This is a genomic window from Syntrophotaleaceae bacterium (assembly GCA_041390365.1).
Lineage (GTDB): Bacteria > Desulfobacterota > Desulfuromonadia > Desulfuromonadales > Syntrophotaleaceae > JAWKQB01.
Genome location: JAWKQB010000002.1, coordinates 230,687 through 288,357, shown reverse-complemented (window position 1 = coordinate 288,357; position 57,671 = coordinate 230,687). Strand labels below are relative to the sequence as shown.

At 57.8% G+C, this 57,671-nt stretch carries 50 protein-coding genes and 1 tRNA gene (2 of these 51 running past the window's edge); 23 read left to right on the top strand and 28 right to left on the bottom strand.

Translation table 11 applies throughout. The annotated features are described in order from the left end of the window. The 3 genes from R2940_08630 to gcvH form a co-directional block, all read left to right on the top strand. Nucleotides 1–237, top strand: the 3' portion of a protein-coding gene (locus R2940_08630; protein MEZ4599840.1) for a zinc ribbon domain-containing protein. 18 nt of this gene lie to the left of the window's left edge; 237 of the gene's 255 nt are visible here — the last part of the coding sequence; the start codon falls outside the window, past its left edge; its stop codon occupies nt 235–237. 86 nt (nt 238–323) lie between these two features. Next, nucleotides 324–1,430 (top strand): aminopeptidase, encoded by a 1,107-nt coding sequence (locus R2940_08625; protein MEZ4599839.1) that lies wholly within the window; start codon nt 324–326, stop codon nt 1,428–1,430. A gap of 176 nt (nt 1,431–1,606) precedes the next feature. Further along, a complete protein-coding gene (gcvH, locus tag R2940_08620) occupies nt 1,607–1,990 on the top strand; it encodes a glycine cleavage system protein GcvH (GenBank protein MEZ4599838.1) in 384 nt (127 codons plus the stop codon). Between the two features lie 49 nt (nt 1,991–2,039). On the opposite strand, the gene R2940_08615 is transcribed toward gcvH, so the two are convergent. Next, nucleotides 2,040–2,876, bottom strand: a complete 837-nt coding sequence (locus R2940_08615; GenBank protein MEZ4599837.1) for a TonB family protein — start codon at nt 2,874–2,876, stop codon at nt 2,040–2,042. A 241-nt stretch (nt 2,877–3,117) separates the two neighbouring features. Between R2940_08615 and pta the strand changes: the two genes are divergently transcribed. Continuing rightward, nucleotides 3,118–4,119, top strand: a complete 1,002-nt coding sequence (gene pta, locus R2940_08610) for a phosphate acetyltransferase (GenBank protein ID MEZ4599836.1) — start codon at nt 3,118–3,120, stop codon at nt 4,117–4,119. A 94-nt stretch (nt 4,120–4,213) separates the two neighbouring features. Here pta and ltrA read toward each other — a convergent pair whose 3' ends face one another. Further along, nucleotides 4,214–5,617, bottom strand: coding sequence for a group II intron reverse transcriptase/maturase (gene ltrA / locus R2940_08605; protein ID MEZ4599835.1), 1,404 nt, complete (start codon nt 5,615–5,617; stop codon nt 4,214–4,216). Nucleotides 5,618–6,158: 541 nt separating this feature from the next. Further along, on the bottom strand, nt 6,159–7,424 hold the full coding sequence (locus R2940_08600; protein MEZ4599834.1) for an acetate kinase: 1,266 nt from the start codon (nt 7,422–7,424) through the stop codon (nt 6,159–6,161). Nucleotides 7,425–7,690: 266 nt separating this feature from the next. Here R2940_08600 and R2940_08595 point away from each other — a divergent pair, with 266 nt between their 5' ends. Continuing rightward, nucleotides 7,691–7,861 carry a 4Fe-4S binding protein gene (locus R2940_08595; protein MEZ4599833.1) on the top strand — a complete coding sequence of 57 codons (171 nt, stop codon included), beginning with the start codon at nt 7,691–7,693 and terminating at the stop codon, nt 7,859–7,861. A gap of 104 nt (nt 7,862–7,965) precedes the next feature. Further along, on the top strand, nt 7,966–8,163 hold the full coding sequence (gene tatA, locus R2940_08590; GenBank protein ID MEZ4599832.1) for a twin-arginine translocase TatA/TatE family subunit: 198 nt from the start codon (nt 7,966–7,968) through the stop codon (nt 8,161–8,163). A 49-nt stretch (nt 8,164–8,212) separates the two neighbouring features. Here tatA and R2940_08585 read toward each other — a convergent pair whose 3' ends face one another. After that, on the bottom strand, nt 8,213–9,337 hold the full coding sequence (locus tag R2940_08585) for a DUF3426 domain-containing protein (GenBank protein ID MEZ4599831.1): 1,125 nt from the start codon (nt 9,335–9,337) through the stop codon (nt 8,213–8,215). Then, a complete protein-coding gene (gene hpt, locus R2940_08580; protein MEZ4599830.1) occupies nt 9,334–9,888 on the bottom strand; it encodes a hypoxanthine phosphoribosyltransferase in 555 nt (184 codons plus the stop codon). Before hpt ends, R2940_08585 begins: the two co-directional genes overlap by 4 nt. A gap of 217 nt (nt 9,889–10,105) precedes the next feature. Between hpt and R2940_08575 the strand changes: the two genes are divergently transcribed. The 14 genes from R2940_08575 to R2940_08510 all read left to right on the top strand — a co-directional run bounded on the left by R2940_08575 (nt 10,106) and on the right by R2940_08510 (nt 24,014). Next, entirely contained in the window at nt 10,106–10,786 is a 681-nt protein-coding gene (locus R2940_08575; protein ID MEZ4599829.1) for a DUF1573 domain-containing protein, read from the top strand. 233 nt (nt 10,787–11,019) lie between these two features. Continuing rightward, complete coding sequence (locus tag R2940_08570; protein ID MEZ4599828.1) at nt 11,020–12,276, top strand: cytochrome c; 1,257 nt, start codon at nt 11,020–11,022, stop codon at nt 12,274–12,276. Next, nucleotides 12,273–12,785 carry a cytochrome c3 family protein gene (locus tag R2940_08565; GenBank protein MEZ4599827.1) on the top strand — a complete coding sequence of 171 codons (513 nt, stop codon included), beginning with the start codon at nt 12,273–12,275 and terminating at the stop codon, nt 12,783–12,785. Before R2940_08570 ends, R2940_08565 begins: the two co-directional genes overlap by 4 nt. Before the next feature lie 184 nt (nt 12,786–12,969). Further along, the gene (locus R2940_08560; GenBank protein ID MEZ4599826.1) at nt 12,970–15,783 is read left to right on the top strand and encodes a 4Fe-4S dicluster domain-containing protein; all 2,814 of its coding nucleotides are present in this window, start codon (nt 12,970–12,972) and stop codon (nt 15,781–15,783) included. Nucleotides 15,784–15,808: 25 nt separating this feature from the next. Next, on the top strand, nt 15,809–17,104 hold the full coding sequence (gene nrfD, locus R2940_08555) for an NrfD/PsrC family molybdoenzyme membrane anchor subunit (GenBank protein MEZ4599825.1): 1,296 nt from the start codon (nt 15,809–15,811) through the stop codon (nt 17,102–17,104). A 1-nt stretch (nt 17,105) separates the two neighbouring features. Then, nucleotides 17,106–17,543, top strand: a complete 438-nt coding sequence (locus R2940_08550; GenBank protein ID MEZ4599824.1) for a quinol:electron acceptor oxidoreductase subunit ActD — start codon at nt 17,106–17,108, stop codon at nt 17,541–17,543. Continuing rightward, on the top strand, nt 17,540–18,595 hold the full coding sequence (locus R2940_08545) for a hypothetical protein (protein MEZ4599823.1): 1,056 nt from the start codon (nt 17,540–17,542) through the stop codon (nt 18,593–18,595). Before R2940_08550 ends, R2940_08545 begins: the two co-directional genes overlap by 4 nt. Before the next feature lie 62 nt (nt 18,596–18,657). After that, nucleotides 18,658–18,734 (top strand) — tRNA-Arg (locus R2940_08540). A 301-nt stretch (nt 18,735–19,035) separates the two neighbouring features. Next, nucleotides 19,036–20,184 carry a trypsin-like peptidase domain-containing protein gene (locus R2940_08535; protein MEZ4599822.1) on the top strand — a complete coding sequence of 383 codons (1,149 nt, stop codon included), beginning with the start codon at nt 19,036–19,038 and terminating at the stop codon, nt 20,182–20,184. A gap of 115 nt (nt 20,185–20,299) precedes the next feature. Next, nucleotides 20,300–20,791, top strand: coding sequence for a hypothetical protein (locus tag R2940_08530; protein ID MEZ4599821.1), 492 nt, complete (start codon nt 20,300–20,302; stop codon nt 20,789–20,791). A 176-nt stretch (nt 20,792–20,967) separates the two neighbouring features. Next, nucleotides 20,968–21,372, top strand: a complete 405-nt coding sequence (locus R2940_08525; GenBank protein MEZ4599820.1) for a DUF6632 domain-containing protein — start codon at nt 20,968–20,970, stop codon at nt 21,370–21,372. A 176-nt stretch (nt 21,373–21,548) separates the two neighbouring features. Continuing rightward, entirely contained in the window at nt 21,549–22,547 is a 999-nt protein-coding gene (locus tag R2940_08520) for a MoxR family ATPase (protein ID MEZ4599819.1), read from the top strand. A 40-nt stretch (nt 22,548–22,587) separates the two neighbouring features. Continuing rightward, nucleotides 22,588–23,772 (top strand): VWA-like domain-containing protein, encoded by a 1,185-nt coding sequence (locus R2940_08515; protein MEZ4599818.1) that lies wholly within the window; start codon nt 22,588–22,590, stop codon nt 23,770–23,772. A gap of 41 nt (nt 23,773–23,813) precedes the next feature. Further along, nucleotides 23,814–24,014, top strand: coding sequence for a hypothetical protein (locus R2940_08510; protein ID MEZ4599817.1), 201 nt, complete (start codon nt 23,814–23,816; stop codon nt 24,012–24,014). A 453-nt stretch (nt 24,015–24,467) separates the two neighbouring features. On the opposite strand, the gene R2940_08505 is transcribed toward R2940_08510, so the two are convergent. The 3 genes from R2940_08505 to R2940_08495 are packed head-to-tail and all read right to left on the bottom strand — an operon-like array spanning nt 24,468 to nt 27,767. After that, nucleotides 24,468–25,916, bottom strand: a complete 1,449-nt coding sequence (locus tag R2940_08505) for an FAD-dependent oxidoreductase (GenBank protein MEZ4599816.1) — start codon at nt 25,914–25,916, stop codon at nt 24,468–24,470. Between the two features lie 9 nt (nt 25,917–25,925). Then, complete coding sequence (locus R2940_08500) at nt 25,926–27,047, bottom strand: polysaccharide pyruvyl transferase family protein (protein MEZ4599815.1); 1,122 nt, start codon at nt 27,045–27,047, stop codon at nt 25,926–25,928. A gap of 3 nt (nt 27,048–27,050) precedes the next feature. Next, nucleotides 27,051–27,767 carry a hypothetical protein gene (locus R2940_08495; protein MEZ4599814.1) on the bottom strand — a complete coding sequence of 239 codons (717 nt, stop codon included), beginning with the start codon at nt 27,765–27,767 and terminating at the stop codon, nt 27,051–27,053. Nucleotides 27,768–27,971: 204 nt separating this feature from the next. Between R2940_08495 and R2940_08490 the strand changes: the two genes are divergently transcribed. Further along, nucleotides 27,972–28,367 (top strand): PRC-barrel domain-containing protein, encoded by a 396-nt coding sequence (locus R2940_08490; GenBank protein ID MEZ4599813.1) that lies wholly within the window; start codon nt 27,972–27,974, stop codon nt 28,365–28,367. A 74-nt stretch (nt 28,368–28,441) separates the two neighbouring features. Here the strand turns inward: R2940_08490 and R2940_08485 are convergent, their stop codons facing one another. The 10 genes from R2940_08485 to R2940_08440 all read right to left on the bottom strand — a co-directional run bounded on the left by R2940_08485 (nt 28,442) and on the right by R2940_08440 (nt 45,616). After that, the gene (locus R2940_08485) at nt 28,442–32,104 is read right to left on the bottom strand and encodes a PAS domain S-box protein (GenBank protein MEZ4599812.1); all 3,663 of its coding nucleotides are present in this window, start codon (nt 32,102–32,104) and stop codon (nt 28,442–28,444) included. 131 nt (nt 32,105–32,235) lie between these two features. Next, nucleotides 32,236–35,625: a PAS domain S-box protein gene (locus tag R2940_08480; GenBank protein ID MEZ4599811.1), complete on the bottom strand. Its 3,390-nt coding sequence runs from the start codon at nt 35,623–35,625 to the stop codon at nt 32,236–32,238. A 168-nt stretch (nt 35,626–35,793) separates the two neighbouring features. Beyond that, nucleotides 35,794–38,442, bottom strand: a complete 2,649-nt coding sequence (locus tag R2940_08475; GenBank protein ID MEZ4599810.1) for an AMP-binding protein — start codon at nt 38,440–38,442, stop codon at nt 35,794–35,796. A 120-nt stretch (nt 38,443–38,562) separates the two neighbouring features. Then, on the bottom strand, nt 38,563–40,647 hold the full coding sequence (locus R2940_08470; GenBank protein ID MEZ4599809.1) for a methyl-accepting chemotaxis protein: 2,085 nt from the start codon (nt 40,645–40,647) through the stop codon (nt 38,563–38,565). 74 nt (nt 40,648–40,721) lie between these two features. After that, nucleotides 40,722–41,138: a hypothetical protein gene (locus R2940_08465; protein MEZ4599808.1), complete on the bottom strand. Its 417-nt coding sequence runs from the start codon at nt 41,136–41,138 to the stop codon at nt 40,722–40,724. Between the two features lie 271 nt (nt 41,139–41,409). Beyond that, nucleotides 41,410–42,831, bottom strand: a complete 1,422-nt coding sequence (locus R2940_08460) for a sigma-54 dependent transcriptional regulator (GenBank protein MEZ4599807.1) — start codon at nt 42,829–42,831, stop codon at nt 41,410–41,412. Continuing rightward, nucleotides 42,828–43,379 carry a HAMP domain-containing sensor histidine kinase gene (locus tag R2940_08455; GenBank protein ID MEZ4599806.1) on the bottom strand — a complete coding sequence of 184 codons (552 nt, stop codon included), beginning with the start codon at nt 43,377–43,379 and terminating at the stop codon, nt 42,828–42,830. The genes R2940_08460 and R2940_08455 overlap by 4 nt, the downstream gene beginning before the upstream one ends. Next, the gene (locus tag R2940_08450) at nt 43,334–44,662 is read right to left on the bottom strand and encodes a GAF domain-containing protein (GenBank protein MEZ4599805.1); all 1,329 of its coding nucleotides are present in this window, start codon (nt 44,660–44,662) and stop codon (nt 43,334–43,336) included. Before R2940_08450 ends, R2940_08455 begins: the two co-directional genes overlap by 46 nt. A gap of 286 nt (nt 44,663–44,948) precedes the next feature. Then, on the bottom strand, nt 44,949–45,182 hold the full coding sequence (locus tag R2940_08445; protein MEZ4599804.1) for a hypothetical protein: 234 nt from the start codon (nt 45,180–45,182) through the stop codon (nt 44,949–44,951). A gap of 11 nt (nt 45,183–45,193) precedes the next feature. Then, entirely contained in the window at nt 45,194–45,616 is a 423-nt protein-coding gene (locus R2940_08440) for a MarR family transcriptional regulator (GenBank protein ID MEZ4599803.1), read from the bottom strand. Between the two features lie 213 nt (nt 45,617–45,829). Between R2940_08440 and R2940_08435 the strand changes: the two genes are divergently transcribed. Continuing rightward, nucleotides 45,830–46,507, top strand: a complete 678-nt coding sequence (locus R2940_08435; protein ID MEZ4599802.1) for a Crp/Fnr family transcriptional regulator — start codon at nt 45,830–45,832, stop codon at nt 46,505–46,507. Nucleotides 46,508–46,524: 17 nt separating this feature from the next. Here R2940_08435 and R2940_08430 read toward each other — a convergent pair whose 3' ends face one another. From R2940_08430 to R2940_08420, 3 genes are all read right to left on the bottom strand, one after another. Then, a complete protein-coding gene (locus R2940_08430) occupies nt 46,525–47,238 on the bottom strand; it encodes a glutamine amidotransferase (protein MEZ4599801.1) in 714 nt (237 codons plus the stop codon). Nucleotides 47,239–47,574: 336 nt separating this feature from the next. Next, nucleotides 47,575–48,720: a hypothetical protein gene (locus R2940_08425; protein MEZ4599800.1), complete on the bottom strand. Its 1,146-nt coding sequence runs from the start codon at nt 48,718–48,720 to the stop codon at nt 47,575–47,577. A gap of 122 nt (nt 48,721–48,842) precedes the next feature. Beyond that, nucleotides 48,843–50,954: an EAL domain-containing protein gene (locus R2940_08420; protein ID MEZ4599799.1), complete on the bottom strand. Its 2,112-nt coding sequence runs from the start codon at nt 50,952–50,954 to the stop codon at nt 48,843–48,845. 268 nt (nt 50,955–51,222) lie between these two features. Here R2940_08420 and R2940_08415 point away from each other — a divergent pair, with 268 nt between their 5' ends. Beyond that, a complete protein-coding gene (locus R2940_08415) occupies nt 51,223–51,627 on the top strand; it encodes a cytochrome c (protein MEZ4599798.1) in 405 nt (134 codons plus the stop codon). Between the two features lie 15 nt (nt 51,628–51,642). On the opposite strand, the gene R2940_08410 is transcribed toward R2940_08415, so the two are convergent. The 7 genes from R2940_08410 to nadD all read right to left on the bottom strand — a co-directional run. Then, nucleotides 51,643–52,302 (bottom strand): endonuclease III domain-containing protein, encoded by a 660-nt coding sequence (locus tag R2940_08410; GenBank protein ID MEZ4599797.1) that lies wholly within the window; start codon nt 52,300–52,302, stop codon nt 51,643–51,645. Nucleotides 52,303–52,453: 151 nt separating this feature from the next. After that, a complete protein-coding gene (locus tag R2940_08405) occupies nt 52,454–53,194 on the bottom strand; it encodes a ComF family protein (protein ID MEZ4599796.1) in 741 nt (246 codons plus the stop codon). Between the two features lie 5 nt (nt 53,195–53,199). After that, nucleotides 53,200–54,744, bottom strand: coding sequence for a 2,3-bisphosphoglycerate-independent phosphoglycerate mutase (gene gpmI, locus R2940_08400; GenBank protein ID MEZ4599795.1), 1,545 nt, complete (start codon nt 54,742–54,744; stop codon nt 53,200–53,202). Beyond that, on the bottom strand, nt 54,741–56,102 hold the full coding sequence (locus tag R2940_08395) for a tetratricopeptide repeat protein (protein ID MEZ4599794.1): 1,362 nt from the start codon (nt 56,100–56,102) through the stop codon (nt 54,741–54,743). The genes gpmI and R2940_08395 overlap by 4 nt, the downstream gene beginning before the upstream one ends. A 75-nt stretch (nt 56,103–56,177) precedes the next feature. After that, nucleotides 56,178–56,651, bottom strand: coding sequence for a 23S rRNA (pseudouridine(1915)-N(3))-methyltransferase RlmH (gene rlmH, locus R2940_08390; GenBank protein ID MEZ4599793.1), 474 nt, complete (start codon nt 56,649–56,651; stop codon nt 56,178–56,180). Further along, nucleotides 56,648–57,028, bottom strand: a complete 381-nt coding sequence (gene rsfS / locus R2940_08385; protein MEZ4599792.1) for a ribosome silencing factor — start codon at nt 57,026–57,028, stop codon at nt 56,648–56,650. Before rsfS ends, rlmH begins: the two co-directional genes overlap by 4 nt. A 5-nt stretch (nt 57,029–57,033) precedes the next feature. Beyond that, nucleotides 57,034–57,671 carry the 3' portion of a nicotinate-nucleotide adenylyltransferase gene (gene nadD / locus R2940_08380; GenBank protein MEZ4599791.1) on the bottom strand. Its footprint extends 37 nt past the window's final position, so 638 of the gene's 675 nt are visible here — the last part of the coding sequence; its start codon lies beyond the right edge, outside the window; its stop codon occupies nt 57,034–57,036.

The window sequence follows — 57,671 nt, the reverse complement described above, 5'->3', positions numbered from 1 at the left end:
AAGTGTGAAGAGTGTGGCCTGGTGTTCGAAGCCATGCAGAAGTTTTCCGATCCCCCGTTGACGGAATGCCGGTCCTGCGGCGGACCGGTTGAAAAGCAGATTTCCCAGACAGCCTTTGCTCTCAAGGGGCACGGCTGGTATCAACAGGGCTATTCCAGCACGCAGGCCAAACCGGCTTGTCCCGCCGCTGAAACAGGCGGAGGGTGCGGTGGATGCCCGAAGGCAGCCAACGAGTGAATAGCGGAAAACCTCGAAACCCCGGCCTTGACCGGGGTTTTTCATTGGTACCGGCTTGCGGTTCCGGTCCCTGAAAGGGAAGAGATATCAGCAGCTTTCTGAAAATACTGACTATTTTTTCCGGCCTGCTGCTTCTTGCAGGGTGCGGCCATTTCGGTTATTACGCTCACTGCACCAAAGGGCATTTGGAACTGCTGTCCGGCAGGACTCCTATCGCCGCCCTTGTGCAGGACCCATCCACTCCGAGCGACCTGCGCTGCCGCCTTGTGGAGGTCCAGGAGATAAGGAACTTTGCGAGTCAGACGCTGAAATTGCCGGAAAACGGCAGTTACCGCTATTATGCGGACCTTGGACGTCCCTATGCCACGTGGAACGTGGTTGCCGCTCCCGAATTCAGTCTTGACCCGAAAAAATGGTGCTTTCCCATCGCCGGATGCGTCACCTACAAAGGTTTTTTCAGGCAGCGCCTCGCGGAGGAATTCGCCAGCGATCTGCAGGAACAGGGGTTCGACATCTATCTCTACGGGGTGGCGGGCTACTCGACCCTGGGCTGGTTCGACGATCCGGTCCTCAATACATTCCTCGAGCAACCGCCCCCTTCGCTGGCCGGCCTGATCTTTCACGAACTCGCCCATCAGAGGCTGTATGTTCCGGGAGATACGGCCTTCAGCGAATCCTTTGCCATGACGGTGGAACTTTTGGGGGTCGAACAGTGGCTGTCGACCCGGGACTGCGGGACATCTTTTGAGGATTATCGTCAGGCCAAACACCGTGAGGAGGATTTTACCGACCTTCTCGAACAGTTGCGCGACCGCTTGTCCGCGCTTTATGACAAGCCCCTTGCGGTGACGGAAAAAAGGCAACAGAAGCGGCAACTGTTCGACGAATTTGCTCAGGATTACCAATCCTGGAAATCCCGCTGGAACGGCTATTCCGGTTATGACCGCTGGCTGGAAGAAGGCCTCAACAATGCCAAATTGTCATCGGTCAGCACCTATCAGCATCTGGTTCCCTCCTTTCGGGCCCTGTTTGAGCAAAACCAATCGGACTTTGCCGCATTCTACCGCGATGCCGAGCGTCTCGCCCGTCTTTCTCCCAGGGATCGCACCCGGGAACTTGAAAAACTGCGGGAAATTTTCCTTGCCGGTCAATTGCCCCTGTCTTCCTCCACAAATTCACCTGGAACCCTTTGACAATCGCTTATTATCGGCCACAATTTTCATCTCCAGGAGTATTTAATGTGCCGGTGAAGCTCAGCGGCCAGGGATCGCCAAAGGGAGTCGAAAAGTCTTTTCAATATCGACGCAGGCCCCGTGGGGCGGAAATTTGCGGGAATTTTGAATTACAGACCAAAGCAGGGGAGGACGACATGGAATATCCTGAAGATCTGCTCTATTCCGAGGATCACCTTTGGGTCCTGGTCGAGGGGGATTCGGCGACCATCGGACTGTCGGAACACATCCAGGCCATGTTGGATGAAGTGGTTTCGGTGGACCTCGCCGAGGAAGGCGACCAACTCGATCTCGGCAGCCCGATGGCTTCTGTGGAGTCGTCGGACGATCTGCTGGAAGTCTATTCCCCGCTGAGCGGAGAAATCATCGAAGTGAATGAGGGGTTGGCCGACTCGCCGGAATGGGTGCATGTTTCACCCTATGAAGACGGCTGGCTCCTGAGAGTGAAGATAACGGCCCCCGAAGAACTGGACGATCTGCTCAACGCCAAGGAATATCGGGAATTCATCGAGGAGGAGTGATCGGCTGCGGTGCAGGCAACTGAAAGGCAGGTCTCTTCTTGTCCGGCGCCTATCTGGCCCCGAAAATATCCCCTCCGCGACCATCCGGGTAGGATAGCCTGTACTGAAAGTAAGCCATGAACTGCAGATTTTCCCCCTCATAGGCAGAAGGAAGATCACCATAGGTCGCGCCCCGGTAGACGGCGGCAAAGGCCTCCCGGTCCAGGATTTCGGAGCCGGTGGTTTGCAGGATTTCGACCTGGCCCACGCTGCCGTCGCGATTGATGGTGATTTTAAGCAGACAAGTCCCCTTCTCCCCCCTTTCCGCGGCCACGGGAGGGTAGTTCCAGACATTGTAGATGTTGCGCCGGAAACGCACAAAAAAAGAGCCGAGGATATCCTTTTCGGTATCCAGCCAGACCGCCCCCCCCTCCCCCTCCGCCACGTCCGGTCGGGCCTTGCGTGTCATTTCCTGCTGAACCCTTGCCAGGGTGTTCTGCGGCAGACTGAGATCGACCTTGGAGGGATCCGTGGCCCTGGGGGAACCGCTCTTCCCCTTTTCGGGGAGAACCTTTGGCGGCGGAGTCTGCACAACCGGCGGTCGCGAGGGCAGGCGGTCCTCGATGGCATCCCCCCTGGGCGCCACCTCCTTCGGCGCCACCCGGTCGGAAGGTCCCAGCCGCTTGGCCGGTGTCTCCCGGGGACGCTCCTGGTCCGGCTCCTGCGGCAGGTCCAATTCCCTTGCCCGCGGTTGCGGTGGACGCACTTCCACCACGACCGGCTCTTTTTCACGGGCAGGGGGAAACAGAACCCGGTCCGGCAGCAAACGGACGAGCAGGAAGTGCATCAGCAGGGATAGAAGGATGAATCCTGCGAGAATGGCATCTTGCCGAGAGTGAGAATTCATTTTGGCGGTCCGGGCTCTCCCCTTTTGTACAGATTGTCTGTCAGGGGTGAATTATACAGGATGGACCCCGATGGTGGCCAGCGATGTTTGACATCAGTCCCTGAATTGACCCCCGGAGGTCTTTTTTCCGGTACGAATTGAGTTGACCCCCTGTTAGCCATCAAGTATAAAAGTGACCGTTTGGCAAAAAGAAAGGGTTGACAACCTTAACTCTCTTTCCTGCTATAAAGGAGGACACCTTATGGATTTAATTGATCAGATCAAGGCCAAAGCCCGCAAGAATCTGCAGACAGTTGTCTTGCCCGAAGGCTATGACGACCGCATGATTGAGGCGGCCGGCCCTATCGCCAAGGATGGCCTGGCGAATGTCGTCCTGCTCGGCGATCCCGCCACCCTTCAGGCCAAAGCGGAAAAGCTCGGGGCTTCCCTCGAGGGCGTCGGCCTCGTCGATCCCAAAAATTCGCCCAAACTCGAGGAGTATATCGACGAACTGGTCGAGGTGCGGAAAAAGAAGGGACTCACCCGTGAAGAGGCCGGAAAACTTCTGACCGATGCCGACAACCTCTATTTCGGCGCCATGATGGTGCGCAAGGGGGACGCCGGGGGTGCGGTGGCCGGTGCGGCCAACACCACCGGCGATGTGCTCCGCGCCGCCTTTCAGGTCATCGGCCCGGCGCCCGGCATGAAAACCGTTTCCTCGGTCTTTCTCATGGTCACGGAGACTCCCCAGTACGGAGAAAACGGCGTCATGCTGTTTGCCGACTGTGCCGTGAATCCCAACCCCGATGCGCGTGCCCTGGCCGAAATCGCCGTTTCCACCGCCAGAAGCTGCAAGAGCTTTCTCGGTGTCGACGCCCGTGTGGCCATGCTCTCCTTCTCCACCAAAGGAAGCGCCAAACACCAGGATCCGGACAAGGTCATCGAAGCCCTCGCCATCGCCCGGGAGATGGATCCCAGCCTGCAGATCGACGGCGAACTCCAGGCCGACGCCGCCCTGGTCCCGAAGGTCGGCGAAAGCAAGGCCCCCGGCTCCACCGTGGCCGGCAAAGCCAACACCCTGATCTTTCCCGATCTCGACGCCGGCAACATCGGCTACAAGCTGGTTCAGCGTCTGGCCGGAGCCGAAGCTCTCGGACCCATCATCCAGGGCCTGGGCAAGCCAGTCAACGACCTGTCCCGCGGATGTTCGGTCGAAGACATCATCAACGTCACCGCCATCACCGCTGTGCAGGCGCAGGGCTGATCCGCCCCGCATAAGACATCCTGATCGGGTAGGAGGCGGGGTCACCCCCGCCGTCCTCCCACACCACCGTGCGTACGGTTCCGTACACGGCGGTTCACAAAGCACTCTGAAAGCGTCTGAGACTGTCTACCAAGCAGATCAGCCCCAGTTTATCGAAGAAGGATTTTCGAAACGCATCGTGCATGTGCGAGGCTCCTGCATTCCACCAGGGGCCTCGCCCGTTTTGAGCCGACCTCCATGCTCTGAGTTCCGACAATCCCCGCCGCATCAAATTCCTGGCCCGCGTAAAAGAGCGCTTCCACTGCCGCCACAGAATGCAGCGTAGTTTCCGCCTGACCCAGCTATCCAGTTCTTCGAAGATGCCTTTGACTTCCGCCAGCCGAAAGTAGGCGATCCATCCCCGCAGTTTCGGGGTGGACTCTTCGATGACCCGTTTGAGGCTGTGTCCCCTTCCCCGACGAAAGAGCTCTCTGAGGTTGGCCTTGAACCGTTTCACAGAGCCTTCAGCCACCTTGAGCCGCGGTTTCTTGTGAAAGGTCATCCTGTAACCCAGAAAGGTTCTCTCCCAGGGGCGGCCAACGGCGCTTTTGACGCGGTTGACCTTGAGTTTCAGCCGCTGTTCGAGAAACTGGATCAGCGAAGCCATGACCCGCTCCGCCGATTGCCGACTGCGCACGTAAATGTTGCAATCATCGGCATAACGGCAGAAGGCGTGGCCGCGCCTCTCCAGTTCCTTGTCGAACTCGTCAAGCAGGATGTTCGACAACAGCGGCGAGAGCGGGCCGCCTTGCGGCGTCCCTTCCACCCGTGGCGAGACGATCCCCCCTTCGAGCACTCCGGCCCTCAGGTATCTGCGGATCAGTCGCAGTACACGGGGGTCTTTGACCTTGCGGGCCACTCGTGCCATAAGCACGTCGTGTCCGACCCGGTCGAAGAACTTCTCCAGGTCGATATCGACCACCCACCGCCGCCCTTCGGCCACATGCCTGCGGGCTGCTTGTACCGCCTGGTGGGCGCTCCGTCCGGGCCGAAACCCGTAGGAGCTATCGGAGAATCCGGTATCGAACAGCCGCATCAGCTCCTGATGCAGCGCCTGCTGAATGAGCCGGTCCAGCACCGTGGGAATGCCGAGCATGCGCACCCCGCCGCCGGGCTTGGGTATCTCGACCTTCCGCACCGGTTGGGGCTGGTAGCTTCCGTTCAGCAGGTCCTCCTTGATGCGCGGCCATTCCTTGACCAGGTAGCCTTTCAGCTCACCCACCTGCATCCCGTCGATGCCGGGGGCTCCCTTGTTGCCAACCACCCGGTCGTAGGCCGCCATCATGTTGCCGCGACTGACAACCTCTTCCATCAGCCGCGTCTCCGCTTCCGTCCAGGACGGTTCCCGGCATGCCGTGACGTTTGACGCACCTGTGCCATACTCTTGCGACTTCCGGTCGCTACCCTCGGGCGCGGCCCCTGATATCTCAACCAGGGCTTCTGCTTCTTCGATCGTCATCGAAATTCGAGTCTCCTGAATGGCGCCTCGTGTTCGGCCCTTCACCGGGATGGTCAACCCCGGCTACTATGGCCTCTGCTGACTTCTGCCGACCCGTCCCGACGCCTCTCGACGCCGGTAGCACGAGGCAGATCGGCAGATCTCCCAGGGTAATGCGCGTGACCTTCCTCCCATATACCCGCCGCATCTACAGCCCCACCCTCCCGGATGGCTATGGGGCTTTGAAGATGTTGGCCTTCTCGCCCGGATGGAACTGCCTCGTATGCGATTTCTGTTCGTCGGGCCGGGAGTTTGCCTGCGGCTTCCTTCAGATCCCACCTCGCGGTGGACACCCTTGCCGTTCGGCTAGTGGTTCCCGCCATCAGGGTCCACAGGGGACTTACACCCCCAAGTCATCCGGTTATCACCACAACAACCGGAACAGCGCCAGTCAAGGCGCTACGCGCCATGCCTGGCGCACCAAACAAAAAAGGCCGACGCGCAAGCGCCGGCCTTTTTTGTTTCTATCCTGGGTAAATCAAAAAAGCATTCTTCCCGAAAATTATTTCCGTTCGTAGTCCTTGGACTTGAAGCTGTAGTCGAAGCTCATGTGATCGCTGTAGGTGTTCTCCAGAATGCCGACCACGTCTTCGGTGAAGACCAGCTCTTCGTCGGTGGGAATGACGAACACCTTGACCGGTGAATCGGGGGTGGAGATTTCCACCTCGGCCTTTTTGGTGCGGGTCTTGAGGTTCTTTTCCTTGTCCACTTTGACACCCAGAGGCTCCAGCCCCTCAAGGGCCGCCTGCCGGATTTCGCTGCCCATCTCGCCGACGCCGGCGGTGAAAACAATGGCGTCGACCCTGCCCAGCGCGGCCATGTAGGCGCCGATGTATTTCTTGATGCGATAGGCTTCGATGTCATGGGCCAGTTTGCAGCGCTTGTCGCCGGCGGCGATCCCTTCACCGATATCCCGACGGTCGGTGTACTTGCCGGTGATGCCCAGCAGGCCTGATTTTTTGTTCAGGATGTTGTCCATCTCCTTGGCGGAGCACCCTTCGAGCTGCATGATGAAGGTGGGGATGGCAGGATCGATATCGCCGCAGCGGGTTCCCATGACGGCGCCTTCGAGGGGGGTCAGACCCATGCTGGTATCGACGCAGACCCCGCCGCGGATGGCGGCATGTGAGGCGCCGTTGCCGATGTGCAGGGTGATGATGTTGCAATCCTTGGCATCCTTGCCCAGGAGCACGGCGGCCCGCTTGGAAACGTAGAGGTGTGAGGTGCCGTGAAAGCCGTAGCGGCGAACGCTGTGCTTTTCGTACCATTCGTAGGGCAGCGGATAGATATAGGCTTCCTGCGGCATGGTCTGGTGAAAGGCAGTGTCGAAAATGGCCACGTGGGGCACGTCGGGCAGCACTTTCTGGGCCGCTTCAATCCCCATGATATTGGGCGGATTGTGCAGAGGCGCCAGGTGTTGCACATCTTTGATGGCCTGCAGAACTTCATCGTCGATCATCACCGAGCTGGCGAATTTTTCCCCGCCGTGCACCACCCGGTGGCCTACCGCGGAGATCTCGCTCATGGTCTTGACTACACCGACTTCCGGATCGGTGAGGGTCTTGATGATCAGACCGATGGCGACGGTATGATCGGGGCAGTCATGATTGCATTTGTAATCCTGCCGACCGGGGACTTCATGGGAAATGAAGGATTCGCCGATACCGACCCTTTCGACGACGCCCTTGGCGACCACTTCCCTCCGGTCCCAGTTGTAAAGCTGATACTTGACGGATGAACTGCCGCAGTTTAGTGCAAGAATATCCATAACCCAACTTCCTCCTCTAATTTTTGAGCAGCCTTTTGAAAAACTGCCTAACCCTTGAACAATCAAACAGTTTTTGGTTTTCGTAAAACTCCCGGGCAGGGCACAAACGGTGAGATACTAAAGCATGGATCTGCTAATTGCAAGGAGATTGTTTCCCGCAAAATAAATACTACCTTTATCGGTGGACAAGGGAACATAAGGTAGTGTATATAGTCCCTGTTGGTTTCAAACTGCCATTTATCCAAAAGCAAAGGAGGTGAAACCCCATGGCTTATACCATTACCGAAGATTGCATCAACTGTGGTGCATGCGAAGACACCTGTCCTCTCGGCGCCATCTCCGAGGGTGATGACATTTTTGTTATCGATGCCGACGACTGCACCAGCTGCGGCGCCTGTCTGGACGCCTGCCCGGTTGAGGCTATCAAACCCGGCTAAAAAAAGGCGGGAGCGCTCCCGTAGGGGCGCTCCCATCTTTTTTGCTGCCGACCCGACCCCTGCTCCAATACAAGCCCTTGATGAGCAAAAGCGAGGAGTAACCTATGTGGCCAGGGACCACCGAACTGCTTTTGATACTGGCGGTTATCCTGCTGATCTTCGGCGGGCGCAAAATCCCTGAATTCGGCGCCTCACTGGGCAAGGGTATCCGCAACTTTCAAAGATCTTTGAGAGGCCAGGACGAAATCGACATAACTCCCAGCGAATCCGAGAAAGAGCAGGACAATAAAAAACAATCCTGATTGCGATAGCGGCCCGGCGCCAGCCGTGGCTTTTTCTTTTTTACCTCGCCTACTTTACAACCGGTCTGGAATCAAGTACTTCCACCCCGAATTCCGCCACATCCTCGGGAACCCCTTTGAAAACAATGACAAAAGGAACACTTTTGTTCGGCTCGATGTTGATATTGGAAAGCACCTCGCCGAACTGATTGTTCATTCTTTCCCCTATCCGATCGAAAGGCAGAGAGCGTAATTCGGACCGGCTGAAGGGATTGCCGCAATAGGCCGTTTGACGGGCGACAACGGCTCCGCCTTTGTCGAAGACAACCCCGGCCACCCTGATTTCGGCGCGGGCCTCGGAACCCTGGTTCACGACCTCTCCCGTCACGACAAAAAGATTGCCCTCCCGGGAATTCAATACATGATACCCGCTGAGTTCTGAGGGTCGTAGGTCCACCGGAGGAGGGAGGCCTTTCTGCTGGCTTTTCCAGGGCTGCAGATAATCGGGCAGCAGGCCCTGCCGGTAAAGCAGAAAACCTCCGGCGGCCAGCACTGCCAGCAGCAGCAGAAACAGCAGGGGGCCCAGCGACGATCTTTTTTTTCGTGCGCCCTGGGGCAAGGAATCGGGAACGGACGGAATGTGGGAAAGCTTGATTTCCTGTTGAAATTCCCCGTCCAGCGGCAAAGGATCCTCCTCCTTGGCCAGGGTCAGGGGAGGCAGAGATTCCCGGCCCGCTCCGGTCGATGTAGCAGGAGAATGATTGTCCTGAAATTTCGCCTGCTCGCCCTCCTGGGCTCCATCCAGGCTGAAACCACCCTTTATTGCGGGAATAAAATCGGAGTCCTGCTCCAACAAAGGGGATTCCGGCGCCGGTTCTCCATTGAGAAAAAATTCCCCGCCTTCCTCCCCCTGCGCAAAAAATTCAGCGGCGTCGAAGCTTTGGCCGAAAAAATCGATCGGCTCCTTGTCGGAACCCGGGAGCGGCGGATCCTGTTCCTGCTTGAAGAATTCCGCCCAACTGTCCCCGGAACCCTTGTCGGTCATCAAAGCGGAGCCCGCCTTGCCGGCCTCTCCGGGGGGTGTGATGAAGAATATGCTTTTGCACTTGGTGCACCGCACCTTGGTCCCACCGGTTTTGGTTTTTTCCGGGGGCAGCTTGAAACGTGACTGGCATTGCGGACACTGAATGATCATGCCAACCCTCTTGCAGAGGCGGCCTGGTTTTCCTGAAGCAGATAGATGTCCGCCAGGGACCGGTATCGCTCCTGGTAGTCAAGACCATACCCGACCACAAACCCGCTCTCCAGGGCCATCCCCACATAGTCGGCGGCGAAAGGTATCTTCCGATTGCCTGTCTTGTCCAGCAGAACGCAGGTTTTCAAGGTTTTCGGCCGACGTCCCTGAAGATGGTGGTACAGAAATTGAAGAGAAAATCCGGTATCCAGGATATCGTCGATGATGATGACGTTGCGCCCCTGAACCGTCGTCTCCAGGTCCTGACGCAACTCGACGATGCCGGAGGATTGAGTACCGGAACCGTAACTAGCCACGCGGACGAAATCAACACTCGAGGCCACCGTGAGACGCCGGACCAGATCCGAAAAAAAAAGGAAAGCGCCCTTGAGTACACCGACGCACAGAATGTCCTCACCGGCGAAATCCCGGCTGATTTCCTCTCCCAAACGGCGGACGTGAGCAGCGATGGTTTTTTGGGAATAAAGCTTTTTCAGAACGGGTTCCGACATGAATTCCTGAAATGCAAAAGGTTTTGAAAAGAGATTCTATAGCAAATTGCCCAACCGGGTGTCAAATGATTCGACCGATGGAGGCCGGTCAGTTCTGGCCAAAAAGGACTTTTCTGTGTTATATACCTCCTCAGAACGTCCCCCTCCACCTTTTGCCGGCGATGACAGGTCGAAGCCCGATCATCTTCGGTTAGCCCCAATCAAATGCGAGAGGATCATGAAAATTATTGCCCTTTCACTTCTGCTGCTGTTTGCGCCCGCCTCACCCTGGGCGGGAGGTCCTTCCATTTCTCCGGAAAAGCCCGTATTCCATTTCGGCCAGATTGCCGAAGGGAGCAGGCTGGAGCATACCTTCCGGTTCAAAAACAGTGGTGATTCGACGCTGATCATCAACAAGGTCCGCAGTTCCTGCGGGTGTACCGCGGCCCTGCTTTCCTCGGACAGCATCCCCCCAGGGGGATTCGGCGAAGTGAAAACCGTCTTCGATTCCAACGGCTTTTCCGGTTCGGTGGTCAAAACCATTTTTCTGCATACCAATGACCCACTGCAAAAAACAGTCCGCTTCCAACTGCAGGGCCAGGTTCAGAAAGAGATCGAAGTCCTGCCTTCACGGCTGCAGTTCTCGAATTTGGACAAAAAGACCCCCAGCAGAGCGAAGGTTGTCCTGACCAACAAGGGGAGCAATACCCTGTTTCTTTCCGATTTGAAAACCACTAGCAGGCAACTGGTCGCGGAACTGTCCCAGGAAAAGCTGGGGCCGGAGGAGACGGTGGAGATTGAGATTACCCTTACACCAGAAGAGGACAAAGCCCGCTTTGCCGGATACATCACCCTTAAAACCAGTAGTCCGCGTACTCCCATGCTGCGAATTCCCGTAACCGGACACAGGGTGGAATAAACAAAGAGCTGTCCCCGCTGCACCCGCCATCCACCTCCGAGGACAATTTCTGTCATGGAGCTCAGGCCTTTACCGATTTCTTCATGCGCTGCGTAGGCGTCGCGGAAAAGCTCCCATCGGGTTTTCGCTGACCTGTGGTCCAGCAGGAAGTGTTGCAAAATCGCGGCGATATGATTTAATTAGCAGGCGTATCTGCCGCCAGTCTTGAGGACCTCATTCCCTCGGAATTTTCAATGTTGCCAGCGATCCAGGAAAACATTCTGCTGTTGAAAGGTTTTCAGGCAGCCACGCAGATTCTCCTCAGCCTGCTGCTCTGCTATTTGATGGGTGAGGCATTTTTCAGGCTGCCTGTGGCCTTTCGAGCCCGGCCGAATTCCACCAAGAAAACCCCGGCGACCCTGAACAACCACGGGCCGAGGATTCTCTCCGGGTGGCGGACCGGGCTGTTTCTGGTTCTTTGCCTCTCCTTCAATCTGCTGGCCCTTAAAATCGCCTACCGTGCCACCGTTCTTTACAGCTCCTTCTGGGTTACCCTGACCCTTGCCTTTTCCATCGGCCTTGTCCTGCTCCTGTGGGCACGGCAGTACACCTTTGAGCAGGATTTCATAACCGGTTTTTTCTTTTTGCTCGGCCTGGAGGGGGAGGTGTTGCTGTTCGGAGTGGTCTTTTTGCTGCTCAACGCCGAAAGTCTGCTCCTTATCCCTGAAGCGTGGCCCTTTATCCCTGCCCGACCGGCCCTGTTTGCCTCATGGCACGGCCTCGTCCGCTTTCTGGAATTCGGGCTGCTGGCTTTGTTGATGGCTACGGCCGGAAGATTGCGCGCCGGGGCCGGCTATTTTCCCCATCGGGCTCATCCTCTGATTCTTGTTGCCGTCCTGCTGCTGCCTTTCTGTCTGTTTCTGGAACTCGCCCTGATTCCAGGCCTGGCCTTCTCGGCGTCCCATTTCATTCTTGGCGGCCTGTTTCTGGCGTCTACCGCTGCCGCAGCTGTTCTGCTGTCAACCGCCTGTTTCGGTTCGAACAAAAATGTCGGTACCCCTCTGATTGTCACCCTCTGTCTGTTGATCACTTTTTGGGTCCTCAACAACTCTGTTGCCCGGGAAAGGGCTTTGGAACCCGTCGTTTTGGCCGGACTGGCCAGAACCGAAGCGCTCGCTCTCGGGGGAGAAAGGGAAAAAGCTCCCGTTCCCGAAATGGAACCGGCTGCGCCCTCCCCCGGCATTCAGGAAGGGGAGGCTCTTTTTTCCCAAAAATGCACTGTCTGTCACCGCTACGACCAGCGACTTGTCGGGCCACCCCTCAATGCGGTTCTGCCGAAATACCGAAACCAGAGCGAGAACCTGCAGGCCTATCTGAAGGATCCGGTCAAAATCGATCCCGACTATCCGGCTATGCCCGATCTGAATCTGACAGATCAGGAAACGGCGGCTCTGGCGGAGTTTCTGTTATCCAAAATCGAAAACCCCGAGCAAGGCACTGACAATCCATGATGAGACGGGTTTTTTTCATCGCGCTGTCGGCATTTTTCATTTTCTGCCTTCTGGCCATTACCGCATGGGCTCTTTTAAGGAGTCGTGTACAGGAGAAGCCGGAGCAGCCCGTGGCGTTTCCCCACACCGTTCACGCCGGCCGCCTCGGTCTGGCCTGCGACTTCTGCCATGAGTCGGTCGCGGTCAGTCGCCATGCAGGCGTCCCGCCCCTTTCCAAATGCATGTCCTGCCATGAAACAATTGCTACCGATCAGCCGGAAATAATAAAGCTCAAACAATATTATGAGCGCAAGGAAGCCATTCACTGGGTCAGAATTCACGCCTTGCCCGATTTTATCTATTTTACCCACAAGCGGCATGTCAAGGCCGGTGTCTCCTGTGCTGCGTGCCACGGCGGAGTCGAGCAGATGGTCGAGATTCAGCAGGTGCGGTCGTTGAAAATGGGCTGGTGCGTGACCTGCCACCGTACCCAGGGTGCCCCCTGGGATTGCAGCACCTGCCATCAATAAGGCACTCCCGGAAGCCCTTTAGGGTTCTCGGCTTAAATCAGATGGTCTCGCAAAAAGTCATTCCCGAGGTTGTTTTGATCGGGAATCCAGCCAGTAAGTCCTTGAAATCATGGATGCCCGATTGACCCACTCGGGCATGACGAATCTGATTTGCGAGTGCTAAAACAAGGAGGTTTTTCATTCCATGGATCGTCGGGAATTTCTGCAAATACTCGGACTGGTTTCCGGCGCCACGCTGCTCTCTTCCTGCGGCTCCGATACGGGGCAGAAGGAGCTGATTTCCTACCTGGTCCCGGTCGAGGAGGGTATCATCCCGGGAGTTGGCATCTGGCGCCCATCGACCTGCACCGAGTGCCCGGCCCATTGCGGCATCCAGGCCCGGCTGCGGGAAGGGCGGCCGGTCAAGCTGGAAGGTATTCCCGAACACCCGGTCAGCCGCGGCGGCCTTTGCATGCGGGGCCAGGCTTCCCTATGGCGCCTGTACCATCCGGAGCGCATCAGGACACCCCTGCAGAAAAACGCCGAGGGCCGACTGGAGCCGATTTCCTGGTCCCAGGCCCTGGAGAGAATCGTCTCCGCCCTGCGGAACGGTCAGGACCAGGGGCGGCATAATTATTTCCTCTCCGGACGCACTACCGGGTCACTTGCGGATCTTATCGAGCAGAGTTGCCCTGCCCTGCTGCTCGAGCGGCTGCCGGAGTTCGAGCCCTTTTCCCATGCCGGGATCCGACAAGGCTACCAGGTGCTGTTCGACCGGAAGGATGTACCCTATTTCCGAATCGAGCAGGCCGATCTGCTGGTGACCGTAGGCGCCGACATCCTGGAAACCTTCATCAGCCCGGTCGATTTCGCCGCTCAACTTACCCTTGCCCGGGAACGGGACAACTTCCGCTGGATACACCTCGAACCGCACCTGTCCCTGACCGGGGCCAATGCCTCGCTGCGCCTTTCGGCAAAACCAGGAGCCGAACCGCACCTGCTGTCCTGGCTCTTGCAGACACTCGCGGCCGACAACCGGTTCGGCAAGCGTTGGCCGGCCGCCCTGAACGGCATCCTGCCTGAGCAGACCACCGAAGCGACCGCTGCCGCCACCGGCCTGAGTGCTGCACAACTGGAAGACCTGGTTAATAGCATCGTCCGTGCCGAAAAACCTCTGCTGATCGTCGGCGGAGTCGCAACAGCCCACGGCGGCGGAAATGCCACGGCTCTCCTGGGAGCTTTGATCCAATGGCTTATTTCCTCCCCCTGGGGCGGAATCGACTTCACCTCGGCAGCCAACTTTGCCTCGGTGGGCAGTCTGCTCGACATAAAAGATCTGATCAATCACCTGGCAGCCGATGAAGTCGGTGTTTTCATGGTCACCCGCTGCAATCCTGTCTTCCACACCCCCAGGGGTCTCGACCTGCCCCAGGCGTTTGAAAAGGCACAGCTCAGGGTTGGCTTTGCCGACATCCCCGACGAAACCACCGCTCTGATGGACCTGGTCCTGCCCCTTTCTCACAGCCTCGAAACCTGGGGAGATATCGAGCCGCGCAAAGGCGTCCATTCTCTGCTGCAGCCGATGCTCACCCCTCTGGACCAGACCCTCCCCGAGGGGGAAATCCTGCTTCGCCTGCGCGGTCAATTGAACGGCCAACCCGCTGCCGATTGGCAGGCTTATCTGAAAAACCGGTGGCAAAGAGAATTCGACCGTAACCAACTCCAGCAACTGCTCGAAAAAGGATATTTTTCCACCGAAGCCAAAGAAAGAACCACGGCAATGGAACCGGCTCGGACCGCCGAAATCCTGCGGCAGCTTCAATGGCCGGCGCCTTTGCCAAAACCGGTCGCGGTTCTCACCCACTCGATCCGGACTTTTGACGGGCGCAGCCGGCCATTGCCCCTGCTCCACGAGGTTCCAGACCCGCTGACCACCATCTCCTATGGCAACTGGGTGAGCGTTGGCCCGGAAACCGCAGTGCGGTACGACCTGAAAGACAGCCTGGAGCTGCAACTCAACAGCGCTGCCGGGGAAATCATCCGGCCGGTACAAGTTCAGCCCGGGCTCCCCGCCGAGGTGCTGACCTTGCCTCTGGACAGCGTGAGCCCTTCGGCGGTCGCCTTCGACCCGCAATCAGGTGAGGCCATAAGATATCTGGATAGCCTGCAATTGCGCCGCACCGGCACCCTGCGGCCTCTGCCGATTCTATCGGGCTCCTTTTCGCAGCACGGAAGAGGAATCATACCCAGACCCATTCATCGGAAAAAGGAAGAGAGCCATAAGCGCTATTCCCTCTACCCTGAGCCGTCCTACGAGGAGTATCGCTGGACGATGGTCATCGACCTGAAACGGTGCATCGGGTGCGGGGCCTGTGCCGCAGCCTGTTATATGGAAAACAACGTGCCGCTGGTGGGCCCCGAAGAACACCTCAAGGGGCGGGAGATGTCCTGGCTGCGGATCGAGCCCTTTTACGACGAAGACGGGCGGGTGGAATTCATCCCGATGCTCTGTCAGCACTGCACCTTCGCCCCCTGCGAGCCGGTTTGTCCGGTGTATGCCGCCTATCACAATCCTGAAGGCCTGAATATCCAGGTCTACAGCCGCTGCGTGGGAACGCGCTACTGCAGCAACAACTGCCCCTACAAGGTGCGGCGTTTCAACTGGTGGGATCCCAAATGGCCCGCACCGGCAAACCGGATGCTCAATCCCGATGTGACCATGCGCAGCAAGGGGATGATGGAAAAGTGCACCTTCTGCATTCAGCGGCTCCGGGCAGCCCTGGACCACGCCAAGGATGAAAAGCGTCCGGTGCGGGATGGCGAAGCGACACCGGCCTGTGCCCAGAGTTGCCCGACCAGCGCCATTGTCTTCGGCAACATGCTCGACAAAAACAGCCGTGTGAACAGCCTGATCGGAGACCAGAGGGCCTACCGGGTGTTCTCGCAGCTAGGGACGGAGCCGGCCGTCTACTACCTGCGCCCGGGACAAGGAACGAAGCCGGAGCCGACCAAAATCTGAACGGATTTAACAGCGGATGTCTGCGATGAACGATTCGAGCACCCCTGCTCTTGAAGTGGAAAAGGATGTTTTGGCGGCCATGAGCCGTCCCAGCTTCCTCTATCTGGCGGCCCTCGGCCTGAGCGCCCTGCTTTTCGGCGGAGGACTGCTGCTGTGGGGCCGTCAGATCGCCCTCGGCATGGGTGTAGCCGGGATCAACAATCCCGTCGGTTGGGGAGTCTACATCGCCAACTTTGTCTTCTGGGTGGGAATCGCCCACAGCGGAACGCTGATTTCAGCGGTCCTGTTTATTTTCCGGGCCCGGTTCCGCACCAGCTTCAACCGCACGGCCGAGGCGATGACCATCTTTGCCCTGATGGTTGCCGGACTGTTTCCCCTCATCCATCTCGGACGGGTCTGGCGCTTCTACTACCTGCTCCCCTATCCCAACCAGCGCCAGCTCTGGGTCAATTTCCGCTCGCCGCTGGTCTGGGACGTGTTCGCCGTCTCCACCTACATGCTTGTCAGCCTGATCTTTTTTTATGTCGGCATCATCCCCGACCTGGCCGTCACCGCCCGGCGCAAAGGGGGATTCGTCGGCTCCATCTACCGCGTGCTGTCCCTCGGCTGGACGGGCGAAGCCCGTCAATGGCATCAATATGCCAAGCTTAGCCTCTTCCTGGCGGCCTTCGCCACCCCGCTGGTGGCTTCGGTGCACTCCATCGTCTCCTGGGATTTCGCCGTCAGCATCGTCCCCGGCTGGCACACCACCATTTTTGCGCCCTATTTCGTGGCCGGAGCCATTTTTTCCGGCACCGCCATGGTGCTCACCCTGGTCATTCCGATGCGGCGACTGCTGAAATTGGAACGCTACATCCCCGTCGACCACATCGAGGCAATCGCCAAGATTCTGCTGCTGACATCCCTGATCGTCACCTTCGCCTATATTGTCGAGCAGGGACTGGCCTACTACCACGGCAACCCGTTCGAAATGGAGCAGTTCACGTTCCGGGCCCTGGGTCACTACCGGGTCCTGTTCTGGGCCATGGTGTTCTGCAATTCCCTGCTGCCCCTGACCCTGTTCATCGGCCGCCTGAGGCGCAATCTCGTCTTTCTCTTCGTGCTTTCGCTCTTTGTCAACGTGGGGATGTGGCTCGAGCGCTTCGTGATCGTGGTGGCCTCCCTGGCCCGGGATTTCGATCCCTACGCCTGGGGCAACTATACCCCGTCCCTGACGGAAATCGGCATCACCGCCGCCTCCTTCGGGCTGTTCTCTATGGTCTTTCTGCTGTTCGTCAAAACCCTGCCGGTGCTCTCCATCACCGAACTGAAGGAGCGTTGATATGGCCGTGCGGCTGGTTTTCAATCAAAAGGCCGAATTCATCGAAGAGCTCCGTTCGCTTCTCGCCAAAGGGATCGATCCCCAGAGGCTGCGCGTCCGCACCCCCTACCATGTTCACGAGGCGGAAGAGCTCCTTTTTGACCGACCCGGCAACCTGCGCTATTTCGCCCTGTTCGGCGCTTTGGGCGGCTTCGGCGGCGGTTTCGCCCTGGCGGCCCTGACCTCCCTGGACTGGCCGATCGTCACCGGCGGCAAACCGATCGTGTCGGTGCCGCCCTTTCTGCTCATCGGCTATCTCATGACCATTCTCTTCGGCTCTCTGATCTCCTTCGTCGGCTTCCTGCTGCTGACCCGGTTGCCCAACACCCGGGTGCTGGAAGAGAAGGACGAGTTCGAGGAACAGTTCGTCATCATCCTGCAGGACGAGGTGTCATCATGACCGAGGTCAAATTCGGCACGAACGGCATCTACATCCTGCTGCTGATCCTGACAGCCTTTATCGCCCTGTTCGAGTACGGCGGCTTTTTTGGCGACCGGGGGGCCCTGCTGCTCACCCTGGCCTTCTGGGCCGCCCTGATCCAGGGTGCCATCGCCGTGGCCGCCGTCACCCTCCTGGTCAGGGCGAAATGGATCGGTTCCCTGCGCAGGGAGCTGCTCTCCCTCTATCCCCTGCTGCTGCTGCTGGCAGTGCTCTTCGCCCTGCTCTGGCCGCAGATGGATCTCTACCCCTGGAGGGAGCACCCCACCGCCTGGCTCAACCGGAACTTTTTCATGCTTCGCAACCTGGCCGCTCTGCTGCTGACCTTTCTTGCCGGGCGCACCCTGGCCAGGCGATCGGCAACCCCAGCCGGCGCCTCCGACCGGCATGCCGTCATCTATCTGCTGCTGTTCGTGGTCAGCCAGAGCCTGGTCGGCTACGACTGGGTAATGTCGGCCGCCTATCCCTGGGTCAACACCCTGTTCGGCATGTACTTTTTTGCAGAATCTCTCTACGGGGGAATAGCGCTGGCGGGTATGCTGCTCGGGTTGTATCACCGGGCCCGCCTGGCGGAGTCGCCTCGGGAGACCCCGGTTCACGTGCGGGACGTCGGGCTTCTGCTGTTCGGCTTCAGCGTCCTCTGGGCCGGCCTGTTCTTCGCCCAGTACCTGCTGATCTGGTACGGAAACATTCCCGAAGAGGTCCACTTCATCGTCGAAAGGATTTCCGCATCCCCCTACCGCGAGCTCAGCTGGTTCTTCCTGCTGGCTCTGTTCGCGGCCCCTTTCACCACCCTTCTGGGTGCCGGCGGCAAGCGGGATATCCGTGTGGTGGCCCTGGTCTCGCTGGTCATTCTGGCCGGGCTGTTTGCCGAACGGATGCTTTTCCTGCTGCCGGTGGTACCACAGCACGGGGGTGGCATGGTGGTTTACAACCTGCTCCTGACCGCCGCGACCCTGGTCGTTCTGCAGAGCCGGGATGAAATCCTGCCTCCAGGCACAGCGTCCGTCTGAAAAAAGTACGGGCAGATTGCCGTTGCAATTTGCTCTGTAATGGGTTATATAAGCTGTTCCGTGCGCGGTTAGCTCAGTTGGATAGAGCGTTGGCCTCCGGAGCCAAAGGTCACAGGTTCGAATCCTGTACCGCGCGCCAAGAATTTAAGGGATTTCCGTTGGTTACAAAAACTTCGGAGATCCTTTTTCGTTTGCATGGAGTCACCTGTTCACCCCCCATCTCCTCCCCTCCAGAGAGAAATCACCCAAATCAAATTTCATTCCCTCTGAGTTTGCATTATCAATCCGGAATCTTCCTAGCAACAGTACTCCATTGGACACTTTTCAGCATGAAGATTGCATGAATCTCGTCAGAACCAGACTTGGGCGGGATTTTGACGGTTACCGTCACGCCTTCACCTTTTCAATAGGCCGTCGGGTGTCTCGAGAGGAGGTTTTCCATGCTATGTCCCAAGTGCGGATATGAGCAGGAGGATACTGAAATCTGTCAGGCTTGCGGACTGGTTTTCGCCAAACACGCAAAACGTCAGGAAATGCTTCAGAACATGGAGGTAAAGGCTCCTCCGGACAAAAAAAGTTCCACGGGAAAAACCTGGCTGCTGCTCGTGGTGACCCTGATTGTCGGTCTATCGGCCGGCAAGTGGTTCTGGACCAGTGGATTGGACAACCGGACTGAAAAAGAGCAGAAAATCCCCTTGGGAAGAGACCTCCCTCTCGAGTCTCCGGAAACCTTTGCGTCCCAAGCCGTCGACAAGGCATTGGCGCCCTTGAACACCCCGCCGGAGACGGGAACCCTCCAAACCGTCGCATCTCCCCTCGCCCAGGCCCGTGCCGCCACCGTTCATATCAAGACGCCCTGGGGCAGCGGATCCGGTTTTCTTGTCGATGAATGGGGGCATGTCGTGACCAATCGCCATGTGGTGGATTTCGATCATGACCGGCTGACCGAGCTGCGGGAAAGGATCGGCAAGTTGGAATCGGCGCTGAAAATCGAAAAGAAAAACCTGTCCCGCATGGAAGATGAGGTGGCGAAGCTGGCCGATGCCGACAGACGCAGGCAGTACGAGCTGGTTCTCGAACACCGGAAAGCCGAGTTGAAAAAGTACCAGGATCTGTACGACCAGTTGGAGACGCAACGGCGCAACATCGCCTACTATTCGCCCGTCAATGATGTCAGGGTGGTAACGGCGGAAGGCGGGGAATACGGAATCAGCTCAGTTTCCCTCAGCGACAGATTCGATCTGGCCCTGCTGTCCCTGCAGGCCAGGCCGGCGGCAGCCTCCAGTCCCATGGTACCCAATTTTCAACGCCTGCGTCAGGGGGATAAGGTTTATACCATCGGCAGCCCTTACGGTCTGCAGCAGACGGTGACCAGCGGCATCGTTTCCGGCTACCGGCAACACCGGGAGGGCGTGGTGATCCAGACCGATGCTCCCATCAATCCGGGAAACAGCGGCGGCCCCCTGGTGGACCATGAGGGACGCGTCCTCGGCGTCAACACCATGATCCTTCAGGACACCCAGGGGATCGGATTCGCCATCGCCATCCAGCATGTCTGGGACGAATTCTCCTCCAGCATAAGCGACTGATCGGCCCTGAAAACATGATTTCCAAAACTGCCGAAGCCGCCGGACGGTCCTTTAAGCTTGACTCGAAGCGACACTTATTGGAAAAAGGGGGTCATCATTCATTGGAGGGACATAGATGAAGCCGACCCACGGGAAAACCCTTCTGGCCGGCATGGCCGGCGGCCTTGCCATGAACCTGACCATGCTCCTTACCTTCCGGCTGCTGGGATTCGGCTGGAACGGTGACGGCATCCTCATAGAATCCCCTCTGCAGAGTCCGAAACTGATCGCGGTCTGGACCCAGCTGGAACCTCTCCCGCTGGTTGTCGACAAGCCTGCATCGATCGTCCTGGGCATCGTTCTCTTCGGCATGATCCACGCCTACATTTTCCGCTGGCTCTCCCCCGCCTGGTCCGGCGGCATCATCAAACAGGGCTTGCAGTTCTCCGGGCTCGTTTTCGTCATGACCTTCCTTTTCTGGGAGTTTTTTACCCCCTTCAACCTGTTCGGCGAACCCTTGTTGCTGATTGCTCTCGAACTGGTTTTCTGGGCCTGCATCGCTTTGGCGGACGGGTTGGTTATCGCAGCCGTCATCGGGTCGAAAAAGGGAGCCGCCCGTCAACTGTAAGGCGTAAATTCAATTAAAAAGACACGCAAAAACCGCCTTTTAAAGGGCGGTTTTTTTATGTCAAACCCTTTTCCCATGCTGAAATCAGGGTATGATTTATCTGGACGTGCGGCGCCGCTCTCAGAAACGAATCGACCCCGATGCCGATGCCGACCCCGAAGGAAAGGGATAAAGCCATGGAACGGGAAAAGAGGTTGAGATCCCTGTCGATTGCCCTCTATGCCCTTGGCGCTTTTTTCATCGCGGGAGTCTACCTGATGATGATGTGGATCTGGCCGTCCGGTTGGGGCTGGATGCCGCGGCAGCCCGAGTACGAATGGATGATCCTGGGCGTCTACGCCACCCTGGGAGTTTTCCTGATGCGGGCGGCCAAAGATCCCTTGGCGCATGCCAGCCTCATCTGGTTCACCATCTGGTCCAGCATCGTTCATGGGGGCATCATGCTGGTCCAGGCGCTAGCCGATCCGACGGAGCGGGCCAACCTGCTGGGCGATGTGCCCGCCCTGTTCCTGGTGGCCATTGTTTTGTGGGTCCTGATGCCACGAAAGGCCGTCACCACCGATGAAAAAATCTCTCGTTGAAGCAGCTCTTGCGGAGCTATAGCAGCCATTCCCCTTCCGAGTCTGCAAACCGAAAAATCCCTCACGAAATTGATATTGATCAAGCTGCTTCCCTCCCCTATTCTTTATGCTTGTAACGTCACCGGCTCTAGGGGCCGAAAGCACCTTTTTTCTCGATTCAGGCAAGGGGAAATTTTATGGAAGCACCGGTAACCGTCAAACCTTCACTGGCCATCGCGATCCTGAAAAGCGGGCTGAGCGTCAATGTGCCCATGTTTCTCTGGGGGCCTCCCGGGATCGGCAAGTCGCAGATCGTGGCCCAGGTTGCGGCCGCCCTCGAGCTGCCGCTGATCGATATCCGCGCCGTGCTGCTCGACCCGGTCGACCTGCGCGGCGTACCTTCCGTTGAAGGTGGGGTCACCCGCTGGAACCCGCCCAACTTCCTGCCCACCGAAGGGGAAGGAGTTCTGTTTCTGGATGAGCTGTCCCAGGCGCCCGAGTCGGTGCAGAGCTCCCTGCTGCAGCTGGTTCTCGACCGCAAGCTCGGGGAGTACTGCCTGCCGCCAGGGTGGAGAATCCTGGCAGCGGGCAACCGGGTAACGGACGGCACCTTCAGCCGCAAGATCAGCAAGGCCCTCGGGTCCCGTTTCGCCACGCACCTGGAACTGGCTGTCGATCTCGACGAGTGGTGCGCCTGGGCGATCGACAACCAGGTCCCCTCTGAAGTCATCGGCTTTTTGCGCCTGCGGCCCGATCTGCTGCATTATTTCGATGCCAAAGCCCAAGGCAATTCCTTCCCCTGCCCGCGGGTCTGGGCCAATGTCGGTCAGTTTCTGGGCAAACTGCCCATGGAAGCGGAGCTGCCCTTTTTCGCCGGTGCCCTCGGATTCGGGCCGGCCGCCGAATTCACCTCTTTTCTGGAAATCTATCGCGACCTGCCGGACATCGATTCCATTCTGCTCGATCCGGACCAGTCAGACGTCCCGCAGGAGCCTTCGGTCCTCTATGCCCTCTGCGGAGCCATGACCCGCAAGATTACCTCGGACAACATTTCGCCGGCTTTCCGCTACATGCGGCGCCTGCCTACGGAATTCCAGGTGGTCTGGCTGAGGGATGCCCTGAAAGCCGATCCGAAACTGGCCGGAACCCAGGAATTCGGCCAATGGGCCAGGGACAAGGGCGACCTGCTGCTGTGATTTCGGGCGACGGGGATTGGACCCGAAGGGAAGGAGATCGATGAAAAAATCGGCCAAACTCGACAAAGCCATCGCCAGAATGGTGCTCGATCATCCGTTTTTCGCCACCCTGCTGCTGCGCCTGAAACTGCGGGAGGACAGGGACATCAAAACGGCCAGCACCGATGGCAGGCAGATCCGGTACAATCCGGGTTTCATCGACAAGCTGACCATCGACCAGACCGTGTTCGTGCTCGCCCATCTGGTCATGCACGTGGCTCATTTCCACCCCCTGCGCCGCGGCGCGCGAAACCCCGGCCGCTTCAACCAGGCGGGCGACTACGCCATCAACGGCATCCTCAAGGACGCCGGCCTCAGCCTTCTGCCTTCGGCCTATTATCACAAAGCCTTTGAAAATCTGTCCGCCGAACAGATCTATGACCGGCTGCCCAGCGGATCGGGCAGTGAGGATGAGCGGGTCGAAAGGGAGAGCGAGGAGGATCTCAAGGAGAACGACGATCCCGGCGGCTGCGGCGGGTTCGAGGATGCCAAGACCGAGTACGGCAAATCGATGACCAAGGCCGAAAGGCAGCGCGAGGAAGCCGAAATTACCGTGGCCATCCAGCAGGCGGCCCAGGCCGCCCGGGCCCAGGGAAAGCTGCCGCGGGGCATCGAACGGCTGGTGACGGAACTGGTTCACCCGGTGCTCGACTGGCGGGAAATGCTGCGAAGTTTCATCGATCACACGGCACGGAACGATTATTCCTGGCGCCATCCCAACAGACGTCATATTGCCGCCGGAATCTACCTGCCCAGTTTCCGGTCCAGCGGCCTCAGGCCTCTGGTTCTGGCCATCGATACCTCCGGTTCCATCGGGCAGCGGGAGCTCAACCAGTTTCAGGCCGAGCTGAACGATATACTGGAGAGCTATCCCTCCACGGTCAACGTGGTCTACTGCGACAGCCAGATCTCAGACACCCAGTCCATCTCCCCGGACGATTTTCCCCTGCAGTTGAAGGGGTCCGGCTGTGGGACCACCGACCTTTGTCCGCCCTTTGAATGGGCGATGGAAAACGTACCGGATGCCGGCTGCGTCATCTACCTCACCGACCTGATGGGCCCGACCCCCGAGATCGACCCCGGCATCCCCACGCTCTGGGTCAGCACCACCAAGGATCAGGATCTGCCGGCCAGCTATCAGCCCCGATTCGGCAGGATAGCCACTCTGGTACTTGAACCGGAATAAGGCGGCGCAAGGGCGGATACCAGGATTTTATGGAGAAGAGAATGGAAAAAATAATTCTGCTGACTTTCATTCAACGGGACACGGTGCGGAGCATGCATCCGGACTTGTGGCGCCAGTGCGAATACCTGGATACCGGAAAATTCAGCAAGGTGCAATACACCTGGCGCTACCGAACCACGCTGGAAAATGCTCTGGCCCTGCGACTGATGGGTCTCTGCTCCATCGAGGAGCAGGTTGAATAGCGGCCAGGGGAAAAGGCGGCTGCAGGGGAAAAAGTTGGTTGACTCCCATTAATTTTCTGATTAACTCTTACACATGGTTGTGTTGATCTAACCCCGGATTTCACCGGGGCAGGAGAGCTCAAATCCTATTCAGATAGGATTCATTCAGCCCAGGGGGATCCATCTTCCTGCCTGAGCCCTGTAAAGGGGCCATGATGAAACACCTTCATTTTCACTTCCGCTGCCCGAACTGTTTCTTCACCAAATTTATCGGCGAGGTTTGGTTTCAGGCGCGCTGTCCAATTTGTAACAGTCAACTCCTGTCCAGGAAATGTGCCTGCTTGACAGAAGACCAGGAAAGGGCCTGCGGCGGTTGTGAAAATTCGATTCCCCTGCCGGAACCGGCAGCTGAGCAGGAAAAGATCTACGATATTGCAAACACTGCCGGAAGGCTTCCTGGAAGGGGGGCTTGAGTCATCTGTTGTTTTTCAGGTCACTGATTCGCTCGGAATCCCCGAGATCGGCCCCCTGGCGCAGCAGTTCTGTTTGAACAGTTTCCGCTGACAGCTGCCGTGGAAACGTTCCTCGTTTGGCTGCCAGTGCGGCCGCAACCCCGGCGGCCTGTCCGGTGGCCATACTGATGGGCATGGCACGGTAGGAAGAGTGGGCACCATGAGACCCCGATATGCACCGTCCGGCGACGAGCAAAGCCTCGACCTCCAGGGGCAGCAGACTGCGCAGGGGAATGTCGTAAGCCTCTCCCGGGGGTAAGCGTTTCAGAACCGTACCTTTGCCATCCGGACTGTGAATGTCGAGGGGGTAGGTGCCCCGGGCGATCACATCAGGGAATTTGCGCACCCTCAAAAGATCGTCCTCCGTCAACCGGTATTCTCCACGGATGCGCCTTGTTTCCCGTACTCCCACCTGGACCCCACTCTGCAGGGCGTAAGATTCGGCAAACCCCGGCACGTATTTTCGAAAAAAGCTGACAATCTGCCGCATCTGCCGCCGGCTTTCCCATTCGGCATAGGACAGATCCCAGACCTCGGTGCCCAGCACGTGGATGACGCGGGTGGAATTGACGACCAGTTCCCGCTCATGGGGGGTCGCAAAAAACAGGATGTTCTCCCGCGGCAGGGAAAGATCTCCCGCAGCCGCAGCCCGTCCGATCAGATCCCAAAGCCCGTAGACGCCACGCCACTGATCCGAGTGCTCTGTCACATAGGCTTCAAAGGCGGCACGCTGGAATTCCGCCATGCGAAACATCAGGGTCATGGGCTGGACCAGACCATCCTCGGGCCGCCCGACTTCGAAGGGCGCCCCGGCCCTCGCTGCGATGTCCCCATCGCCGGTGCAATCGACCACCGTTCGGGCCAGAATGACCAGGGGACCCGATTTGGTCTCGAACACCACTCCCCTGATCCGGCCGTTTTCCAGGAGCACGTCGCTGGCAAAGGAGTGGAACAGCAGCCGCACGCCGGCTTCGGCCACCATCTCCATCGCAATCCATTTGAAGATTTCCGGATCGAAGGGAACCGTGTAGCCGGTTTTTAAAGACGGCGGAATGGCGCCCCCCGCCCGGACCAGACGCTCCAGAAACATCCGTAAAGCTCCGGCGATGACCGGATCTCCCTGGCCGTGATCTCCGGGGAACAGGGTCAGTGGGCTTTGTGGAGCCGGAGCTTGGGTCTGGGTATAAAAGGACACCAGGGGCATGACAAGAGCGGCGGTCGCGTTGCCGCCGAGAAATCCGTAGCGCTCGACCAGAAGGACCTCCGCACCGGTTCCCGCCGCTCCGAGAGCGGCACCCAGACCGGCCGGGCCTCCGCCCACCACCAGCACCTCGGTGTCCGCCGCGACGATGGCCCGGCGGGCCGGTATTTCCACCGTTTTTGCATCTTCGGGTCTGGCAAGGGTCGCCATCCTTCTCTCCTATTGTCTCCCGGAGTCTTTTGCCGACAGGAAATCACAGAGGATCCGGTTGGTTTGTCGCGCCTTTTCCTGAACCCCCGGAATGGTCTTCTGCAGCTTCCTGGCGATCTGCCCTCGGGTATCCCAGGAGCGATCCAGAAAGGCGCAGAGTTTTCCGGTGTTCAGCTCTGAGAGGGGCGGCATCGGCAGCTGCATGTCGGCCAGAACGCCGGAGACTTTTGCCGCATAGGGAAGGGGCGCGAAAGGCACGTGCCGGACAGCGGCGAAAATCAGGATATGCAGCCGCATGCCGACCACGAAGGCGGTATGTCCGATCAATCCCAGGATCTGGGCGGAATCGTATTTCCCCTTGAGCACCCCGGCCCGCTGCACATTCGCCATTTTTGATATGACCCCGTGCGAGTGCCGGGGATCATGGTTCTGGGCGAATTCCATGGGGATGAACAGGATCTGTGCGCCGAATCGTTCGATCATGAAATCGGCGGTATTGGCGAGGATGGCGTGGTAATGGTCCACGTCGAGTTCAGGGGCGGCCGGACCGGGCTCCCGCACAGAGAAGCCGATCAGTGGCCGTTCAGGATCAACGCCTTCCCCTTTCAGCATATCTGTGGTGAATTCACTGGGCTCGAGCAAAAAAGCCGGATCGGCGGTTACCTCGATGCTGCGGTCGACGCCCAGGTCGTTCAGCAACTTCTTGGCCCCGCTCTCCCGAACCGTGATGATATCCACGCTGTTGAGAGTCCTCACCACCAGCTTGCGGGTTTCCGGATTATTCAGGGGCCCCGCGCTGACGGCATAGATCATCACCGGCACCCCCCGCTCCATGGCCCAGTTGGCATCCCGCAACACTTTTTCGGCAAAGCCGTCGAAAAGAATGCCCCCTCCGCCCACGACGAACAGGTCGAGCTTCTCCAATTCCCTCAGAACATCGTCCTTGTGCGCCTCGGACAGGGACAGGGCCCGCACTTTATGCCGTTTTTCCGTGTCTGCCGAATTATCCGAAAAAACCACGACCTCGGGGTTGAGAGTTCTCCGCAGCTCCCCGAGGATTGCCATCAGGATCGCTTCGTCCCCCAGATTCATGCCTCCGTAACTGCCTGATATTCCGATGCGAAAGCCCATGATTCAAAACCCCTCGAAGGTGGGGCCCTGGTCGAACCTGTGCAGCCAGTCCGGAAATTCGATCACGTAGTTGTATCCGCAGACTTGGGCGAGGTTTCGCCCTTCCAGCTGTTCGCGGAGGCGCCTTCCGCCGGCCATGGTTCTGTCGAGCGGACCGAAAGGATTGAACTTCATGCGGTCGCCATCGAGAAACACATAGTCGCAGACGAACAGGGTGTCCTGGAAAATGTAGCAAGTGAAACCGGGGGTATGCCCGTCGACATGAAAGGCCTCGATGCCGTGATGCCGAAAATCCATCAGGAAGGTTTCGTCGAAGATAAAGGGCCGGCACAGCTCGTGGCTTGAATCGGCCTCGTGAATGCTCACCGTGGCTCCGTAATGTTCACGATAGAGGTTGCAGGCACCGAGAAAATGGTGATGGGTAAACAGGATGGCATCCATCTGCGCCAGAGAGCTGTCGAAAGAGGAAGGGCAGTCGATCCAGCACACCTTGTCGTCGGTTTCGATGCGGTAGGCGGCGTGCTCAAAACCGAGGCCAGGCTCGGAATTGAGCCGGGTCACCCTGTCATTGACCGGAGAGCCTTTGACCCGATAGCGGGCGGAGCACTCTTCGGCGGTAATGAAATTCTCCTGCCTTGCGCCGCAAAAAGGGCAGGTCTCCGGCAGGAAACCGACCATGTTGAAACCGCAGACGAGGCAGACGTACTGTTGTTTTTTCATGGGCAGGCCTCCTCTCGTAGCGATCCTTCCTGGACAAGATCAAGACTACCAGAGATTGGGAAAACTTTATTTTTCGCTGAAGATAAAACAGAAATGGATGGCGGGCGGAGGGCCGGAATCAGGTCGGCAGGGTGCCTTGACTCTCGGCACCACAGGGATAGACTTGGAACCTGAGGAAAAAAAAACAACGAAAGGAGATCAACCATGGCAATAGCAACAGGCCAAGGTCCTGGCCCGAAGGTGATGAGTGCTTCGACGCTGATCGGTGACAAAGTGGTGAACCTGCAAGGGGAAGATCTCGGCAAGATCGAAGAACTCATGATCGATACGGATACCGGCAACGTCAATTACGCAGTGCTGTCCTTCGGCGGCTTTCTCGGCTTGGGGGACAAGCTCTTCGCCATCCCCTTCGAATCGCTTCAACTGGACCCCGAACACAAGCGGTTCGTCCTGGACGAGAGCAAGGAGCACCTGAAGAACGCTCCCGGCTTCGACAAGCACGACTGGCCGGTCATGTCCCAGGAGTGGGGTGAGGAAATCCACCGCTACTACAATGTTTCACCCCGCAAGGGAGGCGAACCCGGAGAATACCGGCACTAAAGTCCGGTTAAAATGGAGAGGCTGGTCGAAACCGACCAGCCTCTTCGATTTTGCAAGGATGTCAAATTCCGCCTTCAGCCCGGTTCGATCTCTTCCATCGTGACCGCATCAGCCTCCGGCATCCGGACGCATAACCGAAACTCCGCTCCCGAGGTGCTGTTGAGCGCCATCAAGGAACCCTGCATATTATTTTCAATGATGTTTTTTGAGATATGCAGACCGATGCCTGATCCACCGGTTGCTTCCTTGGTTGTGACATAAAGATCAAAAATCTTCGGGAAAATCGCCTCCGGTATCCCTCCGGCATTATCCTTTATGCTCACCACAGCCTGATTGTCTGCTGCAAATCCGCTGATGATTATTTTCGGTTTTTCCGTTTTCCTGTCCCTCAGAACATCCCTGGCATTGGACAACAGGTTGAGAAGTGCCTGCGTATACTCCTTCGGGTAGCCCATGGCCCGCAACTCGGGATCGACATCGTATTCGATGGCAATCGAATGAAACTTCAGGGCCGGCCCCATATAGTCCAGCGCCCTGTCCACGGCCTCCCTGACCCTGAACACCGTTTTTCCCTTATCCGGCCGATAGAAATCCCGAAAGACCTCGATGGTCTGCTCCATGTGGTCCAGCAGGTCCAGCATCTTGTCGATGGTTTCCCTTAAAAGGAGATCGGTCAGTTCCCCTCTGTCATGGCTTTCTTCAAGATTTTGGACCAGCAGGGAAATGACCGTCAAAGGCTGTTTCCACTGGTGGGCGATATGATCCAGCAGCTCTCCCATAGCGGCCTGGCGGTTCTGCTGAATGAGAACGACATCCTTTTCACGGTTTTTCCGGACCTCTTCCCCCACTCTTTTTTCCAGGGTGGCGTTGAGATTCTCCAACAGCTTTTTCTGTTCCCTGAGACTCTCTTCGGTCATTTTGAGCAGATGTATATCGGTTATGATGGAATGTTTCGATATGGTTCCATTGGCGTTGTAAAGGGGTACATTGACGACGTGATACCAGCGCCCATCCTTGTTGCACTGAATCTCCCAATGAACCGATTCCCCCTGAAAGACCCGGTCGTTGACGCACCACGGGCAGATTTCGTCCCTGCCATGAAGCGTTTTGTAGCAGAGTTGGCCGACCGCATCCTTTCCTGTCCACTCTACCAGCTTGGGGTTCATGAACTCGATCCTGTAATCCTGGGAGCAGATGTAGATGAAACCGTCGAAAGCCTCGACCATCGACTGGTACTTTTCACGGCTGTTGTAAAGCTCCTCTTCCATGCGCTTGCGCTCGGTGACATCTATCACGATCCCCTCGAAGGTTTTCACGCTTCCGGAGGTGTCCCGTTCAATATGGGAGTGTTCGTTGATCCAACGAACCTCTCCTTCCCTGGTCACGATTCTGTATTCCAGTTGCAACTGATCCGCCCCCTTTTCGCAAGACTCGCCAACCTCCCGGGTCACCCTCTCCAGGTCGTCGGGATGTATGATCGAAGCATAGGTCAAGGCACCGGAAAGAAAGTCTTCAGGGGCATAACCGAACTGTTTGACATTATCGGAAACCAGTTCAACGGGCCAGCCGTCTTCAGCCTTCCAGAGAAAAAGCACAGCCGGACTGTTTTCAACGACCAGATTCGCCTCCCGCAGGGTTGCCGTCAGGCGGTCCTGTTCGGCCAGGGTCTGGGCCAGTTTGATATTGGCGTAACTCAATCGGGACAGCATATCGGTGAGTTTGAGAAAAACGGCCTTTCCCAGGTTCACGAGCTCTTCGTTGTGGTGAGGCACCGCTTCGAGGGCGACGATGTATTCCTCCTCGGGAAATCCGTACCTTCTCGCCTGTTCCCGGAAAAGGCCGTAATCGATCTGCTCCCCGTCAAAAAAGAACTGTCCCAGGAAGAGATTGGCCATATGTTTTCCGGCGACTATGATCGGCGTCACCAGATGCCACATGTTGTTTCTGCATCGGTAGGTCCTGAACTCCCCTTCCGGGACGCCGACTGCGAGATCCGTGTCGCTTTCATGGCATCTCTTCAGGGTTTCAGGATGTTTCCTGTGGAATTCAAGGCAGATATCCTGCCATCCCACATCGGCCAGCACCCGGCCGTCCAGATCGAGGATGCTCATTTTCAGCCCGGTGATAGCGTAGAGGTCCTCCATGATCGCCTGAATCTGCTGGGTATCCAGAATGTCAGCCAGGTCCAGATCAGCGACATCCCCTCCAGGGTCGAGAATGCTTTCCAGTTTCCGTCTGACCCGTGATTCGCTCTCCTGCAAGGCTTTCTCGGCCTGCTTGCGCCCGGTAATGTCCTGAACAAACGAGATGGCGTATTCCTTTCCGCGGAACTCGAGGAGATTGGCGGTAACCTCGACCGGGAAGGTCGTGCCGTCCCTGCGCCTGTGGGTCGTTTGGAGGGTTACCGAACCCGTCTCCCTTAATATTTCCCCCAGCTCCAGCATTCTCTCCAGGGTGATTCCCGGATCTATGTCAAAAATATTGAGCCCAAACAGTTCCTCTCTTGAATATCCGAGGCTCTTGCAGGCATGCTCGTTCACGTTGAAAATGGTTCCCTTCTCATCGCTCTGCCAAATCCCTATGCCCGCCTTGTCGATGCAGAATCGGGACAGGTGCAGCGCCTCCTCCGCCTGCTTGCGTTCGACGATGTCCCAGGCGAGATCGGCCAGCGTGGAGACTGTCTCGATATCTTCGGAAATATAATCCTGCGGCTTGTTGCCCACGCCGAATACCGCCACTATCTTGTCTTTGCGAAAGACAGGCACGACCAGTTCCCGGACAACCGGAGCATGACCGGGCGGCAACCCCCTGCGGTGGGGAAGCGAGGCATAGTCATTGTGAACGACGGGGCGGCGTTCGTGGAGGCAGTCAACCCACACGCCCGCGGCTGCTACATCATAGTGGCTTCCTTTCCCTTCAGCCTTGCAGAATTCGGCCTTGGTCCGGGTGGACCAGTTCTGCAGAGTCAAGGTTTTCTGGTCGGTCTCAAGGAAATGATAGAAACCGATTAGGCTGCCTGTAAGTGACTCCGCCTCGTCAAGGGTGGCCTGGAGCAGTTCCTCCATATTATGGATCGCGGCGAACTCGAGGAGTCGCAGCCGCGCAGAGTTGACGTTTTCGGTTCGCTTGCGCACCAGGATTTCCCGCTCGAGCATCTCGTTGGCGCATTCCAGTTCCGCAGTCCGCTCCTTTACCCGCGTTTCCAGTTCATCGCGGGCATGCCGGAGCTCTGTTTCCATCCGCTTGCGCTCGCTGATGTCCGTCGCAAAGGCACAGTTGTATTCCCTGCCGTCGAAGACCACGTAGTTGGATCGTATCTCAACCGGATAAACACGACCGTCTTTAGCGCGATGAAGGGACTCCATCGTGATGCAACCGTGTTTCACCAGAGTCCGCCAATGCTCGGCAAATACTTCCGGAGGGTGGGTCGGATCGATCTCCGGAATCGACATTCCGACAAGTTCCTCCCGGGAATAGCCCAAGGCGCGGCAGGCGGCATCGTTGACGTAGAACAGGCGTCCATCCTCCGTCATCCAGAAGGCCTGGTCCACGGTCCTGTCGATGGCGTACTGGGTGAAGCGCAAAGCCTCTTCGCTTCTGCCAAGTTCCGCGGTGCGCAGCTCCACACGCCTTTTCAGAATCCGGGACCAGATAAAAAAAATCAGGCAAAGCGCGGCGGCGAGCACCACGGCCCAGACATAGTACCTGACAACATCTAATAGATCATACCGGACCATCCAACCCTCTTGAGTCCCGACATTAAATCTCAGAAATTGGGGGTACGCGGAACGTGTGCAACTCTATTCGGCGTTAGAAGAAGTGTGTTTATCTACTGTAAAGACAAAAATCCGGTACCTGCCGAGTCGGATCATGACGTTTCTGCCAGATTCAACTCCTTATGATTCAACTGTTTTGCGGGCATAGTGACGGCTATTCGGAACTCCGCGCCAAAGTCCCGGTTACGGGCCGTCAGGGATCCCTGCATATTCTTTTCGATGATATTTTTCGACATATGGAGTCCGATGCCGGTGCCGCCGCCGGCCTCCTTGGTGGTCACATACAGGTCGAAGATCCTGGGGATAATCGTTTCCGGAATCCCCCCGGCATTGTCGGTCATCGTCACGATCACCTGGTTGTCTTCGACGAAACCTCTGATTGTTATCTTCGGATTCGCGGTGTTTCTTTCCCTGAAGGCATCCCGGGCGTTGGAGAGTATGTTGAGCAGCACCTGGGTATATTCCCTGGGATAACCGATTGTCATCAATCCCGGGTCGACCTCGATCTCTACGGCAACGGCATGACAATTCAGGACAGGTGAAATGAAGTCCAGGGCCCTGTCGATAGCATCCTTGACGCTGAATACCGTCTTTTCCTTGTCCGGCCGATAGAATTCCCTGAAGACTTCGATGGTCTGCCCCATGTGTTCCAACAGATCCACAGTCTTGGCGATGGTCTCGCCCATCAGGCGGGATGTCAGCTCACCCTTGTCATAGCTCCCTTCAAGATTCTGGACAAGCAGGGAAATGACGGTCAGCGGCTGTTTCCACTGATGAGCGATGTGGTCCAGAAGTTCTCCCATGGCGGCCTGGCGATTCTGCTGAATCAAGAGGATGTCTTTTTCCCGGTTCTTGGCGACCTCCTCCCGGACCCTCTCCTCCAGGGTACAGTTCAGCTCCTCCAGTTGCAGTTTCTGCCGCATGAGCTGCTCTTCAGCCAGCTTGCGACTCGTTATATCGATCAGGATCCCCTGATAATTCAGGATGTTTCCGTTGACGTCCCGCTCGATCGTGGTGTGGTCGTGGATCCAATACACCTGACCGGCCCTGGAAAAGATGCGATATTCCTGGCAGAAAGTATCCTCTTTTGAAGCTGAATAGTCGCGGACCTCGGCCTTCACCCTTGCCAGGTCCAGAGGATGAATAATCGACGCGAAGGGTGTTGCGCCGGAGGTGAACTCTTCCGGCAGATAGCCGAACTGGACGACATTCCTGGAAACCATTTTGACCGGCCAGCCCTCCGCCGCCTGCCAGAGGAAAAGGACGACCGGACTGTTTTCTACCACCAGATTCGCCTGCCGCAGGGCCTCTTCGGTCCGCTTCCGCTCGGTAAAATCCTGCGTAAATTCAACCACTCCCAGAAGCTTTCCGGTTTCATCAATAACAGGAAAGGTGCGCAGAAACCAGAGGCGGCCGTCCGGTGAGCAAAGCTCCGCTTCCTGGGGCTGCCGGGACCGCATGGCGCGTATCACCGGACAATCGACACAGGGCTCGCTGCGCTGATGCCACACCTCCCAGCAGCGCCGGTTGCGCAGCTCTTCGGGAGGCAGGTTCACCGAATCGCCGGCCGCCCGGTTGGCCCAGAGGATTTTCATGTCGGGATTGTAGTAAATGACGTGAGCGTCGGTGATGTTCAGGATAAGAGACTTTTCCTTCTCGGAAGCGATCAATGCCTCCGTTGTTCTGGCCAGCTGAGCCGTTCGCTTCTCGACCCGCCTTTCCAGCTCGTCATGGGCCTGCTGCAGTTCCTGCTCCATGCGCTTGCGGTCGGAAATATCAAAATAGGTTACGATACAAGCCGGTTGTCCCTGGTACTCGATCCGGCCGGCGGACACATGGATCCATTTTTCCTCCCCGTTTTTGGAAAGGTTCCGGATCTCATACACGGGAGGCACATCCTCGCCCCGCTGCCTGGCCAGGCCCCGTTCCCGCGCCAGGTCCTGATAATCTTCGTGGACCCACTCCCAGAACCTCATCTGCAGGCATTCTTGCTCCGAATAGCCGAACAGGCGCACGGTGGCGGGATTGACATAGGCAATTCGTTCCCCCTGATAGAGGCAGATGCCGGAGGGACTGGTCTCGGCCAGAACCCGGAACTTCTCCTCGCTCGCCCGCAGGGCCTCCTCAGCCTGCTTGCGTTCGGTGATATCGATCAGAGTGGCGATGCCGGCCGGCTGTCCCCGAAACTCGATGCTGGCGCCGGTCAACAGTGCCCACTTCTCTGTCCCGTTTTTCGTCTTCCACTTGTACTCGTACCGGACCGTCGGCTTATCACCCCGCTGTCTGGCCAATCCCCGTTCCTTGACGGTCTCCCGGATATCGTCGCTGGCCATCTCCCAGAACTTCATCCCCAGGATCTCCTGTTCGGAATACCCGGTCGCCTCGACAAGGGCGGAATTGACATAGACGATATTTTCTCCCTGGTAGACGATGATGCCGGCCGGGATGGTGTCCGCCAGCACCCGAAACTTTTCCTCGCTCTCCCGCAACTCGGCGCCGGCTCTTTTGACCTGCGTCCTGAGGGAGCGGGACCAGACAAGACCCGCCCCGGAGAAGGCGGTAATCACGCCCAAAAGAACCCATAGAGAGTTTTGTCCGCTTTGCCAAAAACCTTTTTTTTCATAGACCCCGAACCACTTTTCGTAAATATCCCGGTATCTGCCGTTAATTTTCAGGATTTGCAGCCCCTCGCCCAACCGGGCCAACAGCTCCTGATCGTTTTTCCGTACGGCGAAGCAGTATTTCAATTGCGGCAGTTCGGTGTTGATGACACGAATATTGTCGAGGCCGAGAGTTTTAAGGAAATGCTCTCCCTGCAATCTGGACGGCATCAGAGCGCAGTCATGCTGTCCCGAGGCCAGGAGCTTGAGCACCTGGGGGACTTCTCCCACCGTCACGATCTGGGAGGCGAGACCGTTCCTCCTCAGGGAGTCGTGGATGATATCGCCTTCCTGAACGATGATCTCCTTTCCCTGAATATCGGCGTAGGAGCGAAGGGGAGATTCCTTGCGCACAAAGATGCCTGAAGAGACCATGGTATGGGGAACGGTAAAATCCACCAGGGTGCTGCGATCCAATGAGTAATACATGCCGCTCAGCGCATGAATTCTGCCCTCCTCCAGGGCCCGCCGGGCCTCGATCCAGGGCCCCAGTCTGAATTCCACGGCAAGGCTCATGATCTCGGCAACCGCCTGCATCAGCTCCACGTTGAAACCGGTCGGCTGCCCGTTTTCCAGAAACTCATAGGGCGGGTTGTCGTGGTCGCCCCCCACGACAAGCTTCTGCATGGTGGGCACGGGATTCGACCCCGTCGCTGAACCTGCCGTCGTGAAAAGAAAAATAAGGGTAATAAAAAGAATCGGAACGGTTTTGAACCCGTTGAAGTCATTGGGAAAAACAGGCACAAAAAAGCCGCTCCATCTGACTGCGGCAGATTTGAGCGGCTTGGATACGACTGCCCGGATCTTTTGCTTCAAATTCATCCATCCCCCTCGGAGGTACCTAAGGATTGGGGTAAAAGGAGAATTGCAGGAAATGTAGGCCCGCAAAAGAATACATGCCATTAATAGTATGAGGCAACTGGCATTCGCATAAAAATAGCGGCTATTTTAAGTTAGGGCAAGTTTTTTAATCTTTTTTTATCATATTTCTCAATTATTGCCTTCAAGCGCGTTAACCCGCTTTTGCAGGGAACGAACCAGGCGTTCAGGCTCGGTTTTCCCCTCGCTCTCCTCCATCAATTGGTTTACATCACAGGTTTTGCCGAAGACCAGACGTAACGGCTTTCGCCGGGGAATCCATGTTCCGCGGGGAAGGGCTTTGTAGCTGCCCCTGATCAGGGTCGGCAGGACCGGCACGGGATAGTGCCGGAGCAGAAGTCCCAGTCCCGGGCGGAAAGACTGCATTTCGCCGGTCCGGGAACGTTCCCCTTCGGGAAACCAGACCAGGGTCCGGCGCCGGCGCAGCACCAGGGCACCAAAGGCCAGGCTGGACACGACGGCCCGTTGGGGATCGACGGGAAAAGCGCGTCCCAGCCTGCTGATGGAACGGGCCACGGCATTATGAAACATGATGCCCGCCCAGCCCGCCCAGTAGGTCTCGTGCAGATGCTTTCGATCCAGGGCGGCGGCAATTATCAGCGGATCGAGACTGCTCAGATGGTTGGGCGCAAGCACCAGTGGACCCTTGTCCGGCAAATTTTCTCGCCCTTCCACCTGCAGTCGAAAGTAGAGTCGCATAAGGCATCGGTTGAGGGCAAACAGCAGATCGGAGATCCACAGCATCGGCTGCGGCAGAGGTGTCAACCACTGCAGTTGAGCTGCCGTCAAAACCTCTTCCGGATTTTCCAGATAATCCCCGGCAATCACCTCCTTTCTCCCCTCTGATTCCCTCTCCGCCATCTGCTGCAGCAGATCACGCACGGTGCGCAGACGGGAGATGGTGTCCTCGCTCAGCTCAACGCCGGTCCGTCCGTTGATTTCAACGGTCAACGACAACCATTCCAGAGAGTCGATGCCGAGATCCTGTTGCAGGTGGCTGTCCGGGGTCAGACCCTGATTTGGGAATCGATCGGCCAAAAGCTGCCAGGCGTCCCGCGCCGCGCCGCTCTGCAGCAGGGTGCGGTCCTCTCCCGACATCTCTTCGAGCGGCATCGGCTCTTCCCGCTCGGCCTGCTTTCCTTCCCTGACCTCCTGGTACAGGTCTGCCAGCAGATGTCGCCGTATCTTCCCCAGGCGGGTGCGGGGCAGAGCCGTCCTGGTCAAGGCAAACTCGGCCAGACGATGGTGGGTGGGCATCCCTTCGCCCCGCTCGTCGAGCGCCTTCCGGACGGCCTGTTCGCCCCCTTCCATATCCTCTGGCACAATCAGCGCCGCCAGGCGACCCTTCCGTTCGAATATGCCGATTTCCCGGATTGCCGGGCTTTTCTCGTAATCCTCTTCGACCTCTTCCGGCCGCACGTTCTTGCCGCTTTCCGTCACGATGAGGGTGGATGCTCGTCCCATCAGGATCAGGTACCCGTCATCGTCGAATCGCCCCAGGTCGCCGGTACGAAACCAGCCATCCCGTGTAAATACCTTTTCTGTTTCTTCCGGCAGATTCCAGTAGCCGGCAAAGATATTGCTGCCTTTGACCTGGACCTCGCGGCCGGACTCACCCTTGCCGACATCAGTCAGCCTGATCTCTACCCCCGGCAGGGACTTGCCAACCGACTCCGGCCGCCGGGAGCCTGGAGTATTTATGGTCAGCAGCGGGGAGGTTTCGGTCAGACCGTAGCCGATGGCGATATCCCAGCCGAGGGCTTCAAGATCACGGGTCAAGGAAGGATCCAGAGGGGAACCGCCGCAGGCGAGGAGACGCAGTTTCGGCCCGATCCGCCTGTGCAGGGGGGTCAGCAGCATGCGCCACCCTCTGGTTCCTCTGAGACCCGGCCACTTTCCTGCGGCGAGAAGTCCCCGAAAAACTCTTCTGCCCGAGGGACCCAGCCTGGCAAAGCGGCCCTCAACGGCTTCGAAAAGGGCCCGGTAGAGCCGGGGCACCCCGGCGATGACGGTGGCTTCCCCCTGTTTCAGGGCCCGCAGAACCTGGGGACCGGTCAGGGATTGGGGGAAAATGATCGGAACTCCTGACGCCAGCGGCACTAGGGTACCGAGGGCGAAAGGATACACATGATGCTGAGGCAGGGGGAGGAGCAGGCGATCGCCGGCACGGAGCAGATCGGTGGCCATGATCTGCTCGATCTGGGTCACCAGGTTGGCGTGGCTGAGCGGCACCCCTTTGGGAGGCCCGGTAGTACCGGAGGTATAGAAAATGACGGCGACGGACTCGGGCTTCCTGGGATCCGGGGAGAGTGCCCTTTGACTGAGAGGCAGTGATCGGATGGAGGAATCGCCTTCAGAGCGGTCGTAAAGCAGGACCTCGGGAAGATTGCGGCGCAGTTCCCGAAGCCGCTCCTGCTGGGATTCGCTGGTCAGGATGAAGCTGGGATCGCAATCCGCCAGGATACGTTCCAAAGCCTCCTTTCCGAGCTGCACGTCGAGCGGCACGACCACGCCGCCGGCCCTCAGAATTCCCAGGCAGGCGATGATCCAGTCGGCGGAACCCGGCCCCCAGAGCACAGCCCGCTGACCGGCGTCAAGTCCTCCGCCGCTGAGATGCGCACCCGCCTCTTCGCTTCGATGGAGGAGGGCTGCGAAGGTCAGGGTTTCCATCCCTTTTGGAGTCAGGGAAATAACGGCCGGCTGTTCCTGGTAGCCGGCCATCATTTCCCAGAGGTCATGCAAGGTATTGAGGTTTATCATGGGATCCAAACAGCCAGGTTGCGGGTCGGCACAGGTTTTTTCCTGTGACAACTCTATCGGATTATCCCTCTTCCTCAACCTGGCGATTAGCCCCGTTTGCCCCCCCGGTTTTGCCCTCCCTCAATACCTTCCGTACTCGCTGCTGTCCAACACGATTTTCGGGGTGGTTCGTACCGGCTTCGGCAGCATTGCGACGGTATTTTCAAGCGTCTTTTCCTGCCGGACAGGCTTTGCCCATCCAACCTCGGCCACAGGCATGGAGGCGGAGGACGCCAATTTGAACCGGGCGAGCATCTTGCGCATTTCTGCGGCCTGGGTGGCGAGTTCCTCGGCGGCGGCGGCTCCTTCTTCGGCATTGGAGGTGTTGCGCTGGGTAACCTGATCGATCTGGTCAAGTCCGACGTTGATCTGACCGATCCCCTCCGACTGTTCGCTGGACGCCGCTGCGATCTCTCCGACCAGGTCTGTCACCTTGGCAATCTCCTGCACAATCTGCTGCAGCGATGCGGCAGTGGAATCGGCAATTTCGGCGCCCCCCTGAGCCTTTTTGACTGAGCCCTCAATCAGCTCTTCGGTCTCCTTGGCGGCTTTGGCGCTGCGCGCCGCCAGATTTCGCACCTCCTCCGCAACCACGGCGAAACCTTTGCCGTGCTGTCCTGCCCGGGCGGCTTCCACCGCCGCATTCAGCGCCAGAAGATTGGTCTGAAAGGCGATCTCGTCGATGACCCGAATGATCTTGGAAATGTTCTGCCCGGCCTCATTGATCTCTCCCATGGCGGCCACCATCTGCTGCATCTGCCTGTTGCCCTGTTCGGCGGCTCTTTTTGCATTGCTCACCAGTTGATTGGCCTGGGCGGCGTTTTCAGAATTGAACCTGGTCTGGGAAGCGAGTTCGGTCATGGAGGCGGAGATCTCCTCCAGGGATGCCGCTGATTCGGTCGCTCCCTGGGAGAGACTCTGGCTGGAATCGGCAACCTGAACGGAACCGGAGGCGATATTCTCCCCTGATCTCTGGATCTGTCCAATCAGTTCTCTGAGACTGGTGATCATGGTGCGCAGGGCTCGACCCAACTGGTCCTTTTCCGAGGCAACGTCCACCTCGGCGGTCAGATCGCCCCCGGCTATGGTCTCGGCCACATATGCCTTCTGTTGAAGCCCTTCGGCCATGGCATCAAGGGCGTTGGCCAACTGCCCGATTTCGTCCCCGCGACCGAGATTCAGCCGCCTTGACAGATCACCGGCCTGAATGGTTTCGGCAAACTCCACGCCGCTTTTCAGGCTTCCGACAATGGGATTGACCACCAGCATGATCACCAGGGCTGCAGCCAGCAGGATGATGAGGGTCACGACCATATTCTCGTTGCGAATCTTCCTGGCAGCGGAAAAGATATCCTTGGTGGTTGCGCCGACGCCGACGGTCCAGCCGGTCAGCGGATCGGTCCGGAAAGCCACCAGTTTTTCGATCCCCTGGAAGGTGTAGACCATCAGGCCGTTCTTCTCACTCGATATTTTCTGCCCGAATTCGAGATCCCGAAGATTGGTGGAAAGAATCGCTGACTTGTCGGGATGGGCTGCAAGCAGGCCACTTTGAGCCATGAGATAGGCGTAACCCTCATTGCCCACCTTGACCGGATCGATAACCCGGGAGGAAAAACTGTTGAGATCTACTGCGCTGATCAGCACGCCTTCCACTCTGCCTCCCACCGAGACGGGCAAGGCCAGCACACAGATCGGCCTGCCGGTCACTTTGCTGGCCAGAACGTCCGAAACCGCCAGCCGATCGGTCAGAGCCTTTTTGAAATAATCACGGTCACCGATTTGCAATTGCCCCACCAGAGCAGGATCGGAGGCGGCGATCGTCTGACCGGCGATATTGGCCAAGGCCAGAAATTCATAGCACCCGTATTTGTCGGAAAAGTCACGCAGCCCCTTGTTGCTGTCCTGCCGCCCCTGTTCGTCCTGATCCACCAGCGCCGCGACCAGAGGCCTTTCAATCTGCAGTTTCAAGGCCCCCAGGTCCGTCTGCAGATCTTCGATCCATCCCTCGATCTGGCCGCTGATGCTGGCGGCGATCTGCTCCGCCTGGTTAGTCATTGCGGCTTGGATGGCCTTGTTCGATGCCCTGTAGGAAAGGATCGTTGAAATTAACATACCGACGACAATCACGGCCAATGTTGGAACCAGAAACCGTCCGCGCAATTTCATTTTGATCACTAGAGTGCCTCCATAGTCATGAGTCTTAAAATCATCAGTGCCTTAAAAGCTCACCCTGAATCAATTCACTGAACCTCAATATTTCCAGGATGATCGTCATTGATTGCGTTTTTATCGAGAATTTTCCTGGTTTCACAAACCAGATTTTCAACCTGACAGAAATGCACGTTTTCAGAAGCAAAAAATGGATCTGCGCAACTTCCGGTGGATAGTGACCCGCTGCCTTTGGCGATAACCAGGATTTTCAGGGTATCGGTGCAGCGGTTGAAAAAGTTTTCATAAAGGCAAATTCCATAATCGATGTCGTTCTGTGCAACAATCAGAAGGTCGAAGGAAGACTGGATCGACCGCTTGATTTCAATCAGATTGATTGCCTCTTCCAGATCCCGTGCCAGAACCGGATCAAATCCGGCCAATCGGAGCAGAAAACTGACCAGATCGCGAAAAAAGGGAGCATTACCGACCAGAAGGATTTTTTTCACAGTCCCTCATCTATCCTTAAAACGGCAACAGGAACGACAGATTCATTCAACCAGGTTCAGCAAACGGAATGCCAGTTCTCAAGTTTATTTAAACTATCGGTTTTATTAGGTATTTTCAGAAAAAACGAAAAAGGCAAAATGAAAAACCCCGCAACCTGAGTTGCGGGGTACCGGGAAAAATATAAAATCCTGATTTAAAACAGGAAGTTACGACAGAATCAGAAGAATGGATCTGCAACCGGACTGACGCAGGTTTTAATGAAAATGGCTATCAGTCGAACTGTTTTTTCAGGCGCTTTCCCAGAGCCTGTCTGGAGATGCCGAGCATTCCGGCCGCCAAGGTCTGATTGCCCTGCGCCCGTTTCATGGCCTCCTCGATCAGAGAATCGATGCATTCTCCCATAGTCGGCAATTGTTCAGAAAAGCGTACTATTTTCTTCTCCAGCATGCGGTGGTCGCCGCTCCTGGGAGTGCTGCCGCCATGCGCCGACAAAAGGGCTTTTTTAAAAGGCTCCATGGACAGGATACCCGAATCATTAAGGGAAACGGCATCGAACACCATGGCCCTCAATTCACGGATGTTGCCAGGGAAAGAGTAGGTGGACAGAAGATTCGGCAGTTCCCTGGGAGGGGTAGGCCTCTTTTTGCCGAGAGCCCTGGCAGCTTCCCTGATGAAATGATGAAGCAGCAGGGGAAGATCTTCTGGACGCTCACGCAGAGGCGGGACATGGATATGATGAGCACAGAGCCGGAAGTAGAGATCCTTTCGAAAGGCACCCGCATCCAGCTTTTCGAGGAGATCGACGTTGGTACCGACGACGATGCGCGCCTGCAATTTGAGAGGGCGATCGCTGCCGAGGGGAAAGAACTCCTTCTCCTGCAGCAGCCGCAGCAGCTTGATCTGGGAGACAGAGCTCAGATCGCCGATTTCATCCAGGAACAGGGTGCCCACGGCAGCCTGAGCGATCATTCCGCTACGAACCTGATCGGCACCGGTAAAGGCTCCCTTCGCATGTCCAAAAAGGGTGTCGCTGAAGATGTTGTCGTCCAATCCGGCCACGTTGACAGCGACCCAGGGACCGTTCCCCCCGCGCAGGTCATGCATCGCCCTGGCGATCAATTCTTTTCCCACACCGCTTTCCCCGGTAATCAGCAGGGGTTCCGGGCTCGGTGCCACCGCCTCCATGTATTTGAACACGGCCCGCATCTTCCGGCTGCCGGTAATGATGGATTCAAAGGCCCCGGGATTCTCCAGCCGATCCTGCAGAACCCGTTCCTTGAGGCGTGTATTTTCCTGCTGCAATGACCGGAACTCCAGGTTGCGATGAATGCTGGCGATCAGCCGCTCGATCTCCTCGGATTTGATGAAATAGTCCCGGGCTCCATGACGCATGCAACGAACCGCCGTCTCCACCTGGTTGACGCCGCTGACAACGATGACAGGAACCTCGGGATGGTCCCTGACGATCATTCCCAGCAGCTCCTCACCCGAAAGGCCGGGCATGTTCAGATCGATCAGCACCAGGCTGAATTTCAGAGTGGAAAGGAGCTCCTTCACCTTGAGGCTGTCATCGCAGCGGATGACGTTTCTGATGCCGGCCTCCTTTTTCAGGGTAAAGGAGAGGCTGCGCAACCAGGCCGGTTCGTCATCCACCAGGAGTACCGGCTCTTCCGGATACTGCATCGGGTTCATGGCGTTTTCCCTTCATTGACTGCCGGCAAAACCAAGCGGACAGTGGTCCCCTCTTGCGGCTTGGAAGAAAAAACGAGCTTTCCGCCATGCTCGGCCGCGATGCGTGATGACACGGAAAGACCAAGCCCGGTTCCGCCCTTGTGCCGTTTGGTGGTGAAAAAAGGTTCGGTGATATGGGGCAGCAGATGGGGATCGATCCCCTCGCCCTGATCGGAAACCTCCACAACGCAACACCGGTTTTTTTCATCATAGTGCGTTTTCAGAAGGATCCCCTGACTCTTTTTCTGCAGTGCCTGGCAGGCATTGACGATGAGATTGATGATCACCTGCTCCAACTGCTGAAAATTTCCTTTGATCGGCGGCAGCGATGGGGCGGGATCGAACCGGAAATGCACTGTGGACTTTTTGACCAGACTGAATGTGAGACGGACGGTGGTGGACGCAACCTGGTTCAGGTCGACAAGCTCATAGGTATGCTCCGAGTCGGTGCGCACGAAATCCTTCAGATCATTGACAATGCGGCTGATTCGCCTGCAGCTGTCCCCCATGTCTGCCAATATCTGGGGAATTTCCATTTCCAATGCCGGAACATCGAGACCGCCCACACTCTCGATACCGCGCTCCTGGAGGCACCGGGACAGATCGGGCAGAATTTCGGAAAAAAATCCGCAAGAATTTTCGTATTGAGCGACAGAACTCCGTTGGGATTGTTGATTTCGTGAGCTACGCCGGCAGCCAGCTGTCCCAGCGAAGCCAAGCGGCCGGCCTGTTCCGCCTCTCGCCGAAAACGCATTTTTTCGGTTATATCCGAGGCCAACGTGATCACATTCTCGACCGCTCCGTCGGGCTTTTTTAGAGGGAAAGCCTTTATTCCAAAAATTCTACCCTGTTCCGCAGTAAACAGTCCTTCTTCGGTCCGGCCGCTGGTGAAGCATTGCGCTACCGGGCAGTCGGAACAGATGTCCGATCGCTTGGCCAACAGGCAGAAACAGGTCTTCCCCTGGAGCTCACTCCCATCCAAACCCATGAGACTGGCGGCCGCCTTGTTTCCCCAGACGATTTTCATATCGGACTCGAGCAGAAACAGACAGTCCGGAATCCCGTCCAGAAGGATCTGAAACTGCTGGTACAGACTTATGTATTCCTGCCGACTTTCGCTCAATTCCCTTACGACCCGCTTCCCTTCCAGCAGCCGCAGAAGCCACTGCCCCAGCAGGGTCAGCTGCCGAATGTCGGCCTGGTCGTAAGGTCCGGGCTTGTTGCAGACTCCAAGCACGGCGAATACCTTGTCCTGATCAAGCAGCGGGACGCTCATGAAGCGCGTTATGGAAACGTGGCCCTGGGGAAGACGTTCTCCGCGGCCCTGGACACTTCCATAGTCGTTCATGATGATTGGCTTCCCCGAACGCGCCGACTGGGCCCAATGACCGGCAGCCTCGACAGAGTGGCTTGAGGCTGCTCCCTGCAGGGCACATTCCTGAAAAAAGGGTCGGTTGATCCAGCCGAACTTGGTGAAGGTTCCATCGGTTTCATCGACCAGGGCCAGATATCCCTTGTCGCTGCTACTGAGGGTGCACGCCGAAGCTACGATGAAATGGAGGATGTTTTCCAGCGGCTCGGAGGCCATATGGTTCAGCGCAACCAGGGCTTCCAGGCGTGCCTCATCGAGATGGTGGCAGCCTTCCATCCGCATCGGTTTTGCCAGCTTCCCGGCCGTTGAAACCTCCTCCGACGGACGGGAATGGGCGTTGGAGCGGAAAAGAAAAATCGGTTTCCCAAGCACCAGAAAGCCCAGGGAGAGCCCCAGCAGGAAGAATAAACCACAAGACACCGTCCCCTCGGGCAGGTCTGAGAAATCTTGGGCTGCGACAGGTTCGACAAGGGCGAGGAGCAGGAAGAGACAACAGAAAACGAGGTTTTTCCGAAAAGACATGCTCCTATGGCGGCATCTTGAATGTATCGGCATCAGTGGCCCCGGAGGGATCAAGACTTCGGAGTCGGCAGGCAGAATCAGACAATAAATCTATTCTTTATCGGATGCTAACGCAAACAGAAAAAGATTAAATTTTCGAAATTCAAAAATCTCCTGCTAACTCGTCTAAGCGCCCCTGCCGCGCTCATCCATCGGATTTCAGATGCTTTCTGGCCAGATCTTTCTTGACGGCCGTATCCCCCACCTCGCTGGCCCAGTCGACGAAGAGCTCGAGTTCAGCGGCCAGTCCGTCGGGCAGGGTGCGAACTCCGGAGCGAAAATCCGTCACCACGTCCGGATCGACCCGCAACATCCTTGCCATCTGCTCATTGTCATAGCCGATCAGGTGCTGAAGATGTTTGAAGCGTGCACTGTCCATGGTTCCTCCTCTCATTCGTGGCGAAGTTTGTCCAGGAGCCGGCAGAGTTCCAAGTATTCATCCGCCGAAAAACGGCGAAACAGCTCTTCCCGGACTTTTCGGACCAAAACGGTAAGTTCAGGCTCCAGGTCCCGGCCCCGGTCGCTCAGATAGAGCTGATAGGCTCGCCGGTCCCCGGGACATGGCTCCCGCCGCAGCAGGCCGATCTTCTCCAGCCGATCCACCATGCCGCCGATCGTCGTCCGGTCGCTCTCCATCCTTTCCGCCAGTTCGGCCTGGGACAGACCGTCCTCTTTCCACAGAAAGGCCAATAGAGCCAACTGCTTGGCCGTGATCCCGTAAGGTCTGAGTTCTTCATGAAGGCGGTGAAACAGCCGCTGATGGGCCTTTGCCAAGCGGAATCCGACGCTTTTCTCAATATCGAAGTCGATCATCGGAACCCTTTCTCGAAAGCATACAGATAATAAGCATACTGACTATTTACCGGATGGCTGGAATTGTCAAGCTGTAATTGAAAAGCCTTGTCAGGAGAATCGGATCTCCGATAAGCTGAGTCCTTGAAAACCTTGCCCGGCATTCAGAGGGCGGGGGAAGTTACAGTGAGTTGAATTTGTTTGCAGGCACCGAGCTTGGCGAAAGGAAGCAGCATGGAGCGCAGGCAGGCTATTGAATTGTTTCTGAAACGATTTTTCGGCAGAACCAGTGAAGATCTGTATGAGCTGATTGACGGCATCAGCGTGTCCCAGAAGCGCAACAAGAAAGAGGTGCTTTTCCTGGAGGGGGAGCAGGGGAGCGCCGTTCATTTTCTGGTGAAGGGGAAAGTCAAGCTTTACCGGGCCAACGAGGAAGGCAAGGAAGCGGTCATTCGCTTCATCCAGCCTGGAGAATTTTTCGCGGAGATCCTGCTCGACCTGGGCAACCGCTATCCTGTCAACGCCGTGGCGCTGGAGGACTGCGAGCTGCTGCTCATCGACGTGCACAGGCTGTTCGAACGCATTCAGCAATCGCCGGGACTGGCTATGGCGCTGATCGGCAAGCTGTCACAACGCATCAGCTATCTTTTGAACCGGGTGGAGCAGCTGGCCATTGCCGATGTGCAGGAGCGTTTCGTCCGCTACCTGCGCATCCTCGACGAGACCCACCGTACTGGCGTGGTCTTTCTCCCCGCTCCGAAACGTGAAATTGCCCTGTTGCTGGGCACTACGCCGGAAACCTTTTCCCGTCTGTTGAAAAAGCTGTCCGAGGAGAAACTGATCCGCGCCAGCGGCAAATCCATTCAGCTGCTGCCCGAATTCATGCGGCTGACCGCCGAGGCGGAGGCCTGAGAAAGATTGAGCCGGCGCTACCCGATAAGCCGGCGAAATCTTCGCAGCAGGCTCCAAGCCTCCGAGGTCGGGCAAACTGAATCCCGCAGGGCTTGGACGTCGAAACCTCTCTCTGTCAGCCTGGCACCTTCGATGTCGAGGTAATTTCCGGTAACGGCCGCATCGAATTCCGGATGAAACTGCACACCCCAAGCCCGCCTGCCGCAAACGAAGGCATGATGGGGGTCGGCGGAACTTGCCGCCAGCAGTCGGGCGCCCGGGGGCAGGGTCAGCACCGACTGCCGATGAAAAACCTGGGCCGGAAAGACCGGGGGCATTCCAGAGAAGAGCGGATCGTCCTGAGCCCCAGGCAGGAGGCGGATGGAGACGCTGCCGAATTCCCCTCCTCCCGGGTGATAACCGACCTGCCCGCCCAGGGCATGGGCCAGAAGCTGGTGGCCGTAGCAGATGCCGAGGACCGGCAGGTCCTGTTCAACCGCCTTTGCCAGCCATCCGGCCAGAAACTCGCTCCAGGGCGCCCGGTCGGTCACCATGGCATGGGAACCGGGCACCACAACGGCGGAAACCTCAGCCAGATCAGGAAGTGCACTCCCTTCAAAAGCCGGAACCACCCTGATCTGTCCTCGGGGCACGGCCATCCCCTCGGCAACCCAGTCGGCAAAATCCCCCTTTTTCTTCGCCAAGTCGGCAAAAGTCCGGCCCGCTTCTATAATGGTTATCTTCTTTTCCATCTTGTTAGCTTTCTGTTCGATTTCTCTCGATGTTTCTGCCAATAAAAGAAGCAGAATTCACAAACCCTGCACCACGAAGAGCACGAAGGACACGAAGAATAGCAAAAATTTTGACCGAGCATAAAAACCTGAAATAACTTTTTTCTTTATTCGTGCTCTTCGTGTTCTTCGTGGTAAAAAATGCCCTTTGCCGTGTTGTGGAATACCGCACTTTATACTGCAATTTGCAGTCCCGTATCCCCCCCGGAAAACAACGTCGAAAAATCCCCTCCACCCCGGTCCACGAGGGAGAAAGGCTGGCGAAAAAAGCATCGAAATGCATGACCGGAACCTGTTTCAAAAAATGCCGTCCCGGGCCTGGAGCAGGGCCAGAACCGCCCGCCACAGATGCCAGCTGTCGGTCAGTCCGGGCTCCATATCGACATGCATCAGGCCATGGACCAGAAAGAGTTCGGTCTGGGCGGGAGGGAGGACTTCGGCGAGGGCCAGGCTCTGGGTGAAAGGGATCATCTGATCCTCGTACCCATGGATCAGGATCAGGTGGGCCGAGAGGCGGGAGAGGTCTTTTGCCGAGGGATTCAGGGCCGCCATGTCTTTGCGGATCTCCTCCGGAAGTGCTGCCAGCAGGTCCGGAACCCGCCCGGGATCACGGTTCGTCACCAGGGCGACCAGGGACTTGCCATCCGGGCCGAGTTTTGCGATCAGGTCGTCTACCGGGGCGTCGGGATCCTCCCGCTTGCGCCGTGCCATGAGCTCGAAAAGCCGACGATCCCGTGCGTCCTCCAGACGATGGATATTGTTGACAACAAAAGCCCACTTGCCGTAATCGAGGGGATCGAGGTAATGCCACTCGCCCTGATGACGATAATAGCCGGTGGTAAAGAAGGTCAGAGTGTCCTCGAGATCGTAATAGCCACCCACGGCAAAAACGAACCGGACCTGGTCGCGCACCGACTCCTGCAGGGCGGCGATCAGGACCGGGCCGACGGCATAACTCAGGGCGGCCATGCCCGCCCTGCCCTGAGGCGCCAGTTCCGCATTGGACGCCAGCCAGGAGAAGGCGTCGGCGACCTCGACAATATTTTCCGGTCCGACCTGCAATTTCCTCAAACCGGTCAGTTCCGGCACGAGAACGGCAAAATTCACCCTTGCCAGGGAACTGGCGAAGGCGACCAGCCTCGGATCGTCGCGTCCTCCCTCGGCGGCTCCGGGAACCAGCAGCAGCCCGGACTTGATCTCTTCGGCGGGCAGATACAGATCCCCCTGGTAGCTTTTGTCGCCAACCTTGAAATTCACCGCTCGCCGCTCGGGTTCGGGGGTCCAACGCTTCAGCAGGCTCGGTTTTCCGGCATCGGCGATGTCGGTCAGCAGCAGGGCCGCTTCCCAGCCGCGGTCCGGAGCACAGCCCGTCATCACGATCGGAACAAGCAGCAGCAGAACCCGCTGTAGTGTCGACCGACGGCCTGACGCATGTCTCCCCACAATTCCTCCCCTGATTCGGTACTTGCAAAGAAGTTTATCCTTCCAGAAGGGGCAGGCAAGGAATCAGGAACATATCTGATCGGTATCGGTATCGAACAGGTCTTTTCCGAAGGCCGCCGGAGTCACACCGTATGATTGGTGTGCCGGTGGCGGCAGTTGGTGTTTCTCAGGAAATCCGAAGCCTGATCGGCGGTGAGTGGTTGGGAGAAAAAGAAACCCTGTCCTTCCTGGCAGCATCGCTGGTTGAGAAAATCGAGCTGTTCCCGGGTCTCCACCCCCTCGGCCAGAACCTTGACCCTAAGACCGTGGGCCATGGCGATGATGGCGTCGGTGATGGCGGCATCGTCCGAATCGGTGCTGATGTCGCTGACGAAACCCCGGTCGATCTTGAGGCGGTCGATGGGAAAATATTTCAGGTAGCTGAGCATGCTGTAGCCGGTGCCGAAATCATCGATAGCCAGCTTCATCCCCCGTGATTTGAGATCGGTGAGAGTCATGAGATTCTCTTCCGATCTTTCCATGACGATGCTTTCCGTCACCTCCAGCTCGACCAGAGAGGGATCGATCCCCGACTTCTGCAGCACCTGGTCGATGCGGTCGACAAAATCGGCATGCTTGAACTGACGGGCTGAAATATTGACCGCCATGCGCAGGTTTCCGAAACCGCTGCGGTGCCACTCCCGGGCCTGACTGAAGGCTGTTTCGAGCACCCAATCGCCAATCGGCTGGATCAGTCCGGTCTGCTCGGCGAGGGGAATGAACTGGGTTGGCGGAATACTCCCGAATTCAGGGGAATCCCAGCGCAGCAGGGCTTCCATGGCGACCACCGCACCCGATGCCAGATCCACCTGGGGTTGATAATAAAGCCGCAGTTCCCCTTTTTCCAGGGCACGGCTCAGGCTGGCTTCCATGGCCATGCGTTCCCGGGCCATCTGGTTCATTTCCATGGAATAGTAGCGATAATTCCCCGCCCCCGCTTCCTTTGCCCGATTCAGGGCGGCCCCGGCGTTTTTGAGCAGAACTTCGACCTCGGCGCCATCCATGGGAAACAGGGCGATACCGATGCATGCCGAGGAGTAAACCGCCTGTCCTTCCAGTACGAAGGCAGTGGTCAGGGCGCTGAGGATTTTCTGGGCCAGGATGGTGAAGTCCTCCTGGGATTCCATTCCGGAACTGACAACGGCGAACTCATCGCTGCCCAGCCGCGCGAGGTGGTCCCCCCGTCGCATGCACGCATTCAGTCTCTCGCTGACCGTATTGAGCAGATAGTCCCCCATGGCATAGCTGAAGGTTTCGTTGATCCCTTTGAAACGATCGAGATCGACGATGAAAACTCCGACCTGGCTGTTGTTTCGACGGGCGCGGTTCAATGCCTTTTCACAGCGATCGACGAACAGCTGCCGATTGGGCAGTCCGGTCAGGTTGTCGAAATAGGCCATCTGCCGGATTTCCCTCTTGGCCTGATGATGTGGTGTGATGTCCGTGATCAGGACGACAGCGTTGGTGGGACGGCCATCGGTATCCTGCAGCCAGGTGGTGGAGACATGCGCCCAGAGCGTATCACCGTCCCGTCGGATAAACCGCTTTTCGTAATCGGCTGACTGCCTCTGGCACTTGTCCCCTTCGTGCAGGATCCGCCGGGTCAAGGCCAGATCCGCCGGATGGGTAATATCCAGGGCATTCAATCCCAGAAGTTCAGATTCCGAATAGTTGAGCATCTGGCAGAGGGCCGGATTCACCTGCAGAAACCGGCCGTCTAGAGAAAGAACGGCCATACCTGCGACGGCGTTCTGGAAGATCGAGCGAAAACGCTTTTCACTTGCCCGCAGGGCCTCTTCGGCCTGCCTGCGTCGACTGCGCTCCCCGGCCTCCCGCAGCTCCCGATCGATGACCGGCAGCAAGCGGGTCATATTGTGTTTCATCACGTAATCGTGGGCGCCCTCCCGCATGATCTCCACGGCCGTCTCTTCGGCGATACTTCCCGTGAAGACGATGAACGGGAGATCGTTCCCGCTCTCTTTCAGGATCCGCAAAGCCGCATGGGCGGAGAAATGTTCAAGAAAGTATTCGGAAATGACAAGATCCCAGGCCTGCTTCAGGGCCTGGCGCAAGGCCTCGGCCGAATCGACCCGCTGGAGAACGAGATCGTAACCACCTTCTTCGAGGTGGCGCTCCAGCAAACCTGTATCGGCTCCCGGATCCTGCACCATCAACAACCGCAGAGGAATCTTCATGGAACCCTTTCGCAACAGAGTGAATCGGCACACCGTTCCGCATGACGGCCGTATATTATTATCTTGCCGCACCCTTCATGGACTTCAAGTTTTCGGGCTGGCCGGCCGCATTCTGAGTGGCCAGGGGAAATCGGTACCGGTCCTTCCCATAGAGCTATTAGAAGACTTTGGCGCCAAAACATCAAGCTTGAATAAATTGCCGGGCCGTGATATGAGGAGGTTCCGGCCCTGTTTTGTTTCCTGGATTTTTTATTTGTCGCGGCTAATCATGACCCCGCTTTGGAGGAAATGGAAAGATAGGGTTCTTTGCCGTCTCGGGCTGGCCTTCCTGCCTGTTCTGGTCCTGGCTCTGACACCCGGGCCGGGTTTTTGTCTCCCCCGCGCCATGCGCCCTTCGACCGACTTTTTCATCCGGACGACCCACACAGAAAACCGTTCCATTGATTCCGACCGGATCCTTTTCGAGCAGAATTGTACACTTTGCCACACTCGGGAGCTGGTCCTGAATAAAACCGCCGACTGGGAGCGGGACGAAATCCGCTCCGCTCTTGATTATCTCAACCGGCTGAATCCGGCCATGCCCGACTATAAAGGAACTCCGGCGGAAAAAGACCGCATCGCCGACTACATCTTTCTTTTGAATAACGACGGCAGACAGCCACCGAAACCCTGACGCCATATGGAGGAATCACAATTTGGAGTCATACTCGCAGATCGACTGCAGCGGGCAGGCAGCACAGATAGGCTGGACGCGGCAGTAGTTTTTGCACTCCTCAACAATCAGGGCATGGAATTCGTTGAAGAGCTCGCAGCTGTGGGGCAGACAATCCATGAACAGGGCACGGATGTCCTCATACTTCTCTTCCCCTGTCAGCAGACCGAGCCGGTTGAAAAGCCGTCGCGTGTAGGCATCGACAACGAAGGAAGGCCTCTCCCCGGCATAAAGCAGTATGGAATCGGCCGTCTCCGGCCCCACCCCCTTTAACGTCAGCAACTCCCTGCGAACCTCCGCCAGAGGCCCCTCCAGCAGGGCCGTCAGATCCCCGCCGTAATTCCTCTGCAGATAGGCGGCAAAAAGCTGCAGGCGTTCGGCTTTCTGTCGGAAAAATCCGGCTGACCGGATCAGTTCCTCGAGCCTCTGTCTTTCGACCTCGAGCAGACCGGCGACGGACAATATTCCGGCCTTTTTAAGGGCCGCAACAGCCATCTCCACATTTCGCCAGTTGGTATTCTGAGTGAGAATGGCCCCGACCGCGACCTCGAAGGGTGTTTCCGCCGGCCACCAGTGCAGGGGGCCGAAGTGATCGGCAAGGCGGTTGAAGATTTCGATCAGGCTGTCATTGGTCATTGGTCGAACTACTGGTCCCTGATCTCTGGTTTCTGGTTTCTGGTGTCCGGTCCCTGGTACGCCTTTGCGCCTTTGACTTGGACCCCGGACCCGGGACTCGGGACCTTGGACTATCTTTAGACCCGGGACCTTGGACTGACTTTAGACCGGTTTAATGCAGCCGCGCCCGCCCCAGCACCGCCACCGACACCTCCCGGGCCCCCGCCTTGAGCAAGGTTCGCGCGCATTCCCGGGCCGTCGCGCCGGTGGTCATGACATCGTCGATCAGAAGCACGCTCTGACCATCGATGGGGAAGCGGACTTCGAACGCCCCTTTCAGGTTCCGGAGTCGATCGGCAGCTTTGAGGCCCTGCTGGGGCATGGTCGGCCGTTTCCGCACCAACAGCCGGGTGGGCACCGGCTTTTTCCAGCGCCGGCCCAGCACTCTGGCCAGCAGCAGGGACTGGTTGTATCCCCGCTGCCGCAGGCGGGACGCATGGAGCGGCACCGGAATCAGCAGGTCGGGAGCAGGATCCGGGCCGAGGCTTTCCAAAGCCGCGGCGAGCAGGATGCCCAGGGGACGATCGAGGGAAAAAACGCCCCGGTATTTGAACCGGTGGATCGCCTGTCGCAGGCTGTCTTCATAAAGCCCGACGCTGTTGACCATTGCAAAAGATGGCGGATCCAGCAGGCAAGACTGGCAGAGATGATCGGACCCTTCTTGCGAAGGGTAGGGCAACAGGCAGCGGGGGCAGTGAGGCGGGGAAACCGGATGAATACCCTGCATACAGGCAGTGCAGAAATTCTGCCGTCCCCCCTGGTTCAGCAGTCCGCCACACAGGGGACAGGCGGGGGGCAGCAGCAGGTCGATCAGGCCGGACAGCTCCCGGCGGAAATTTTGGAGCAGGGACACGCCGGTTATGCATCCAGCAGGCTGTGGCCGGTCATCTCAGCCGGTTGCGCCAGCCCCATCAGATCCAGAATGGTTGGCGCGATATCGGCCAAAATGCCTTCCCGCAGGCGGCTGCCGGTCCTCCCCGGATCGACCAGGATCAGCGGCACCGGATTGGCCGTGTGAGCGGTATGGGGCCTGCCGGCACTGTCCACCATCTGTTCGCAGTTGCCATGGTCTGCCGTTATCAGCAGGGCACCGCCGGCCCCCAGAACCGCTTCCACGACCCCTCCCACACAGTTGTCGACCGCTTCCATGGCGGCCACCGCAGCGCCGAGGTTGCCGCTGTGGCCGACCATGTCGGGATTGGCGAAATTGAGCACGATCAGGTCGTATAGGCCCGATTCCACGCGCTGCACCATCTCCTCGGCCACCTCCGGCGCACTCATGGACGGCTTCAGGTCGTAGGTTTTGACCTCCTGCGGGGATGGGATCAATACGCGGTCCTCTCCTGCGAAAGGGATTTCGCTCCCACCGTTAAAGAAAAAGGTGACGTGGGCGTACTTTTCCGTTTCGGCGATGCGCAGCTGCCGCAAACCGGCTTCGGCAATCACCTGTCCCAGAATGTTGCGGTAGCTTTCCGGTGGGTAGGCGACCGGCAGGTCGAAGGTGGCATCGTATTCAGTGAGACAGACGTAGGCAGCCAGATCAGGCACCTTGTTACGCCTGAAACCGGAAAAATCCTTCTGGGTGAAGGCTCGGGTTATTTCCCGAGCCCGGTCGGCCCGGAAATTGAAGAAAATGATGCCGTCCCCGTCATCGACCCTTCCGGAGGGATCCCCTGCCGATATTATGCAGGGTTCGACGAATTCATCGGTCTGCCCGGCTTCGTAGGCCAGGGAAATGGCTTCGGCGCTTGTCCCGCGGATCGACCCCACCCCTTCGGTCAGGGCCTGGTAAGCCTGTTCGACCCGATCCCAGCGGTTGTCCCTGTCCATGGCATAGAACCGGCCGATGACCGTGGCTACCCGGCCGGTTCCCATAGCCGCAAGATTTTTTTCCAGATCGGCAAGATAGCCGGCGCCGCTCTGCGGAGGGGTGTCCCGTCCGTCGAGAAAGGCGTGAATGCAGATCTCCTGAATGCCTTCACGGCGGGCCAGGTCAACCAGTGCATAGAGGTGGCTGATATGGGAATGAACGCCCCCGTCGGAGAGCAGACCCATCAGGTGAAGCTTGCCGGCGGCGGCTCGAATCGAGGACATGGCGCCGGTCAGCACCGGATTGGTGAAGAAATCGCCCGTTTCGATACTGCGGCTGATGCGGGTCAGATCCTGGTAGACGATACGGCCCGCCCCGATATTGAGATGTCCGACCTCCGAATTCCCCATCTGACCATCCGGCAGGCCCACATCTCGACCACTGACTGCCAGGCGGGTCGAGGGGTATTTTTCGAACAGTTCGTCCAGCCTGGGTGTACGGGCCAAACAGACGGCGTTTCCCTCGCAGGATGAGTTGATCCCCCAGCCATCCAGAATCATCAGCACCAGGGGGCGTCTCGGGCGGGTCATCATCCCTGCCTTTCTCCATGATGGATTTCCCGCAGTTCGGTGGCGGGCGCACCCTTGATCAGATGAAAGTCCGTCAATTGCAGGGAGCCCCAGGAACCACAGGACTCGCAGCGTCCCTGCCACTGTCCCATATGACCGCCGCATTCGCTGCAGACGTATCCCGGACGGAAGCGGCCGTTCCCGCCAAGGGCCTGCCGATACTCCTCGATGGCGTCGTGAAGCCGCCGGCGCCGAACATGAGTCTCTGCCAGCAGCAGATGGAGCCAGGGGAAATCGGCACCGGTCTTTTCCACTTCGGAAAACTGCTCCAGTGCCTCTTCGATCATCTCCAGGCGCAGAAAGAACTTGCCGTTGAACAGCTTCAGAATCAGATCGTCGGGCCGGGTGTCCACTGTGTTGCGATAGAAATTGAGGAGGGCCGTGGGATTTTCCTCAGCCATCGCCAAGTCTTCCAGGCGGGACAGAAAAACGCTGCGCCCCGACTGGATATAGCCTTCCTGCCAGATCCGCGCGGCCTCTTCACTGCGCCCCATGCCCAGGTAAATGTCCCCCAGCAGGACCCGGGCCGGCATGAATTCGGGAGAGTTCTTGACGAGGGATTGCAGATCACTGAGGGCCTGTTCCTGCTTCCCTTCATCCCGAAGCACACAGGCCACTTCGAAACGCAGCCCTTCCAGCAGGGTTTTTTCCGCCGCAGGCAGATCTTTCGAGTTTTTCTTGGCCAGGCGTTTCTGCAGCTCCAGTGCATCCCGCCAGCGATGCTGGTCCATGTAGATGCTGCGCAATTCCCGCAACGCCTGCTGGCTGTCGCCGTCGAATTCGAGCACCAGGGAATAGGCGGCGGCCGCCTCCTCCCTCTGTCCGGCCTTGAGGTTGGCCCTGGCCTGGCAGAACAGGACCGCTATGTCCTGAGGATCCAGTTTTCTGGCGCGCTGAATATGATTGATCGCTTCTCCCGGATTGCCCTCGGCCAGGGCAAGTTCGGCAAAAGTCAGCAGTACGTCGACCCGGGAGCTGTCCAGTGTGACGGCTTTCTGCAGCAGACGTCTGGCTTTACGGTAGTCCCCTGCGGCAAGGCTGCCCCTGGCTTCCTGATGCAGAGAGAAGACTTCATTACGTTTCTTGTTGCTGCGGCTGCGGCGCCAATCCCGGATCATATAGGTGGCGGACCCATAGAGATTGGTCAGATAGCCGATCAGCAGGCCGATCAGGATGCAGCTGATAACGACCAGAGGAACCTTGGCCGAGACCTGGAATTCGGGGGTGAAAATGACCGCCACCTCGTGCGGATTCAGCCAGGAAAAATAGATGAAAAAGGCAAGAAAGAGAATGATGAGGAGTATGAATGCCATGAGGACCATGATCTTCTCCTTGGTCGGCTGTCCGACGATAACAAAAGCGGCGCCGCAAATGCCAATGGACCGGCCGCGACCCCCTCAGCGGTTATGGTAAGGCTCGTTGCGCAGAATGCTGAAGCCCCGGTATAGCTGTTCGAGCAGGAAAAGGCGGGCCATCTGGTGGGTGAAGGTCATGGCCGACAGCGACAACCGGCGGTTGGCGGCCTGTTTAACCTCCCCGCTCACTCCGTAGGCACCACCAATGACGAAAACGAGATCGCCGGTTCCCTCGACCATGTGCTTTCCCAATTCCGCCGCAAGCTCTTCAGAGGTGAGGGATTCACCCCTTTCATCCAGCAGTATCACAAAGGCACCGGATGGAACCCGCTCGAGGATCCGGCGACCCTCGCGGTCAAGGGCCACCCGGGGGGAATCCTTGCCGCCCGACTTCTCCTCCTTGAGCTCGACCACCCGGAAAGGCAGATATCGCTCGATACGCGCCGCGTATTCCTCCACCCCCTCTCGCAGATACGTCTGGGACAGGCGGCCGACGCATATCAAGGTGATTTTCACGACCTCGCGGCCTTATGTTCCCAGTGATACTCTTCCGGGATGACCACCTCGGCGGCTTCGCTCCAGAGGCCGTCCAGATCGTAATAGTCCCTGACCGGGTCCTGAAACACATGCACCATCACATCGCCGTAATCGATGAGAATCCAGCGGCCTTCATTCATCCCCTCGATGGCCAGGGGCGGGGTGGCGTGTTCCTTTTTCAGGCCCAGGTGCACCGATTCCGCCACCGCCTGCACCTGCCGGTCGGAACGGCCTGAAGCGATGAGCAGATAATCGGTCAGGGAGGAGATGCCGCGGACATCGAGCAGACGCACATTGCTCGCTTTCTTTTCCAGGGCGTAGGCTGCACAGAGCAGGGCGCGTTGTTTTGTTTGCAACAGGACTAACCTTTCTTCGGCGGTTTCCCGTCAACCTCCCGGTCGCGGTAGAAACCGTATCGGTTTATATATTCTTCAACCGCTTCCGGCAGCAGATAGCGGATGGAGCGACCCTCGGCGACCAGCTGCCGGATATGGGTGGAGGAGATATCGAGAAAGGTTTCCTCCAACAGGATCACCCGATTGCCACTGCGGTGCCGCAGCACGTTGGGCTCATCGTAGCAGAACTCCCCCCGTATGACAACGGGCAGCAGCTCCAGTGGGTCGCCGGCAGGACTGCCCGGACGGGTGGATACCACCAGGTTGGTTAACTCGAACAGGCGCGGGTAATCCTTCCAGGTATCGATGGAGCGGTAGGAATCCATGCCGATGATGAAGTAAAAGGAATCCTCCGGCTCCGCCTGGTGCAGCAGCTCGAGCGTCTTGACCGAATAGCTCTTTCCCGGACGCCGCCCCTCCAGATCGCTGACCGCGAAAGCCGGATTGCCCGTCACTGCCAGTTCGGCCATGGCGAGGCGGTCGGCAAAGGGGATATCGTCGGCCAGTGGCTTGTGGGGCGGAGTTGCGGCCGGCAGAAACAGAACCCGGTCGAGGTCGCACTTCTCCCTCACCTCTTCCGCGATACGCAGATGCGCAAAGTGTA

Coding starts and splice junctions, on each gene's coding strand:
- gcvH (MEZ4599838.1), top strand. CDS start 1,607: ATGGAATATCCTGAAGATCTGCTCTATTCCGAGGATCACCTTTGGGTC.
- R2940_08615 (MEZ4599837.1), bottom strand. CDS start 2,876: ATGAATTCTCACTCTCGGCAAGATGCCATTCTCGCAGGATTCATCCTT.
- pta (MEZ4599836.1), top strand. CDS start 3,118: ATGGATTTAATTGATCAGATCAAGGCCAAAGCCCGCAAGAATCTGCAG.
- ltrA (MEZ4599835.1), bottom strand. CDS start 5,617: ATGACGATCGAAGAAGCAGAAGCCCTGGTTGAGATATCAGGGGCCGCG.
- R2940_08600 (MEZ4599834.1), bottom strand. CDS start 7,424: ATGGATATTCTTGCACTAAACTGCGGCAGTTCATCCGTCAAGTATCAG.
- R2940_08595 (MEZ4599833.1), top strand. CDS start 7,691: ATGGCTTATACCATTACCGAAGATTGCATCAACTGTGGTGCATGCGAA.
- tatA (MEZ4599832.1), top strand. CDS start 7,966: ATGTGGCCAGGGACCACCGAACTGCTTTTGATACTGGCGGTTATCCTG.
- R2940_08585 (MEZ4599831.1), bottom strand. CDS start 9,337: ATGATCATTCAGTGTCCGCAATGCCAGTCACGTTTCAAGCTGCCCCCG.
- hpt (MEZ4599830.1), bottom strand. CDS start 9,888: ATGTCGGAACCCGTTCTGAAAAAGCTTTATTCCCAAAAAACCATCGCT.
- R2940_08575 (MEZ4599829.1), top strand. CDS start 10,106: ATGAAAATTATTGCCCTTTCACTTCTGCTGCTGTTTGCGCCCGCCTCA.
- R2940_08570 (MEZ4599828.1), top strand. CDS start 11,020: ATGTTGCCAGCGATCCAGGAAAACATTCTGCTGTTGAAAGGTTTTCAG.
- R2940_08565 (MEZ4599827.1), top strand. CDS start 12,273: ATGATGAGACGGGTTTTTTTCATCGCGCTGTCGGCATTTTTCATTTTC.
- R2940_08560 (MEZ4599826.1), top strand. CDS start 12,970: ATGGATCGTCGGGAATTTCTGCAAATACTCGGACTGGTTTCCGGCGCC.
- nrfD (MEZ4599825.1), top strand. CDS start 15,809: ATGAACGATTCGAGCACCCCTGCTCTTGAAGTGGAAAAGGATGTTTTG.
- R2940_08550 (MEZ4599824.1), top strand. CDS start 17,106: ATGGCCGTGCGGCTGGTTTTCAATCAAAAGGCCGAATTCATCGAAGAG.
- R2940_08545 (MEZ4599823.1), top strand. CDS start 17,540: ATGACCGAGGTCAAATTCGGCACGAACGGCATCTACATCCTGCTGCTG.
- R2940_08535 (MEZ4599822.1), top strand. CDS start 19,036: ATGCTATGTCCCAAGTGCGGATATGAGCAGGAGGATACTGAAATCTGT.
- R2940_08530 (MEZ4599821.1), top strand. CDS start 20,300: ATGAAGCCGACCCACGGGAAAACCCTTCTGGCCGGCATGGCCGGCGGC.
- R2940_08525 (MEZ4599820.1), top strand. CDS start 20,968: ATGGAACGGGAAAAGAGGTTGAGATCCCTGTCGATTGCCCTCTATGCC.
- R2940_08520 (MEZ4599819.1), top strand. CDS start 21,549: ATGGAAGCACCGGTAACCGTCAAACCTTCACTGGCCATCGCGATCCTG.
- R2940_08515 (MEZ4599818.1), top strand. CDS start 22,588: ATGAAAAAATCGGCCAAACTCGACAAAGCCATCGCCAGAATGGTGCTC.
- R2940_08510 (MEZ4599817.1), top strand. CDS start 23,814: ATGGAAAAAATAATTCTGCTGACTTTCATTCAACGGGACACGGTGCGG.
- R2940_08505 (MEZ4599816.1), bottom strand. CDS start 25,916: ATGGCGACCCTTGCCAGACCCGAAGATGCAAAAACGGTGGAAATACCG.
- R2940_08500 (MEZ4599815.1), bottom strand. CDS start 27,047: ATGGGCTTTCGCATCGGAATATCAGGCAGTTACGGAGGCATGAATCTG.
- R2940_08495 (MEZ4599814.1), bottom strand. CDS start 27,767: ATGAAAAAACAACAGTACGTCTGCCTCGTCTGCGGTTTCAACATGGTC.
- R2940_08490 (MEZ4599813.1), top strand. CDS start 27,972: ATGGCAATAGCAACAGGCCAAGGTCCTGGCCCGAAGGTGATGAGTGCT.
- R2940_08485 (MEZ4599812.1), bottom strand. CDS start 32,104: ATGGTCCGGTATGATCTATTAGATGTTGTCAGGTACTATGTCTGGGCC.
- R2940_08480 (MEZ4599811.1), bottom strand. CDS start 35,625: ATGAATTTGAAGCAAAAGATCCGGGCAGTCGTATCCAAGCCGCTCAAA.
- R2940_08475 (MEZ4599810.1), bottom strand. CDS start 38,442: ATGATAAACCTCAATACCTTGCATGACCTCTGGGAAATGATGGCCGGC.
- R2940_08470 (MEZ4599809.1), bottom strand. CDS start 40,647: ATGAAATTGCGCGGACGGTTTCTGGTTCCAACATTGGCCGTGATTGTC.
- R2940_08460 (MEZ4599807.1), bottom strand. CDS start 42,831: ATGAACCCGATGCAGTATCCGGAAGAGCCGGTACTCCTGGTGGATGAC.
- R2940_08455 (MEZ4599806.1), bottom strand. CDS start 43,379: ATGGGGGACAGCTGCAGGCGAATCAGCCGCATTGTCAATGATCTGAAG.
- R2940_08445 (MEZ4599804.1), bottom strand. CDS start 45,182: ATGGACAGTGCACGCTTCAAACATCTTCAGCACCTGATCGGCTATGAC.
- R2940_08440 (MEZ4599803.1), bottom strand. CDS start 45,616: ATGATCGACTTCGATATTGAGAAAAGCGTCGGATTCCGCTTGGCAAAG.
- R2940_08435 (MEZ4599802.1), top strand. CDS start 45,830: ATGGAGCGCAGGCAGGCTATTGAATTGTTTCTGAAACGATTTTTCGGC.
- R2940_08430 (MEZ4599801.1), bottom strand. CDS start 47,238: ATGGAAAAGAAGATAACCATTATAGAAGCGGGCCGGACTTTTGCCGAC.
- R2940_08420 (MEZ4599799.1), bottom strand. CDS start 50,954: ATGAAGATTCCTCTGCGGTTGTTGATGGTGCAGGATCCGGGAGCCGAT.
- R2940_08415 (MEZ4599798.1), top strand. CDS start 51,223: ATGACCCCGCTTTGGAGGAAATGGAAAGATAGGGTTCTTTGCCGTCTC.
- R2940_08410 (MEZ4599797.1), bottom strand. CDS start 52,302: ATGACCAATGACAGCCTGATCGAAATCTTCAACCGCCTTGCCGATCAC.
- gpmI (MEZ4599795.1), bottom strand. CDS start 54,744: ATGATGACCCGCCCGAGACGCCCCCTGGTGCTGATGATTCTGGATGGC.
- R2940_08395 (MEZ4599794.1), bottom strand. CDS start 56,102: ATGGTCCTCATGGCATTCATACTCCTCATCATTCTCTTTCTTGCCTTT.